The following is a 54,302-nucleotide window of genomic DNA, read 5'->3' as shown; positions in this document are numbered from 1 at the left end:
GAGCGAAGGTCCGCGACCTGCACGATGGCCCGCCCGGCAGCAAGGTGTACAGCATTTCGGCGCATTGCCGCCGCGACCATGGTGGCCGATCGATCGATGGCTACAATCCCCCCGTCGACAAGCCGCTCGCAAACGTTGGTCACTGCAACGCCGTGACCGCAGCCGATTTCGAGCAGCTGATCAGAAGGCTTCGGCGCAACGACAGCGACTGCCCAATCGCAAAACTATATCAGTTTTGCAAATCTTCCCCATGCCAGGACATGCAGCAACGGGAGAGAGACAATGCGCAGGGTCATCATGTGGGACATGGTCAGCGTCGACGGCTTCTTCGAAGCACCGGGGCATGACATCGGTTGGTTCGTCTTCGAGGACGAACTCGCCGCCTATATCGGCGAAACGCAACTCGAAGCGGACACTTTGCTCTTCGGCCGCGTGACCTATGAAATGATGGCGGCCTACTGGCCGTCCGCCGAAGGTAACATCGCCACCTTCATGAACGGCGTCGAGAAGTTCGTCTTCTCGCGCACGCTGACATCCGCCGATTGGCACAGGACGACACTCGTGACCGGCGACGCCGCCAAGGAAGTCGAACGGCTGAAGCAACGCGATGGCGGCACGATCTTCGTTTTCGGCAGTGCGGACTTCGCAGCAGGGCTGATCGCGAAGGGCCTCGTCGATGAGTATCGTCTCGGCATCAATCCGGTGCTTCTGGGCAACGGCGTGCCCCTGTTCAAGCCAGGGTTGAAGCGAACGGAACTCAAATTGACCCACGCTCGCCCACTGAAATCGGGCGTGGTCATCCTGCACTACCAGCCGCAGGCGGATGCGCAATAGAGCAGGTAGAACAACGCGCCCGCCTGGCCTGCGCCCATCTGGCCCATCACCGGCTCTTGACTTCCCTGCCTGATCGTCCGACTTCACGAGAGACGATGCAAGGAGACGGCGACATGAGCGAGACCGCACGCACGACGATCGACCAGAGCGAGGTAGACCGGTTCTCCGCCATGGCTGCGGAGTGGTGGGACCCGACCGGCAAGTTCCGGCCGCTGCACAAGTTCAATCCCGTTCGCCTTGCCTACATTCGCGACAAGGTGGCCGAACATTTCGGTCGCGATCCCAAGGGCCTGCAACCGCTGAAAGGTCTGCGGCTGCTCGATATCGGCTGCGGCGGCGGCCTCCTGTCCGAGCCGATGGCGCGCATGGGTGCAGACGTCCTCGGCGCCGATGCTTCGGAGAAAAACATCGGCATCGCCAAGACGCATGCGGCCGGAAGCGGCGTGGCGGTCGACTATCGCGCCGTGACCGCTGAGGCGCTGGCCGAAGCCGGCGAGAGTTTTGACATCGTGCTCAACATGGAAGTGGTCGAGCACGTCGCCGACGTCGATTTCTTCATGACCACCTGTGCCCATATGGTTCGACCTGGCGGTCTGATGTTCGTCGCCACGATCAACCGCACCATGAAGGCAGCAGCCCTTGCCATCTTCGCCGCCGAAAACGTGCTGCGTTGGCTGCCGCGCGGCACCCACCAGTATGAAAAGCTGGTGCGCCCGGAAGAACTGGAAAAGCCGCTCTCAGCGAGCGGTCTCGAAGTCACTGAACGCACCGGCGTCTTCTTCAATCCGCTCGCCAATCAGTGGAACCTGTCCAAGGATATGGACGTCAACTACATGCTCGTCGCCAAGCGTCCGCTGTAACGCCGCTGGCCGGCTCGTCTGCGGACTCAGCCGATCTCAGACTTGGCCTGCCATTCTCGTTTCAGCAGCGCATAGACGAGTTCGTCGCCCCAGGCGCCGTTGAACCGGTCATTCTCGATCAGATGCGCTTCGCGGCGCATGCCGAGACGTTCGACGACACCGACCGATCCCTTGTTCAGCGCATCGAGCCGGGCAAAAATCCGGTGGAAGTGCAGCGTCGAAAAGCCGAGATCGAGAATGGCGCGCATCGCCTCGGTGGCATAGCCCTTGCCGGCGAATGCCGGATTGAAGATGTAGCCGGTCTCCGCCTGCTCGGCCGCCCGGCTTGCGAGCTTCAGCAGCACCTCGCCAATCAGAGCGCCATCCTCCTGGCGTTCGACCGCGAACACCGCGACATCCCCGTCGTCAGCAAGTTGCGGCGCTGAAGCCTTGGCGAACTTCACCCGCGCAGCCGTCTCGTCCAGCGGTTCTTGATAGAGATAGCGATAGACGTCCGGCAGCCGGTGATAGGCGAAGAAGGCGGCAAAATCGTCGGGCACGAATGGCCGGATGACGAGGCGATCGGTGGAAATGCGAAGCTCGGACAATGTCATGGCTGAAAAATCTCCCATTGCGAAGCCGCGAAGTGGGAAGCAAGACGTTGTTTTTAAGGGGCCGGCAACAAATAACGCGAACCCGAGGCGCCAATAGACCGCGCGTCAGTTGACCTCGTCAGGCAAGATCGGCAGCGGCGCGACCGCAATTCCTTCCTCAAGCAGCGCCACGGCCTCTTCCGCCGTCGCCTTGCCGATCAGGCCACGTTCCTCCGCTTCGCCGTAGTGGATCTTGCGCGCCTCTTCTGGGAAACGCTCGCCGACATCTTCGGCGTTCTCGCGCACGGTCTTCACCAGTTCGCGGATCTTGGCGACCGTTTCCTTCTGCGCCTGATCCATAATCACCGCCCGTGTTGCTTCCTTCTTGCGCGCGGTCGCGACCGAAGGCGCCATCAGTTGCTTGGCAACGGATGTTGAATTGCAGGTGGGACAGGAAACCAGCTTGCGGTCGACCTGGCGGTCGAAATCGTCACTCGACGAAAACCAGCCTTCGAAGGCGTGGCAGTTGTCGCAGGAAATTGTATAGCGGATCAAGCGGCAACGCCTCCCTTCCCGGTTGGCACCACTTCATCGAGCACGAAACTGCGGGCGTTCTTCAGGTTCGGTATCTTGGCGCGTGCCGCATGCACGGCGGCGACATCAATTTCGGCAAGCACGATCGCCTCGCCGCTCAGTCCGGCCGAAGCAAGCACCCTGCCCCAGGGATCGACGATCATCGAATGGCCGAAGGTCTCGCGCCCGTCCTCATGCGTGCCACCTTGCGCCGCGGCGATGACGAAGAGACCGTTCTCGATCGCACGGGCGCGAAGGAGGATTTCCCAATGCGCCTCGCCGGTCTGGCGCGTGAAGGCGGCGGGAACCGACATGATCTCGGCGCCGGCGACCGCCTGTTGCCGGAAGAGCTCCGGGAAGCGCACGTCGTAGCAGATGGTGAAACCAAGCTTGCCAAACTCGAGATCGGCAATGCGTGCCGTGCTGCCGGGCTGATAGGCAGCACTTTCCCGCCAGCTTTCGCCATTGTCGAGGTCAACATCGAACATGTGGATCTTGTCATAGTCGCAGATCTTGTGACCGTCGGGTCCGAACAAGAGGCCGCGATTGGCGATCCTGCCGTCGGCAAGCGCGATCGGCGTCGAGCCGACATGGAGATAGATCCCGAGTTCACCGGCGAGCTTTGCCGCTGCACCGACAATGATGTCGTTCGCCTCATCTTTCAGGATCGCGCGCAGAGCCGCCCGGTCCCGCTGGAGCGCGCCGGTCATTTCCGGCGTCTGGACATAAATCGCCCCTTGAGCCGCCGCCTCGCGCACCAGCCGAACCATCGTCTCCGCGTTGTCTAGCGGATCGACGCCGGAGCACATCTGAATGGCTGCAGCCTTGAAGGTCATCGTCGTTCTACTCCTGGTGCACGCGACCAACACAGCCTCGCGTTGGCGATGTGCGAAACGTCAGATCCGCCTCAGGCAGCCAGCAAAGCATCGAGTTTGCCGGCGCGTTCCAGCGCGTGCAGATCGTCACAGCCGCCGACATGAATGTCGTTGATGAAGATCTGCGGGAAGGTCGAGCCGCCATGCGCCTTTTCGATCATCACCTGCCGCACCTTCGGATCATAGGTTGCGTCATGTTCGAGAAAGGGCACGCCCTTGGTTTCCAATAGTTTCTTGGCCGCCGAACAATAACCGCAGAACTGACGCGTATAAATGACCACTGAAGCCATGATCCTCAATCGCTCCTTCACCGGCCACCGTGCCGGATAACTGATTGTCATATAAGACCGGATATGGCTCTTGCAAAGGTCAAAACCGTGACCGGCCCGGCTCCCGCCCGCTTCAGCGCACGGGTCGCTGCGGAGACGGTTGCACCGGTCGTATATACATCGTCGACGAGAACCACGCTGTTCCCACGGAGACCCGCCTTGCCGCCTTCCGAGACCGCGAAGGCACCGCGCACATTGTCCTCACGTGCTTGCCTAGCAAGGCCCACCTGTCGGCTTGTGCGTCGGATACGCTTGAGCACATCGGGTTGATAAGGCCTGCCGGAGAGCTGCGCGATGGCCCGTGCCAGTTCCGCCGATTGGTTGAACCGACGCCTCCAGAGCCGAAAGGCATGCAATGGCACCGGGATGATCGCATCGGCCGAGGCGACCGCACCGTCACTCGCCCGGATCATCCATTCCGCCATCATCGGCGCAAGATCGGTGCGATCGCGATATTTGAGCCCGTGCACCAGATCGCGGGCAATGCCCTCATGGATTGCCACCGACCGCAGACGGTCGAAGGCCGGCGGATTGGCAATGGCTTCGGGCGAAACCGAGCCCGGCCCATGGTCGACCGAGAACGGCGTCCCGAGAATATCGCAAAAAGGGCGCTCGATCAGCGGCAGCGTCGACCAGCAAGGCGCGCAAACCGCGCGATGACTGCCCACCATCCGGCCGCAACCGCAACAGACCGGCGGATAGACGAGATCGACCGCCCCGGAGACGAGCCCCCGCAGCACCCGCCCCCACCCTTCCTCCGGAAACAGCGGTCTCTCCCATGCCATGCTGTTGACTTTGAACCTCCGAAGGTCTTTTTGCTGGCCAGCTTGCGGAGACAGTATCGTGGAAAAAATCTTTGACCAGAGCCTCGTCGAGGCACATCGGGCAAGGGCGCTCAGAAACGCCGATCCGAAGGCCGGTTTCCTTCTCGATATCGTCGCCCAGGAACTCGCCGAACGCGTCAGCGTGGTCGAACGTCACTTCGATCGCGCGCTGGAGTTGCACGGCTACACCGGGCAAACGGCCCACCATCTCATGGCAACGGGCAAGGTCGGTGCCGTCGAGCGCGTGGAAACGGATGCGCGATTTGGTTCTGCGCAAGCACCGGTAACGATCGCCTCGCTTGAAGAGGTTCCGGGCGAACCGGAAAGCTTTAACCTGGTGGTTTCGCCACTCTCCCTACACCTGACCAACGACACGCCGGGCGCCTTCATCCAGGTTCGTCGGGCGCTGAAGCCCGACGGGCTTTTTCTCGCCGCCATCCCGGGCAGCGGTACGCTGCAGGAACTGCGCGAAGCGCTCCTAGCCGCCGAGGCGGAATTGACGGGCGGAGCCAGTCCGCGGGTCATCCCCTTCGCCGATGTCCGCGATGTGGGCGCGCTGCTGCAACGCGCCGGCTTCGCGCTGCCGGTCACGGACACCGAAACCTATACGGTGCGTTACGATTCACTGTTTGCGCTGATGCGCGACTTGCGCGCCATGGGCATGGCCAGCCCGCTCACTGCCCGAAGCCGCCTGCCCGTTTCGCGTCGCTTCTTCCTGCGGGCCGCGGAAATCTATGCCGAACGCTTCTCCGATCCGGACGGCCGCGTCCGCGCGACATTCTCGGTGATCTATCTGTCCGGATGGGCGCCGCATGAAAGCCAGCAGAAGCCGTTGAAACCGGGCTCCGCGAAGCAGCGGCTGTCGACAGCGCTCGGCACCAAGGAACAACCGCTTTAACAAGGGCGGTCGTGCTTGCCCCGAACTCAGGCCCCCTGAAAAGCCGTCGCGACGGAGTTGTAGACGGCTGAGAGGACGTTGCCGATCTGTTCGGCCCCGAGGATCACGCTCAGGGAGACGATGGCGGCGATGAGCGCGTACTCGATTGCGATACCAGCGCTTCTATCGCGAAACAGGCGTTTCAGCTTTTCCATGCTCCCCAGTCCGGTTCGTGTTCAGTCCGAAACGTGCGGCAGCAGCCGAAAACCGGAGGCGTTCGGGTCAGCACCCGCTCTTGCGACCGTCCGCATCGATGATGCAGACCGCACCGGGCATCTCCTGCAGCACGCTACGCCGTACCGTATAGCGCTTGGTGGTCCCGCTCGAGGGGATGGAGCCGGTGGAAATATTGTCGTAGTCGACGGGCGTATTGGCCATGATGCGCCTGTCGTTCTTCGAAGACAGCATCGGCGTCAGGATCAGCGTCAGCGCGATCACTGCCGTTCCAAACAGCAGGGACAGATTGAGCACACCCGTCCGGCGGGACTGATTAGTCACCAGATCCTTTTCCTGAACCGTGCTCCAGAAATCGTCGTCCACCATCCCAGCCTCACAAACGCACAAAGCACGGCGAACGCAAGCGCCCTTCCCAAGCTTGGTTCCACCGCACTGCCTGAAATCAGTACGCCGTTCACCAACAATGCGTACCGAAAATGAATTGAGCTATCTTTGCGCGAGGGAGATAAACGATCGATTAATAATCAATCAGATTTCGGGTAGGTTCAGAGCAAATCCATAAGAAATGGTATCAACGGCTCGTCAGCCGGCGGCATCGGGTAGTCGCGCAGGGCCTTTGGCCTGACCCATTTGATCGCTTGGCCCTCGCGTCCGGTCGCCACCCCTTCGTAGCGCCGGCAGACATAGAGCGGCATCAGCAGATGGAAGTCCTCATAGGTGTGGCTGGCGAAGGTCAGTGGCGCGAGGCACGCGACCTTGGTGCGGATGCCGAGTTCCTCGTCCAACTCACGGATCAGGGTTTCCTCGGGCGTCTCGCCGGCTTCAACCTTGCCGCCCGGAAACTCCCAAAGACCCGCAAGCGACTTTCCTTCCGGCCGTTGCGCCAGCAGAATGCGGCCGTCGCTGTCGACCAGGGCGCAGGCGGCGACGAGGACGATCTTCTTTCCGCTGACGTTCATGGCCTCAAGCCCCCGGCGTTCTGTAGATGTAGCTGTAGACCTCGGAGAAACCGGCACCGCGATAAAGCGCCAGCGCCGCGCTGTTTTCCGCCTCGACCTGCAGCCAGGCCTTTTTTGCTCCCCGCAGCCGCGCCCAGCGCAGGCAGACATCGAGCATCGCCTTGCCGACACCCTTCCCGCGAACCCGCTCGTCCACGGCAAACTGCATGATGCCGGCGAGGTCGTTGTCCTGCACGACGAGTGCCACGGCGGTCGGCCCGGTCTCGGCATCTTCAAACAGGAAGAGGCCGCTTTCCGGCTTGATCGCATTGATGATCTCGGTAAGCGCCGCCTTCCTCTTCGGATCGCCCTTGGCGATGCCGATACAGGCATCGACGAAGCGACCGACGTCCTTGATCGGCAGGTGATCGATGCCGTCGCCGAATTCACGCTCGGCAAGATCGGCCGTCATCACCAGGCTGCGGCTGAATGCCGTCCAGCCTTCGGCATCCATATGGGCAACGAGTTGCGGCGGCGTCAGCGGCGTCTGGCGCACGGTCAGGGGCCGGCCATAGTCCGCAAAGCGCCTGGCCGCCTTTTCAAGGCGCACTGGAATATCGCGATAGTCGGATGGATCGAGCGGGTTGACGGAGTTGAGACGCTTGGAATCATGGCCCGCGTTGAGCCGGATCAGCCAGCTGCCGTCATAGTGCACCGATGCTGCCGGCCAGGCCCGGAAGCCCACGGCCTCGAGACGGCGCACGCTCGGAAGATCCACCATTACCACTTCCCCACCTTCGGCCGCGACGTTGCCCGCCGGCCGAGCATCACTCGATGTCATTTTGCTACCTCTCGCCAGTCCGGGATACCAGACTGCTTACGATCGCTCGACCGGAGCCTCAGCTGCGGTAATCGCCGTTGATCTCGACATATTCCTTCGTAAGGTCGCAGGTATAGACCGTGGCGCGACCGGAGCAGAGGCCGATATCGACGCGGATCGTGATGTCCTCGGCCTTCATGACGGCAGTGGCAGCCGCTTCCGAATAGGTCGGATCGCGCTCGCCTTCGACGGCCACCCGCACATCGCCGAACCAGATCGCCAACCGATCGCGTTCCGCCATCTCGCCTGATTTGCCGACGGCCATGACCACGCGGCCCCAATTGGCGTCTTCGCCAGCAACCGCCGTCTTCACCAGCGGCGAATTGGCGATCGAGAGCGCGATGCGCTTGGCGGCTGCGTCGTTTTCAGCACCTTCGACGGTGACTTCGACCATCTTGCGCGCGCCTTCACCATCGCGCACCACCTGGAGCGCCAGATCGCGCAGCAGGTCGTTGAGCGCGACGCGGAAGGCGTCGAGGCGCGCATCGGCCGCGTCGGAGATTGCCGGCTGCCCGTCGGCTGCCGCCGCACCCGTTGCAAAAAGCATCAGCGTGTCGGAGGTCGACGTGTCGCTGTCGACCGTGACCGAATTGAAGGTCGGGCCGACGCCCGCGGAAAGCAGAGCCTGCAGTGCGGCCGGCGCGATGTCTGCATCGGTGACCACGAAGGAGAGCATCGTTGCCATGTCGGGCGCGATCATGCCGGCGCCCTTGGCAATACCGTTGATCGTGACCTTGACGCCACCGATTTCGGCCATGCGGGTCGCAACCTTCGGATAGGTATCCGTCGTCATGATCGCCTTGGCGGCTTCGAACCAGAAATCTTCCGTGCCGGCAACGGCCAGATCGTCGAGTACGCCCGCAAACTTGGTCGCATCCAGCGGTTCGCCGATGACGCCGGTCGAAGCGAGGAACACTTCGCTTTCCGCACAGCCGACTGCCTTAGCCGCCGACTTCGCGGTCAATTCCGTGGCTTCGCGTCCCTTCTTGCCGGTGAAGGCATTGGCGTTGCCGGAGTTGACGACGACAGCGCGCGCGATGCCGCCGGCAAGGTTCTGGCGGCAGAAATCAACAGGAGCAGACGGGCACTTGGAGCGGGTGAAAACGCCGGCTGCAGCGGCCGGCTTGTCGAACACCATCATCAGCACGTCGGTACGGTTCTTGTACTTGATGCCGGCGGCAGCGGTCGCCATGCGGACACCGCGGACGGAAGGCATTTCGGCGAAGGTTTTCGGAGCAAGCGGAGAAACGGAGCCGGACATGGGAAACCTGCTGTGACGTGTTGGGGCCAAAGCATTTCCAGGAAAAGTGCGTAGCGGTTTTCCGTCAGGAAATGCGTAAGAACAAAGACCTGGAGCGGTTTACAACCGAAGCTGCTCCAGATCTATCTTGCGACAAATGCCCGAACGGTTTTCACCGCCGGGCATCGACAAAAAGCGGTGATGGCAGGTCCCGCCAGCGGTAGGGCCTGCCAATCGAAATTACTTGGCTTCCTGCGCCTTGTTGGCCTCGTCATAGGCCTTCTTCAAAGCGGGATCGGAAATCTCGACGCCTGCGTCCTTTTTGGCGGCAGCAAGCAGCTCAACGTATTTGTCACGCATGACAAGCTGACGAACCTGCGGCTCGACCTGCTCCAGCGGCGGCGGGGCCTGCGGGCGCTTGTCTTCAACGAGGATCACGTGGAAGCCGAACTGGGTCTTGACCGGAGCCTTGGTGTAGGCACCCTTGTCGAGCGCGAAGACCGCCGTATCGAATTCCGGCACCATGCGGCCCTTGGTGAAGTAGCCGAGGTCGCCGCCGTCGTCCTTGTTCGGATCGGTCGACTTCGCCTTGGCGAGATCGACGAAGCTCTTGCCGGCGTCGAGTTCCTTGATGATTTCCTTGGCCTCATCCTCGGTCTTGACCAGGATGTGGCGTGCCTTCACCTCTTCCTGCACCGGGATCGCGGCGATCTCCTTGTCGTAGCGCGCCTTCACCTCTTCCTTGGTGATGGCGTCGACGACATGCTTCTTGAAATAGGCATTGTGCAGTTCGCGCTCGGTCAGGTAGGCGACGCGCTGCTTGAAGGCCGCATCATCCTGCAGGCCTTCCTTTTCGGCAGTCTTCGAAAGGAGCTTGACGTCGATGATCGCCGAGAGGGCGGCGGCACGCTTCTGCTCGTCCGGCATCTGCTGAAGCTGCGGGTCGAGACCACCCAGCGCCAGCGTGAGCTCGGACTGGCGCACTTCCTCGCCGCCAACCTTGGCGATCACCGGATCGGCGTCTTCCGCGCGCGCGCCACCATGAACGGCCATCGCCGCAACCAGTGCCGCGGCGGCCAGGGTTTTCAACTTGGACATGCTCACTAACCTTTCACATTAGCCTTCGGCGCAATTACCTGCGACTTGTAGCGGCTGCACACCACCAGAATGTGGCGGTTCTGTAGCCGTCCGGCAGTGCAAGTGCGTTGACATAATTCGACCCCCCTCTTATCTGTCACGCAACCTCGCGTCCAGAACAGTTTCCGGGCGTTTCACGGCATTGCGCGGTTTTCGCGGCGCGGCCATGAGACCTAAGGCAACAAAAAAGAAAGGACCATTCGTATGGTCAGTCTCGGCGGCCTAGCCCGCAAGTTGTTTGGTTCCGCCAATGAACGTCGCGTGCGCGGCTACAAGGCTCGGGTGGATGCCATCAACGCACTTGAAGCCGAAACGAAGGCTTTGTCGGATGAGGCACTCGCCGCCAAGACCGTGGAATTCCGCCAGCAATTCGCCGACGGCAAGACGCTCGATGACCTGCTGGTACCGGCTTTTGCTGTTGTTCGCGAAGCCGCCCGCCGCGTGCTCGGCCTGCGTCCCTTCGACGTTCAGCTCATCGGCGGCATGATCCTGCACGAGCGCGCGATCGCCGAAATGAAAACCGGTGAAGGCAAAACCCTCGTCGCGACGCTTCCGGTCTATCTGAATGCACTCGCCAGCAAAGGCGTACATGTCGTTACCGTCAACGACTACCTCGCCCAGCGCGACGCCGGCACCATGGGCCGCGTCTACAGCTTCCTCGGCATGACGACGGGCGTCATCGTCCACGGTCTCACCGACGAGCAGCGCCGCGACGCCTACGCCTGCGACATCACCTACGCGACCAACAACGAACTCGGCTTCGACTATCTGCGCGACAACATGAAGTACGAGCGCGGCCAGATGGTCCAGCGCGGCCACTTCTTCGCGATCGTCGACGAAGTGGACTCGATCCTCGTCGACGAAGCGCGCACGCCGCTGATCATCTCCGGCCCGCTCGACGACCGCTCGGATCTCTACAACACGATCAACGAGTTCATTCCGCTGCTTTCGGCCGAGGATTACGAAATCGACGAGAAGCAGCGCTCGGCCAACTTTTCGGAAGACGGCACGGAGAAGCTCGAGAACCTGTTGCGCGAGGCGGGTCTTCTCAAGGGTGAATCGCTCTACGACATCGAAAACGTCGCGATCGTCCACCACGTCAACAACGCGCTCAAGGCCCACAAGCTGTTCCAGCGCGACAAGGACTATATCGTCCGCAACGGCGAGATCGTCATCATCGACGAATTCACCGGCCGCATGATGCCGGGACGGCGCTATTCCGAAGGCCAGCACCAGGCGCTCGAAGCCAAGGAAAAGGTGCAGATCCAGCCTGAGAACCAGACGCTCGCCTCGATCACCTTCCAGAACTACTTCCGCATGTATTCCAAGCTTGGCGGTATGACCGGTACGGCCTCCACCGAAGCGGAAGAGTTCGGCAACATCTACGGCCTCGAAGTGATCGAAGTGCCGACCAACCTGCCGATCAAACGTATCGACGAGGACGACGAGGTCTATCGTACGCAGGGCGAAAAGCTGAAGGCGATCATCGACGAGATCAAGTCGGCGCACGAGCGTGGCCAGCCGATGCTGGTCGGAACGACCTCGATCGAAAAGTCCGAACAGCTTGCCGACCTCCTGAAGAAGTCCGGCTTTGCGAACTTCCAGGTGCTGAACGCCCGTTATCACGAGCAGGAAGCCTTCATCGTCGCCCAGGCCGGCGTGCCGGGCGCGGTCACGATCGCCACCAACATGGCCGGCCGCGGTACAGACATCCAGCTCGGCGGCAACATCGACATGCGCATCCAGCAGGAGCTCTCGGAAGTCGAACCGGGTCCGGAACGCGACCAGCGCATCGAGGCGATCCGCGCCGAAGTGCAGAAGCTGAAAGAGCAGGCGCTCGCTGCCGGCGGCCTCTACGTTCTCGCGACCGAACGTCACGAAAGCCGCCGCATCGACAACCAGCTGCGCGGCCGTTCCGGCCGTCAGGGCGACCCGGGCCGCTCCAAGTTCTACCTGTCGCTTCAGGACGACCTGATGCGCATCTTCGGCTCCGACCGCATGGACAGCATGCTGCAGAAGCTGGGCCTCAAGGACGGCGAAGCGATCGTCCATCCCTGGATCAACAAGGCGCTCGAGCGCGCCCAGAAGAAGGTCGAAGCGCGCAACTTCGATATCCGTAAGAACCTCCTCAAGTACGACGACGTGCTCAACGACCAGCGCAAGGTGATCTTCGAGCAGCGCATCGAGCTGATGGATGCCGAGAGCGTCACGGAAACCGTGACCGACATGCGCACCGAGGTCATCGAGGACATGGTCGGCAAGCGCATTCCAGCGAAGGCCTATGCCGAGCAGTGGGACGTCGAGGGCCTCAGGGCCGACGTGCAGCAATACCTCAATCTCGATCTGCCGGTCGTCGAATGGGCGGCCGAAGAAGGCATCGACGAGGCCGATATCCTCGAACGCGTCACCACCGCCGCCGAGAAGGAAGCCGCAGATCGCGCCGAACGTTTCGGTCCGGAGATCATGCAATATGTCGAGCGCTCCGTCGTGCTGCAGACGCTCGACCATCTCTGGCGCGAGCATATCGTCAACCTCGATCACCTGCGCTCGGTCATCGGCTTCCGCGGCTACGCACAGCGTGACCCGCTGCAGGAATACAAGTCCGAGGCTTTCGAACTGTTCCAGGCCCTGCTCGGCAACCTGCGCCAGGCGGTAACCGCACAACTCATGCGCGTCGAACTGGTGCGCGAAGCAGCCGAAGCGCCGCAGCCGGCACCGCCGGTCATGCACGGCCACCATATCGACCCGTTGACGGGCGAAGACGACTTTGGTGGCGACGGTGGAACGCTTCTGGCCACGGCCCCCGTGCAGCGCGATGCGAGCGATCCGTCGAGCTGGGGCAAGGTCTCGCGCAACGAACTCTGCCCCTGCGGCTCCGGCAAGAAGTACAAGCACTGCCACGGCATCTACGAGGCATAAGAGACGCAGGATAAAAGTGCGGGTTTCTCCGCTCCCGGGTTCCTTACAGGAAATGCCGCCTTCGGGCGGCATTTTCGTTTCCGGTAGCGCGCTTCCTGGAGCGCGCGGGATGCTCTAGCGATCGAACGACTTGGCGTAGGTGATCAGGTTTTCGAGCGCGCGAATGCCCGTGTTGTTGATGTGGCGGCGGCCGAGCGTGGTGTCGATGCGGAAGGCGATGTCTTCCGCATTCGCCGCCTTCAGATCAGCGAGCCGTTCAATGCCGGTCTCCTCGAGACAGCCGACCATGCGCCAGCCGATGGATTTCGCCCGCATCATCCGTTCTCGCTCACTGTCGCTTTTCGGCATTGCCTCGTCCCGCCAATACAACCGCGCTGAACCGTTTGTTAACGCTGTTCTGGCAGTACTGAAGCCCTGTATTGCGTAATCTCAGGGTGTTCTCGTGTTCATGGCGGTATGTCAAACGGCCGGACGAATGCTGCCGTCGGCGCTGAGACACCGCCTGTCCGCGCTGATCGGCGCAGTTGCCGCTATTCTGACCGGCACCGACATGAAGAACACGGCCCGCCGGATGGCGCTCGTCGCCTTCGCGGTTCGCATTTTCAGCGCCGCCATCGCCTTTCTGTCGCAGATCATCCTCGCCCGGATGATGGGCGAGTTCGAATACGGCATCTTCGTCTTCGTCTGGGTGCTGGTGATCCTCTTCGGCAGCCTCTCCTGCGTCGGTTTCCATTCCGTCGTGATCCGTTTCCTGCCGGAGTATCAGGCGACTGCGGCGCTCGACGAGATTCGTGGCGTAACGACGACAGTGCGCGTTTTCGCCCTCACCTCCGCCACCACGGTCGCCGTCGTCGGTCTGCTCGGCCTCTGGCTCTTTTCGGCGCACATCGACGCCTATTACCTCGTGCCGCTCTATCTCGGCCTCTTCACCCTGCCGATGATCGCCCTTGGCGACGTGATGGACGGAACCTCGCGGGCCCATGGCTGGGCGCTCTCCGCCCTGAGCCCCACTTTCATCATCCGCCCCCTGCTGGTGCTGGCATTCATGGTGCTGGCAGTCACGGCAGGCGCGCCCCACACGGCGCAAACGGCCATGGTCGCGGCCATGGCGGCCGCCTATGTCACAACCGTCTCGCAGTTCCTCGTGCTGACCTATCGTCTCCGCTCGCGCTATGTGGAAGGGCCGCGGCGGATCGAGCTTGGCCGCTGGCTCCGGGTTTCGATCCCCATCTTCCTGGTCGATGGCTTCGGCTTCCTGCTGACCAATTCCGACGTCGTGATCGTCGGCCTCTATCTCGATCCCGAGGACGTCGCGATCTACTTCGCAGCCGCCAAGACCATGGCGCTGGTGCACTTCGTCATGTTCGCCGTCAAGGCGGCAACGGGCCCACGCGTTTCGAACGCCATGGCCCGTGACCGCAGGCAGCTCGCGGGCATCGCGATCGAAAGCGCGCGTTGGGCCTTCTGGCCGTCGCTCCTGGTCGGCGCGCTGGTGCTGCTGGCGGGCCCCTTCCTGCTTTCGCTTTTCGGGCCGGCCTTCGTCACCGGCATGCCCTTGATGATGATCCTCTTTGGCGGCATTCTCGCCAAGGCCTTCGTCGGCCCGGCGGAAACGCTTCTGACGATGGCGGGCCAGCAGACGCTCTGCGTGATCCTCTACGCCGGCGCGCTGGTGGCCAACATCGCACTCAACCTGAGCCTCATCCCTCTCCTCGGACTGACCGGCGCTGCTCTTGCAACCGCAGGTGCAATGTTCGTCGAGGCGATGTTGCTGCATATCGCCGTCCGGCGTACCTTCGGCTTCGCGCTCTTCGCCTTCGCGAGCGTGCGGGCCGGCAATGATAACAACGGGGCTGTCCATCCATGATCGGCAATACCAATCTTCCGAGCGATGCAAACAGTCGGGCCGCCCGGGTCCTTGGCGGGCTGGCACAGCCTGGCGATGCAGGCCCGACTGCGGAGCATTTGATCGAGGTCGGCCGCCCTGGACGCCATCTCGCCATCTATCCGGCGAAGGCCGGCTACGAGTTGCAGCGTGAGCTCGACTTCCTGTCGAACCGGGCACTGGAGCCGAACGTCTTCTTCACCGGCCGCTTCCTTGCACCGGCGATGCCCCGCCTCGAAGAACGGGTGATCCGGCTCGCCATCATGCGCGACAACGACGAGCGTCGCAGCCGCTTGCGGTTCCTGATGCCGTTCTCGATCGAAAAGCCCGGCTTCTCAATCGGTGCGCCGATCATCCGCGCCTGGTCGAACCCCTTCGGTCCGCTCGGCGTCCCGCTGCTTGACGCTGAAGACGCGGCAGAAACCATCGACAACCTGTTCGAAGCCTTTACCGCGCCCTCGACCGGCCTGCCCTCAGTGCTCGTCCTTCCCGACATGCGCCTCAACGGCAAGGTGGCCCGCCTCACCCGCGCCGTCGCCATCGGCCGCAACCTGCCACTGACGGTGACCGACACCTTCAGCCGCCCCATGCTCGAAAGCCTGCTCGACGGTCCGACCTATCTGCGCAACGCCATCAGCCCAGCGCATTTCCGCGAGCTGCGGCGGCAGTGGAACAACCTCGCAAAAGAAGGCGCGCTCACCTATTCGGTCGCCCGCCAACCCGCCGAAGTCCGCTTGCGCATGGAGGAATTCCTGGCGCTCGAAGCATCGGGATGGAAGGGAAAGGGCCGCAGCGCCATGGTGCTCGATCGCTTCCGTGCGGCCTTTGCCCGCGAGGCGATCACCAATCTTGCCGACGGCGACAGTGTGCGCATCCACACGCTCGACCTCGACGGAAGGGCGATCGCATCCATGGTGGTGTTCCTGATGTCGGGCGAGGCCTACACCTGGAAGACCGCGTACGACGAGCGCTATGCCAAGTTCTCCCCGGGCAAGCTGCTGCTGGCGGAACTGACGGAATGGCACCTCGACGATGCCAACATCGCCCGCTCCGATTCCTGCGCCGTGCCGGATCACCCGGTCATGAGCCGGTTCTGGCAGGAGCGCGAGGAAATGGGCACGCTGGTGATCGGCCTGCAGCAAACCCGCGACCGCGAAGTGCGCCAGGTCGCAGCCCAGCTCCACCTCTACCGCAACACCCGCAACATGGCGCGGATCCTGCGTGACAAGATCAAGGCGCTGGCCGGGCGCTAGAGAGGTCCGCTTGGGCACCGCGGGACGTTCGCGACATCACTTGCCGCGCGCCTCCGCTATTGCCTGTTCGCGCAGGAACCGTCTGATAACCTTGCCCGAAGTCGTCAGCGGCAGGCTATCGACGAAGGCGATCTCGCGCGGATATTCGTGCATCGACAGCCGCGTCTTCACCCACTCGCGAACGGACGTGGCGACACGCTCGTCACCAACCACGCCGGGCCGCAGGACGACATAGGCCTTGACGATCTCGGTGCGGACGGGATCCGGCTTGCCGACGGCAGCGGCGAGTTGCACATCCGGATGACCGGCAAGGCAATCCTCGATCTCGCCGGGGCCGATGCGGTAACCCGACGAGGTGATGACGTCATCGTCCCGGCCGAAGAAGGTGAAATAGCCCTCCTCGTCCATCACGCCCTGGTCGCCCGTCGTCATCCAGTCACCGATGAACTTCTTCTCCGTCGCCGCCTCGTTGCCCCAATAGCCGAGGAACATCACCGGATCCGGGCGCTTGACCGCCACCTGGCCGACGCTTCCGGCCGGCAGTTCATGACCTTCGGCGTCGATGATCGCCACCCGGTGGCCCGGTGCCGCCTTGCCCATCGATCCAGGCTTGACGACGCCGAGATCGGCGGCCGAGGAGATGACGATGTTGCACTCGGTCTGGCCGTAGAACTCACTCACTTCGAGGCCGAGCGCCGCCTTTGCCCATTCATAGGTCTCGCGACCGAGAGATTCCCCGGCAGAACCGATGGTCCGGAGGTTGAGGCGATAGCGCTCGCGCGGCTTCTCAACCGCCTTCATCAGCCGGAGCGCCGTTGGCGGAATGAAGGCGTTGCGAACGTCCATCTCCTCCAGGATGCGAAAGGCGGTATGCGGATCGAACTTCTGCGCCGGCGATGACACGACAGGCACACCGTTAAGCAGCGACGGCAAGAGCGCGTTGAGCAGCCCTCCCGCCCAGGCCCAGTCCGCCGGCGTCCACATGCGGTCGCCGGGTTGCGGCAGGAAATGATGATGAAACTCGAAGCCCGGCAGATGGCCGAGCAGCACCCGGTGCCCGTGCAGCGCCCCCTTCGGCGGCCCCGTGGTGCCCGAGGTGTAGATCATCAGCGCCGGATCGTCCGGGCCCGTATCCACCGGCACAAAGCCTTCGGGGTCGCCGGATGCGAGTGATGAAAAGGCGATCGTCCCCGGCTGCGGCTGATCTTCCGCCAGCACGACGAGGCGCAGTTCCGGCAGCCGGTCCCGAATCGCGGCGATGCGCTCGAAGCCGAAACCGTTGGTAACAACCGCCGCGACGCCGGCGTCACGCAGCCGGTACTCGAGCGCTTCGACGCCGAAGAGCAATGCAAGCGGCAAGGCGATCGCGCCATGCTTGTAGATCGCCGCATGGGCAATCGCCGTTTCGAAGCCCTGCGGCAGGAGAATTGCGACACGTTCGCCCGGCGCAATGCCCTCGCCCACGAGCCCTTGCGCGAAGGCAGAGGATTGTCGGGCAAATTCGCCATAGGTCAGCGCCCGATGCGCGCCATCGGAATCGAAGTGCTGGAGACAGACGCGCTCCGGCTCACGCGCCGCCCAGGCGTCGCTGACGGCAACGCCAATATTGAACCTCTCCGGGATCTGCCATTGGAAGGCGCGGTAGAGTTCGTCGTAAGTCTCGATTCTCGGTAACATGACACTGCCATGACAGATTTCTGCTGCAGCGCACCTAACACCTTCGCAAGCGACAGTTCAATGACCGGCGCGGCAAGCACTGGCCAAGGCGCGTCCAAGCCGGAAACATCGGTCGGGGATGATGTCTGTGAATTCGGGTGGTGTGGTGGTGCCCCATGCCGGGGTCGAACCAGCACTCCTTTCGGAACTCGATTTTGAGTCGAGCGCGTCTACCAATTCCGCCAATGGGGCTCAGGGAAGTGCGATATCAGCGGCTCGGATTTACACGAAGGTTTTCACTGCGGTCAACCATCATTTTCAGCATGCCCCGATGACAATCACGAAAGCGTGCGGACCTGTCGCGGCTACCGCGATTTACAGGGCGCGCGATCCTGCCTAAGAAGGCGCCATCCAGTTTGCACTGCGGCATGTGTCGGTTCCGAGCTGCCGCCCGCGAGGTATAGATGATCGACGCCGCCACCCAATCCCGCCAGCACCTGCTGATCGCCATTGTCGTGACACTTGGCATGGCGGCAACTGTCGGCGGGGCGCTCGGCTTCGAGCATATCGGTGGCTACATCCCCTGCGCGCTCTGCCTTTTGCAGCGCGATCCCTACTACTGGGGCATTCCGGTCGGCATTCTCGCCATCATCACCAGTGCGCTGAAGCTGCCGGTGTGGCTGACCCGCACGCTGCTCGCCATCGTCGGAATTCTGATGCTCGTCGGCGCCGGCATGGGCGTCTATCACTCGGGCGCCGAATGGCACTTCTGGGAAGGCCCCTCCACCTGCGCGACGACGGCACAGGGCGTGTCGTCGAATGTCGGCGATCTGCTCGGCGATCTCGATTCGAAGCACGCTCCGTCCTGCACGGAGGCCGCATTGCGGGTGCTCGGCCTTTCCTTCGCCGGGTGGAACGTGATCGCCAGCCTCATCCTCGCAGCGATCGCCCTGCGCGGCGCTACAAAGGCGCGCTGATCTCCCTGGGCGGACTCAGGAATGCGGACACTTTCGCGCCGTAACCACCCGACACGGGTTGGCGAAGGCACGCACCTGTCCTGATCCCGCTCTGGGGCTTGATCCGGCAAGAAGGCACGAACAGCGTCAGGGCTGCAGTTCGACGTCCCAGTAGAGATAGTCCATCCAGCTTTCATGCAGATGGTTCGGCGGAAAGAGCCGGCCGTTGTTGTGCAGGTCCTGTACCGTCGGCTGGAAGGGCCTCTGGTGCGGGAACATGCCGGCCTGCTTCGGCAGCTTGCTGCCCTTGCGCAGATTGCAGGGGGAGCAGGCTGCGACGACGTTGTCCCAGGTCGTCTGGCCGCCGTGAGCGCGGGGCACCACGTGATCGAAGGTGAGATCGTCGGGCGAACCGCAATACTGGCATTCGAATTTATCGCGCAGGAACACGTTGAACCGGGTGAAGGCCGGGTGGCGCGAGGGCTGCACGTAGCTCTTGAGGCAAACGACGCTCGGCAGTCGCATCGAGAAACTCGGAGACGACACCGAATGTTCGTACTCGGCAAGGATGTTTACACGGTCAAGGAAGACGGCCTTGATCGCGTCCTGCCAGGACCAAAGCGACAAGGGGTAGTAACTAAGCGGCCGATAGTCAGCGTTCAAGACGAGCGCTGGTAAGGCCTGAGGTGAGACTGCAATCGTCAAGCGTATTCTCCTGATCGATTCGGCATCTGCACCTTCTATATTAGGCCCGTTGCAACAGGATTGTGAAGCCGGAAACAAAAATGCATGCGCTGGATTCGCTTTTTCCTTCAAGGTGTCACAGGAACAGCATCTCGGCGCATTTCCTGTGCATAATAGGCCCAGAAGAGCCGCGCAGCGACACTGCGCCAGGGCGACCAGGAGGCGGCAAGCGAATCAATTTCGCGTGCGGTCGGGCGCAATTCGAGGCCCAGCCCGTGGCCGATCGCGTTCTGCAAGGCGACGTCGCCAGAGGGGAAGACATCCGGGTGGCCGGCGCAAAACAGCAGATAGACCTCCGCCGTCCAGCGTCCCACGCCCTTGACCGCCGTCAGGTCCCGGATCGCCTCGGTCGCTTCGGCGTCGCAGATCGCATCGAGATCGATCTCGCCGCCCACCACCACATCGGCGACGCGACGCAACGCATCCGCCTTGGCGCGGGAGAGGCCGATGACGCGGCAGTCCTCATCGCTGAGCGAAATCACCCCTGATGCCGTCACCTCGCCGAGCCTCTCTTCCATCCGCCGCCAGATCGCCGCAGCGCTTGCCTTCGAGACCATCTGCGAGACGATGATGCTGGCGAGGCCTCGGTAACCGGGATTGGTTCGGCGGAGCGGCACGGGCCCGGCCCTGGCGACCACGTACTCCAGACGCGCATCGAGCATCACCAGACCGGAAAGCCCGGCTTCGATATCCTCATGTGTCCGGATGATCCGCATGACGCCTCCACAAAGCGGATGATTTTTATACGCCTTCCATGGCAAAGGGAAAGGATGCCAGACACGCCACCCGTTTTCCGCTTTGCCCCCAGCCCGAACGGCCTGCTTCACCTCGGCCATGCGCTTTCCGCGGTGCTGAACCACGACATGGCGAAGGCCGCGAACGGCCGTTTCCTGCTGCGCATCGAGGATATCGACCAGACCCGTTGCCGCCCGGAATTCGAGGCAGCGATCTCCAGGGATCTCGCCTGGCTCGGCTTGGACTGGGAGCGCCCCGTGCGCCGCCAGTCGGACCATTTCGGCGCCTATGCGTCGGCGCTTGAACGGTTGAATGAACTCGGCGTGGTCTACCCCTCGATCATGACCCGCGGCGAGATCAAGGCCGCCGTCGCAGAAGCCGAAGCCGGCGGCCGGACCTGGCCGCGCGATCCGGATGGCAGTCCGCTCTATCCCGGACGCGAGCGCACCTATTCGACCGGTGAGCGAACGGCCATGCTTGAGAGTGGCAGAGCCTATGCCTTGCGGCTCGACATGCAGAAAGCGATCAGCCTCTTCGGCAACGCCCGCCTCACCTGGAGCGAGAGCGGTGCCGGGCCGGCGGGCGAAGCCGGCATCATTGCTGCCAACCCCGCCGCCTGGGGCGACGTCATCCTGTCGCGTTCCGATGCACCGTCAAGCTACCATCTGTCCGTCGTGACAGATGATGCGCTGCAGGGCATTACCCACGTGGTGCGCGGCCGCGATCTCTATCACGCAACCTCCGTGCACCGGCTGCTGCAGCGGCTTCTCGACCTGCCGGAGCCGCTCTATCATCACCACCGGCTAATCCTTGGGCCGGATGGCCGCAAGCTCTCCAAGAGCAACCAGGATACCGGCATTGCGGCATTCCGTGCCGCCGGCCGCACCCCGGAAGAGGTCCGGGCCCTAGTCGTTTAGGTCCTCGTCTTCGCGGCCCGCATCGGTGCCGCTGCGGAACTGGAAGCTGCGCCGCACCATGCGTTTGACCCGGTATTTCAGGATTGCCGCGTTGATCTCGGCGCCGATGATGAAGATCGCCGCGATCATGTAGAGGAACACGAGCACGATCATGATCGACGCCAGGCCCGCATAGGTCGAGACATAGGTGGCGAAGGTCGCGAGATAGGAGGCGAAGGCATAGGCGCCGATCGTCCAGCAGACGAGCGTCAGCACGATGCCGGGGAGCACGTCGACCACCTTGCGGTGACCGTCCGGCAGCCAGAGATGCGACACGAGCAGCCCACCGGTCAACATGATCAGGGCGAGCGGCAGGCTCCAGTTGTCGACTGTCGCCAGCACACCGCCGAGCCACGGCCACCATTCCCCGGTGTAACGCACCGCCAGCGGCACCGCGACCAGCAGGATGCTGAGCGCCGCAAGGATCAGCACGCCGGCGAGCACGAAGCCGAGGCTCGCTAACCGGGTCATGTACCAGTAACGGCTCTCGCTGACGCGATAGGCGCGGTTCAGCGAGACGCGCAGCGCTTCCACGCCGTTGGAGGCAAAATAGGCCGCGGCAAGAACGGAAATGGTCAAAAGCCCGCCGCGCGGGATCGTCAGCACCCGCACGATCTCGTCGGCGACAGGCTTGGCGATCGATTCGGGCCAGGCGTCGAAGATCAGGTGTACGGCCGTTTCGGCAAATTGATCAGCGCCGAGAAAGCTGCCGAGTGCTGTGCCGAAGATTAGAAAGGGAAAGACGGCAAGCAGCGACGACAGAGCCACATGGCTCGCCATCGCCCAACCGTCATCGAGGCTGAAATGCCAGAGCGCATCGAATACGACTTTCCAGGTGATGCGTATGAATGCTGGCATTCCATTCCAATCCTACAGGGCTCCACGACCGCGTACTCCCGCGCTGTCGTCCCGGTGCCGTTTCCTTGGCTTCACACGATCCCAACGGCGACAACGCTGGCGGGTTCCGGCTTGCGCAATTCAATTGTATCCCGCCGATGAATATGGGAAACGGAGGCAGGATTTCTACAGGAATCGATCGGATGACTGATCGCCCCACAATCATTGTCACCGGATGTTCGTCCGGGATCGGCGCCTACTGTGCGCGCGCGCTCCATGCCGACGGCTGGCGTGTCTTTGCCACCGTGCGCCGGGAAGAAGACCGCCAGTCCCTTGAAGCTGAGGGCATCGAGACCTTCCTGATGGACTATACCAAGCCGGAAACCATCGCCGCCCTGGCAGACACGGTGCTGGCGCTTTCCAGCGGACGCATCGACGCGCTGTTCAACAACGGCGCCTATGGCCAGGCCGGTGCCGTCGAGGACCTGCCGACCGAAGCGCTTAGGCTTCAGCTCGAGACCAACGTCATCGGCTGGCATGACCTGACGCGGCGGGTGATTCCGTCGATGCGGGCGCGTGGCAGCGGCCGCATCGTGCAGTGCTCCTCCATCCTCGGCATCGTTCCCTATCGCTGGCGCGGCGCCTACAACGCATCCAAGTTTGCGATCGAGGGCCTGTCGCTCACGCTCAAGATGGAGCTTGCCGGCAGCGGCATCGAGGTGAGCCTCATTGAGCCCGGACCGATCGCGTCCAAGTTCACGACCAATGCCGTTGCCTATATCGAGCGTTTCATCGACCTCAAGAATTCGGTGCACCGTGTCGAATACGAACGACAGATGCGGCGCCTGAAGGGCGAAGGCAAACCCGCGCCCGGCAAGCTCGGCCCGGATGCGGTTTATGCGGTTTTGAAGCACGCGCTGACAGCAAAGAAACCAAAACCGCACTATATTGTAACAAGGCCCGCCAGGCAGGGCGCGCTTCTGAAAAAGCTCCTGCCGGCTGCATTGTTTTATCGCATCATCGGCCGACTTGGCTGAGTAGAAATGCAAGGAAGAATACGATGTCTAGTTTCTTCACCGGCCTGACCCTGTTCGTCATGGGCTTGGTCGCCATTGTTTTGCTCCGCGGCCTCTTGAACATGATGAGGGGCGGCAGCGCCAGCAAATCCAACAAGCTGATGCAGGCCCGCGTGCTGCTGCAAGCGATCGCGATCGTCCTGATCATGGTAACGCTGTGGGTCACCGGCGGCGGCCGCCCGACCTAGATGACGCAATTCCGGACGCAAAGCCGTTCCACACCTTTCCTGGAATTGCCCGACCTAGATGACGCAATTCCGGACGGAAAGCCGTTTCACACCTTTCCTGGAATTGCTCTAGAGGACCGTGACGACAGATGGTGAAGCTCAACAAGATCTACACCCGGACGGGTGACAACGGCACCACCGGGCTTGTTGCAGGTCCGCGCCGCCTCAAGAGCGACCTTCGGGTCGATGCCTATGGCGCGGTGGATGAATCCAACGCCTTCGTCGGCTTGGCGCGGCAGCACACGGCCGACATCCCGGCGCTCGACGACGCGCTGATGCGGATCCAGAACGATCTCTTCGATCTTGGCGCCGATCTCGCGACGCCCGACACCGGCGAACCGCCGCAATACGAACCGCTCCGGATCGTCACAGCGCAGGTAACCTGGCTGGAGATCGAAATCGACCGGCTGAATGCCGAGCTCGAACCCTTGCGCTCCTTCGTGCTTCCAGCCGGCAGTCCTGCCTCAGCGATGTTGCATGTCGCCCGCACCGTCGCGCGGCGGGCCGAGCGGCAGATGGTAGCGCTCGCCAATGTCGAAGGAGAGATCGTCAGCAAAGAGGCGATCGCCTATATCAACCGGCTCTCCGATTTCCTGTTTGTCGCGGCGCGTTCGGCAAATGACAAAGGTCAAGCCGACGTCCTTTGGATTCCCGGAAAAAACAGATAACGTCCGCTTCCGCATCGTTCCCAAGCCGGATTCGGATTGAGGAACCGTGGCATGGAACGACGCTTCGGGAGAGAGCATGTTCATACCGCTTCACGATACGAACACCCTGAAGCACATCAAGGTCCAGTACGTCACGATCAGCCTGATCGTCGTCAACATCGTCGTCTGGCTGATCACCGGGCCGATCGCCTCGGAAGAGTTCGCCAATGCCGCAATCCTCGGCTTCGGCTATATCCCGGCGCTCATCTTCGACTATGCCCAACTCGATCCGTCACTGATCATCGTTCCCGACGGCTTCACCTTCATCACCTATTCCTTCCTGCATGGCGACTTCATGCATCTGGCGATGAACATGCTGTTCCTCTGGGTGTTCGGCGACAATGTCGAAGACGCGCTCGGGCACTTCCGCTACCTCGCCTTCTATCTGCTCTGCGCCGCCGCGGGGGCGCTTGCACATGGGCTTCTCGATCCGGCCTCAGAGGCACCGCTGATCGGCGCATCCGGCGCGATCTCCGGCGTCGTTGCCGCCTACTTCCTGCTGCATCCGAAGGTGCGCGTCTGGGTTCTGGTGTTCTTCCGCATCCCGCTGCCGCTTCCCGCGGCCATTCCGCTGGCCCTCTGGATTGGCCAGCAATTCTTCATGCTGGTCGTCGATCCTGGCAGCGGCGTTTCCTGGAGCGCCCATGTCGGCGGCATCGTCGCCGGCCTCATCCTGGTGGTCATTTTGCGACGCCGCGACGTACCGCTTTTCGACCGCACCATCGTTACGCCGCGCGCCGTCCGCCACAAGGCGGAACCGGTCACGGCCGGGCAGCAGCCGGCTCCGGATGCGACAAAACCGCCGATGCCCTGGGGACGCCAGACCTGAGCGGAGCCCGGCCTTTTCCGCCCAATGAACGCGGATCGGGCGGTTTTTCAAGGACTTGCCTGCCCCCGGCCCCGCATTGACGACCTGTAAAAGACTGGCCTCGGAACCCGCTTGCCATCCGCTTATCTTACGTGTACGTAAACGTCATTCCAATTCTCGGGATTATATCGATTTAGCGCCATGCACAGCGATTGTAATTGGAGAAAAAACGCGTATCGATGTCGCCAACCGACAATCAGGCGGCTCCGTTAAGGCGCATTTTCCTGCGAAAGCTCTTGGAGGGAAGAATCCATGAAAATACTTGTGACGGTGAAGCGGGTGGTTGACTACAACGTCAAAATTCGCGTGAAGGCAGACGGTTCGGGCGTCGAGCTCGCGAACGTGAAGATGTCGATGAACCCCTTCGACGAAATCTCGGTCGAAGAAGCGCTGCGGCTGAAGGAAGCCGGCAAGGCGGAGGAAGTCGTCGTCGTTTCCGTTGGTCCGGCCAAGGCCGAAGAGACGCTACGCACGGCCCTTGCCATGGGCGCCGACCGCGCCATCCTGGTTGAGACCGAAGACCAGGTCGAGCCGCTCACTGTGGCCAAGATCGTCAAGGGCGTCGCCGAAGCCGAACAGCCGGGCCTGATCATCGTCGGCAAGCAGGCGATCGACGACGATTCGAACCAGACCGGCCAGATGCTGTCGGCTCTGCTCGGCTGGGCCCAGGGCACCTTTGCCTCCAAGGTCGAGATCGGCGATGGCAAGGCAACCGTGACCCGCGAAGTCGACGGCGGTCTGCAGACCATCGACATCAAGCTGCCGGCAGTTGTCACCACCGACCTGCGCCTCAACGAACCGCGCTACGCCTCGCTGCCCAACATCATGAAGGCGAAGAAGAAGCCGCTCGACAAGAAGACCCCTGCGGACTTCGGCGTCGACACCGCTGCCCGCCTCAAGGTGCTGAAGACCGAGGAGCCGTCGGGCCGCAAGGCCGGCATCAAGGTCAAGTCGGTCGCCGAGCTCGTCGAAAAGCTCAAGACCGAAGCCGGCGTGCTCTGATTTAAGGAAGGGAGATATCATCATGGCCATTCTTCTTCTGGCTGACCACGACAGCAACCACCTTTCCGACCAGACCGCCAAGGCGCTGACCGCCGCCTCCAAGATCGGCGGCGATGTGCATGTGCTGGTCGCCGGTAGCGGCGCCAAGGCAGCGGCCGAACAGGCATCGAAGCTTGCCGGGGTATCCAAGGTGCTCGTCGCCGACGATGCCTCGCTTGCCAACAACCTCGCAGAGCCGCTGGCAGCCCTGATCGTTTCGCTCGCCGGCAACTACGACACGATCGTCGCAGCGGCGACCTCGGTCGGCAAGAACGTCATGCCGCGCGTCGCAGCGCTGCTCGACGTCGCCCAGGTCTCGGAAATCATCGAGGTCGTCTCTTCCGACACCTTCAAGCGCCCGATCTATGCCGGCAACGCCATCCAGACGGTGCAGACGACGGAAGCCAAGCGCGTCATCACCGTGCGCACCGCCTCCTTCGCCTCTGCCGCAGAAGGCGGTTCGGCTGCGATCGAAAGTGTCGCGGCTGCCGCCAACCCGGGTGTCTCCAGCTTCGTCGCCGACGCCCTGTCGTCGTCCGACCGTCCGGAGCTGACCTCGGCCAAGATCATCATCTCCGGTGGTCGTGCGCTCGGTTCCTCGGAGAAGTTCCAGGAAGTCATCCTGCCGGTTGCCGACAAGCTCGGTGCTGCCGTCGGCGCCTCGCGCGCCGCTGTCGATGCCGGCTACGCGCCGAACGACTGGCAGGTCGGTCAGACCGGCAAGGTGGTCGCACCTGATCTCTATATCGCCTGCGGCATCTCCGGTGCCATCCAGCACCTCGCCGGCATGAAGGACTCGAAGGTCATCGTCGCGATCAACAAGGACGAAGAGGCACCGATTTTCCAGGTCGCCGACTACGGCCTGGTTGCCGATCTCTTCGAAGCGCTGCCTGAGTTGCAGAAGGCCCTGTAACCGCGGCAAGAGCCGCCCGCCGCCACCCATGAAAAGGGCTGGCAAAAGCGTGGACTTGGCATTAACAATCTACCGGGCCGGCCAAACCGGCCCGGTTTGCGTGTCTGATGGCGGCCTCACCGCCAAACCTTTGAAGATGGATGTTCGCCGCGATGATCAAGACTGTCGGAATTATTGGTGCCGGGCAAATGGGCTGTGGCATCGCGCATGTTTCGGCAATCGCCGGATACAAGGTGCAGATCTACGATCTTGCCGCTGAACGGATCGAAGCGGGCCTTGCCACCATCAACGGCAACCTCGCCCGCCAGGTATCGTCCGGCAAGATGACCGACGAGGCCCGCAAAGCCGCCTTGGCCCTGATCAAGGGCTCATCCGACATCAACGACCTGTCGCAGGCCGACCTCGTCATCGAAGCCGTCACCGAAGACGAGACGATCAAGCGCAAGATTTACGGCCAGGTTTGTCCGATCCTGAAGCCGGAAGCGATCCTGGCGACCAACACCTCTTCTCTGTCGATCACGCGCCTGGCCTCGGCCACCGATCGTCCCGAGCATTTCATGGGCATCCACTTCATGAACCCGGTTCCGGTCATGAAGCTGGTCGAGCTCGTGCGTGGCATCGCCACTGACGAGCTGACCTTCAAGACCGCCAAGGAGTTCGTTGCGACGCTCGACAAGACCGTAACGGTCGCCGAAGATTTCCCGGCCTTCATCGTCAACCGCATCCTGCTGCCGATGATCAACGAGGCAATCTACACGCTTTACGAAGGCGTCGGCAGCGTCGAGGCCATCGACACGGCCATGAAGCTTGGCGCCAACCATCCGATGGGTCCGCTGCAGCTTGCCGACTTCATCGGCCTCGACACCTGCCTGTCGATCATGCAGGTGCTCTATGACGGCCTGGCGGACTCGAAGTATCGCCCCTGCCCGCTGCTGGTGAAATACGTCGAGGCAGGCTGGCTCGGCCGCAAATCCGGCCGCGGCTTCTACGACTACCGCGGCGAGATTCCGGTTCCGACCCGCTAACTTGTCGTCAAAGGCAAAGAAAAACCCGGCAATCCGCCGGGTTTTTGTTTTGTGCACCTACCGATCCCGCCTCAGCTACCGACTGCCGGGGCGACAGCGGCGCTGATCAACGCCTTGGCATCGTCGCTGTCCCAGGCGGCCGGGCCGTTCATCGAGCCGATGAGGCAGCCCTTGTCGTCGAGCAGCAAGGTCGCCGGCAGTCCGAAGGCAAGGCCTTCCTTCTTCATGTTGTTGAAGACGCCCATGGAGGCGTCGCGGTAGTAGCCAAGCTCATGCACGGCGGTCTCGTCGAGGAAAGCCTTCGGCTTTTCGTCGTCGCCGACGTCGATATTAATCGCCACCACCTCGAACTTGTCGCTGCCGAGCGACTTCTGCAGCGCGTTGAGCGCCGGCATTTCCTCGCGGCAGGGCACGCACCAGGTTGCCCAGAGGTTGACCAGCAGGGTCTTGCCGGCAAAGGCCGAAACATTGGTCGGCTTGCCGTCCGGACCGTTGAAGTCGAGCGCGATCGGCCGCGGCGACGAAGCCGGCGACATGGCGGCGACATGACCCTTCATGAACGGCGTCAGCGACGCGACCTTGGCTGATGTCAGCGGGCAGCTGGTGCTGGCCGTTTCAGTCGCCTCGCCATTGCCAGACCCCGTCTCCTTCACGTATACCGCTGCCGCACCGACGATCACGCCAAACAGGGCGGCGAGCGCGAACAGTTTCACGGCCGGGGGGGATTTCTTCTGGTCGGGCATTTCATTCTCCAAGGCGGGCATTCTTCATGGCTGACGGCAATTCCGAGACGAAATCCTCCAACCAAATGTGGGGCGGTCGCTTTGCCTCGGGTCCGGACGCGATCATGGAGGAGATAAATGCCTCGATCGGCTTCGACAAGAAGCTCTATGCCCAGGACATCCGCGGCTCAATAGCGCATGCGACGATGCTGGCGCATCAAGGCATCATTTCGACTGAAGACAAAGACAAAATCGTTCACGGCCTCAACACGATCCTGTCAGAGATCGAAAGCGGCCAGTTCGAGTTCTCGCGCCGCCTCGAAGACATCCACATGAACATCGAAGCGCGGCTTGCGACGCTGATCGGCCCCTCGGCCGGACGCCTGCACACCGCCCGCTCGCGCAACGACCAGGTGGCGCTCGACTTCCGCCTCTGGGTCAAGGAAGAGCTGCAGCGCACCGAGAAGGCGCTGACGGCGCTGATCGCCGCCTTCCTCGACCGTGCCGAGGAACATGCCGATACCGTCATGCCGGGCTTCACACACCTGCAGACCGCGCAGCCGGTCACCTTCGGCCACCATTGCATGGCCTACGTGGAAATGTTCGGCCGCGACCGTTCGCGCGTGCGCCATGCCATCGAGCATATGGACGAAAGCCCGATTGGTGCTGCCGCACTCGCCGGCACCGGTTTCCCGATCGACCGGCACATGACCGCCAAGGCGCTCGGCTTCGCCGGCCCGACCCGCAACTCGATCGACACCGTGTCCGACCGCGACTTCGCGCTCGAATTCCTGTCGATGGCATCGATCACGGCCACGCACCTGTCGCGCCTCGCCGAAGAGATCGTCATCTGGTCGACGCCGCAATTCGGCTTCATCCGCCTGTCGGATGCGTTTTCGACCGGCTCCTCGATCATGCCGCAGAAGAAGAACCCGGATGCTGCCGAACTGGTGCGCGCCAAGACCGGCCGCATCAACGGTTCGCTGGTCGCACTTCTGACGGTCATGAAGGGCCTGCCGCTCGCCTATTCCAAGGACATGCAGGAAGACAAGGAACAGGTCTTCGACGCCGCCGAGAGCCTCGAGCTGGCGATTGCCGCCATGACCGGCATGGTGCGCGACATGACTGTTCGCACCGACCGCATGAAGGCGGCCGCCGGCTCCGGCTATTCGACCGCGACCGATCTTGCCGATTGGCTGGTGCGCGAGGCGGGCCTGCCCTTCCGCGACGCCCACCACGTCACCGGCCGCGCCGTAGCACTTGCCGAACAGAAGGCCTGCGATCTGGCGGATCTCTCGCTTGCCGACCTGCAATCGATCCATGCCGACATCACCGAGAAGGTCTTCGACGTTCTGACGGTCGAGGCTTCGGTTGCCAGCCGCACCTCCTTCGGTGGCACTGCGCCCAACGAGGTTCGCAAACAGATCGCCTGGTGGCGCGCCCGAAACTAAGGGATGAGCGAAGGTGTGGGCGGCCTCCGCCCGCAAATTCAGGGTGCACAAGCGCCGGAAAAATCGATAAGACATCGCACCAGCATCAGTCCCGCGAAGGAAAATAACGATGACATTCACGAAGGCGGCCCGGCTTGCGCTCCTGCTGGCGATCCCCGGGCTGGTTCTTGTCGGTTGCGGACGCAAGGGCGATCTCGACCGCCCCGGTTCGACGGCGCCGATCAACACCAAGGCGCCCGCCGGAACCGTCGAGCAGAAGGAAAAACCGGACGACCGTCCTTTCCTGCTCGATCCCCTCCTCTAGATCCGCTCATCGTTTCCAACGAAGCATTGAATTGATCTAACTCTTTGAAATTACGCAATTCCGGACGAAAAACCGCTTCATACTCTCCTGGAATTGCGCAAAAGCCGAGCTGCAGCCCGTGAACCACTTCCAGTACCGCGACGGAATCCTCTACGCTGAAGACGTGCCGGTCACCGACATCGCGCGCGCCGTCGGCACGCCTTTCTATTGCTATTCGACCGCCACGCTCGAGCGCCACTACACGGTCTTTTCCAAGGCCTTCGCCGATGTGGACGCGATGGTCTGCTATGCGATGAAGGCCAACTCGAACCAGGCGGTGCTGAAGACGCTCGGTCGCCTGGGCGCCGGCGTCGACGTCGTCTCGGGCGGCGAACTGCGCCGCGCCCTTGCAGCCGGCATTCCCGCAAGCCGGATCATGTTCTCCGGCGTCGGCAAGACGCCGCAGGAAATGGACCTGGCGCTGGACGCCGGCATCTATTGCTTCAACGTCGAGTCCGAGCCGGAACTCGAAGTCTTGAATCAGCGCGCCGTGCGCGCCGGCAAGCGCGCCCATGTCTCCTTCCGCATCAACCCTGACGTCGACGCGAAGACCCACGCCAAGATTTCCACGGGCAAGAAGGAAAACAAGTTCGGCATTTCCTGGGAGCGCGCCCGCGCCGTCTATGCACATGCGGCCACGCTGCCCGGCATCCAGGTCACGGGCATCGATATGCATATCGGCAGCCAGATCACCGAACTGCAGCCCTTCGACGACGCCTTCAAGCTGCTGCGCGAGCTGGTCGACACGCTGCGCTCCGACGGCCACTCGATCGACCACGTCGATATCGGCGGCGGCTTGGGCATTCCCTACAAGGACGACAACAACCCGCCGCCGCTGCCGGATGCCTATGCGGAAATCGTCAAGAGCCAGCTGCAGTCGCTCGGCTGCAAGATCGTCACCGAACCGGGCCGGCTGATCGTCGGCAATGCCGGCATCCTCGTGACCGAAGTGATCTACGTGAAGGATGGTGGCGACAAGACCTTCGTCATCGTCGACGGCGCGATGAACGACCTCATCCGCCCGACGCTTTATGAGGCCTATCACGAGATCCGCCCTGTTCGCATCTCCGCCGCCAACGCGCCGCGCATCCGTGCCGACGTCGTCGGGCCCGTCTGCGAAACCGGCGACTACCTGGCGCTCGATCGCGAGATGGCGATGCCGAAGCCCGGCGATCTCTTCGCCATAAGCTCGGCAGGTGCCTATGGCGCCGTCCAGGCCAGCACCTACAATTCCCGTCTGCTGATCCCTGAAGTTCTGGTCAAGGGCGACCGCTTCCACGTCGTTCGTCCGCGTCAGGACTATGATGCCCTGATCGGCCTCGATTCGGTTCCGGACTGGCTCGCCTGAGGCGATCCGCACCAACGACGACAATATGTGGATCGGCCACCCGGGCGATCACGATTCTGTTTGCGCCCTCGTCTTCGCCACAAACGATGGTATCCTGAAGGCCAGCGGAATAAGCTAAGCTGCGCCGTCTCCGGCCGCATCTCGCTTTACGATATAGGGTCAGCCACGAGCGTAGACGGGCGACCGAAAGGAAACTTGGGCGGATGACGCAATTCCGGCAGGATGAAACGCCACAACCGAAGCCGTTTTCGAGAACCCTGGCACTGAAGAGATGGCTGGCGCGCTGGGTGCTGGTCGCCGAACAGCTTCTGCCGCGCACCCTCCTGCCCGGTTCTATCGTTCTTCTATTTCTCGCCTTCGCTTGGCTCGGCTTCTTCCGCGTGGCACCGTTCTGGCTGCATGCCGCAGCCCTCTTTGCCTTCGCCATCGGTTTTCTCGCATCGCTGTTTCCGCTGACGCGGATCCGTTTGCCCGGAAATGTCGACGCGGACCGCATGCTGGAAGAGCGCAACGCCCTGCCCCACCAGGCGATCCGCGTCCAGGACGATCGGCCGGCAACCGACAATCCACTGGGCGAAGCGCTGTGGCGCGAGCACCAGGCCCGCATGGCACGGATGATCGGCGCGCTCGAGACGGGGCTTCCGCGTCCTGATATCGCCCGACACGATCCTTTTGCCCTGCGTGCCGTACCGGTGCTTCTCGCCTGTGTCGCCTTCGCCTATTCCTACTCCAACCGCGCCGGCCTGCTCAGCGACGCGCTGCGCCTGCCGCAGGCTGCGGTCGAAACGGCCGATATCCGCATCGATGCCTGGGTGACGCCACCCGCCTATACCGGCCGTGCCCCGATTTTCCTCACCGGAAAGCCGGAGGCCGTATCGGCTGCGGAGGACACCGGGGCCATTACCATCCCGCAATTCAGCGACCTGACGGTCCGTGTCACCGGGGCCGGACCGGACCAGATCGTCCGGTTTGCGGAAAGCGGCGCGGCCAAGGCAATCGCCATTCCGGCGGTCGGCGAGAAAGCCGGGGAAACGAAGCCCAAGCCGAAGGTGGGCGAGGCCGGGCCCAAGGTCGCCGAAATGGCTGCGCCCTCGCCTGCCCGCAACCCGAATGCCGTGCGCAACCATGTCTACAAGATTGTCAAGGACGGCGAGCTCGTCGTCGGGGATCGGCGCTGGGCTTTCAAGATCATTCCGGATGGTGTGCCGCAGATCTCCTTCGACGGCATTCCTCGTCCAACCGTCAATGCGGCGCTGGAAATCACCTTCGCTGCAACGGACGATTACGGCATCGCCCAGGCCTGGGCCGAGATCCAGCCGCTCGACGAAGCCGCAGAGGGAGCCCGCCCGCTCTATCCGTTGCCGGAATACCGGCTCGACCTGCCGCGCCGCAACGCGCGCGAAGCCAAGGGCACGACCAGCCGAAACCTCAGCGAACATCCGCTTGCCGGCAAGCGCGTGAAGGTCACACTCGTCGCCCGCGACGCCGCAGGCCAGGAGGGCCGCAGCCCGCCGCATGAAATGATCCTGCCCGCCCGCCAGTTCATCCAGCCGCTCGCCGGCGCGGTCGCCGAGCAACGCCAGGTCTTCACCCTCAATGCCAACGACCTGCCGCGCGCGCTCGACCTCAACGATGCCGTTGCTTCGCTTGCCGAGGACTGGATCCCCAACCTCACGCATTTCCTGCTGCTGAAATCGGCTCGCACGCGCATGGCCCTTGCCTACAACGAAGACATGCTGCGTGACGCCGCCGGATACCTATGGGAGATCGCGCTCGGCATCGAAGATGGCGACCTGTCACTCGCCGAGCGGCGCCTGCGCGACGCACAGCAGGCGCTCTCGGACGCGCTGGAGCGCAATGCGTCCGACCAGGAAATCGCCAAGCTGATGCAGGAGCTGCGCCAGGCCATGCAGGAGTACATGCAGGCCCTCGCCCAGCAGGCGGCGAAAGACCCGCGCATGGCCGGCAAGATGAACCCGAACAACATCCTGCGCCAGCAGGACCTCGAAAGGATGATGAACCAGATCGAGAACCTGGCGCGCTCCGGCGCGCGCGATCAGGCACGCCAGCTGCTGTCGGAACTGCAGCGGATGATGAACAATCTGCAGGCCGGCCGCGGCCAGCAGCAGATGGGCCAGCAGAACGATGCCATGAGTCAGCAGATCGAGAAGCTCGGCAAATTGCTGCAGGATCAACAAAAGCTCATGGACGAGACCTTCAAGCTCGACCAGGCGCAGCGCGACCGGATGCAGCGCGGCGACCCGTTGCAGGGCGAGGATAACGAGCTCTTCGGTCAGGAGATGCCGCAGGATCCGGAACAGCGCGGCGATCCGAATGGCCAGCCCAACCCGCTTGACGAGATGACCGCCGAACAGCTGAAGGATGCGCTCAAGCAGTTGAAGCAGCAGCAAGACGCGCTTGGCAAGCAGCTCGGAGAACTCAACAAGAGCCTCGAAAACATGGGCATCAAGCCGGGCAAGGGTTTCGGCGAAGCCCAGCGGGAAATGGACGGAGCCTCCGGCGCGCTTGGCAAGGGCCAGGGCGAACAGGCGGTGGGCAATCAAGGCCGTGCGCTACAGGCGCTGCGCCAAGGCGCCCAGGACATGATGAACCAGATGCAGAGCCAGGGTCAGGGCCCCGGCATGGGCGTCCCGCAATTCGGCCAGAACGGCCGCGACCCGCTTGGCAGGCCCCAGAACAACCGCGGTCCGGAATTTGGCGACCACGTGAAGGTGCCCGAGGAATTTGACACGCAACGCGCCCGTCAGATCCTCGAAGAGATCCGCCGCCGGCTCGGGGATAACCTGTCGCCGGAGGCCGAGCGGCAATATCTCGAGCGCCTGCTCGACATGCAATGAGCCCGTAGCTGGTTCGGGCCAGCCGATCCGATATTCCGGTCCTCGCGAGGCGCAGCGTTGCGGCGCCTAGAGCAATTCCAGGAAAAGTGCGAAACGGTTTTCCGTGCGGAATTGCGTAATTTCAAAGACTTAGGTCATTTCAGTGTTTCGATGAAACAATGAAATGATCTAGCCTCAAGCCCACGACCTCGGCAGCAATCAGTTGTCGGATTGGGATTCGTCAGGCAGCCAGCGCGAGCGCAACGGCCTTGCGGATATCGGGAAGGGAAAACGGCTTGGAGATGACGTCGACGATCTTGTCGGCCAGATCGTCGGCCCGCTCGCGCTGTTCGGCATAGCCGGTCATCAGCAGGATCTTCATTGCCGGAAAGGCAGCCGACGCCTGATGCGTCAGCTCGATGCCGTCCATGACGGGCATGCGAATGTCGGAAAGCAGGAGATCGAAAGCCTCGCTCTGGAGGCAGGCAAGGCCGTCGGCACCGTCGCCCGCCTCGACCGTCTCATGGCCGTCGAGCTTCAGTGCCCGCGCGACGAAGGAACGCAACGCATCCTCGTCCTCGGTAATCAGGATTTTCGCCATCATGGCCTCCGCGTTTCCGAGGCGCGGCTTTCACGCCGACGCCCGCACCTGATCCAAAAGGTTACAGCGGGCGTCGGTCATCGACCGGACACGACGGCGGTGCAGCACCGCCAATCCGATAGGGAATCACCACGCGGTACATCCCCAACCAACCAGTTTTTCGTTTGTGTTCGGTAAACGCGCGGCGACCGGATTTCAGGGTCGGCGTGCCGTTTTGACACGCCTTACTCGGCATCGCCGGTGACGACACCTACAAAAGGCAGCTCGCGGAAGGCATAGGCGACATCCATGCCATAGCCGACAACGAAGTGATCGGGGCATTCGAAACCGACATAATCGGCTTCGAGCTCGACCTTCCGCTTGACGCGCTTGTCGAGCAGCACGGCGATCGTCACGTTGCGCGCGCCGCGCTCGTACATCAGCTCCTTGGCGAAACGCAGTGTCCGGCCGGATTCGAGAATGTCGTCGATCAAAAGCACGTCACGCCCATGCACGTCGCTGTCGATATCCTTGATGATCTTCACGCCCTGAGAGACCGTACCGAGCCCGTAGCTCGACAGCGTGATGAACTCGACTTCCGGTGCAAGGCCGGTGTTGTGCATGGCGCGGATCAGGTCTGCAGCAAAGATGAACGATCCCTTGAGCACCGCGATCACCAGCAGATCCTTGTGCGGACCGTTGACGATCATCCCGGCCAACTCGCTGTTGCGCGCGGCAATCGTTTCGGCCGTGTAGAGAGGTTCGATATTCTTACCGCGAACAACGGGCATCAAGGCTTCTCCAGCGTTTCATCCGGAAGACCAAAGCCTTCCCATCCGCGCCGCTTAGCACAATCAGCGGGCTGAAACACCGTTTTCAGCGAAGGAAACCGTCACATCGGGCATTTTTCCACCTGCATAGGGCAGCCGCGTCCTGAAATGGCGGCTCTCGCCCGGCGCGATTGCCGCGCCTTCGGGCATCACGCGCGTGGTCGTAACCTGGCGCCCGTTGGCTGCCACCCCCACCACGACGAGCGGCAGGCGCTGTTCGACATCGGAGCGGTTGTCGATCGAGCCGTAGACGGAAAGCACCCGCATGCCGCCGGAATAGTCGAGCGAGCTCGTGACCCCTGATATCGCAAGCGGCTGGATATCGGCCTGCCCGTCGCCCGCGAAACCGACGATCACCAGAAAGGATGCGAGTGCGAAACCCGCGACCAGGCCGGCGAAGCGGCGCGCCGGCATGTCGCGCAGCCGCGCTTCGGCGAGGCTCAACAGTCGGCCGGCAAGCGATGTTTCGTCGGCCACGACCGTCAAGGTCGGCCGTTTCTGATTTCCCATCTTGGCGTTGTCGTTGAACACCGGATAGGGCGTTCGGCGCGACGAGGGAGCAATCACCTCGAACTCGGCATCGACATAGTCGACGCGTCGCGGCATCGCGGCTGCCTCACGACCGCCCCGTTCGGGCGGCAGGAAGTCCGCCGAAGCGCCGGCGGTTTTGGTCCGGAATGCATGCATGACCAGTTCCTCCTGTCCCACAGGGGCCCGGTGCGGCCACTCGACCTACCGCCTCGACTGCGAAACCATCGGGCAATGCGCGAACCCTTGGCATGCAAGAATCTAGGCATTGCATCAAATCTTTCCGACACGTAAACCGGAATGGTTAATGTTTCGGAAAGACGTCGCGAAAGCGGCACCTTTTCATGAAAAATTAACCGCTGCTTAACCATGATTCCGCTGGCGGTTTTGCCTTTCGAGGCTGGTCGTCCTATGCGCGGAGGACCGGAACCGGCCGTCGGTTGCAGGGCCGTGAGAGAGACTGGGCTGCCGCTTGATTCACTTTGAGAACGTCGGACTGCGCTATGGCATGGGACCGGAAATCCTCCGGGACCTGACCTTCGATATTCCGCGCCGTTCGTTCCAGTTCCTGACCGGTCCGTCGGGCGCCGGCAAGACCACCCTTTTGAGACTGCTGTTCCTCTCGCTGCAGCCGACGCGCGGCCTGATCCGGATGTTCGACCGCAACATCTCGTCGATCCCGCGCGAGGAGTTCCCGATGCTGCGCCGGCGCGTCGGCATCGTCTTCCAGGATTTTCGCCTGCTCGACCATCTCACCACCTATGAGAACGTCGCTCTGCCGCTGCGCGTCCGCGGCAAGGAGGAATCGAGCTATCGCGCCGACGTGCTGGAACTGTTGAAATGGGTCGGCCTCGGCGAGCGCATCAATGTCCTGCCGCCGGTTCTTTCAGGCGGTGAGAAGCAACGCGCGGCGATCGCGCGGGCGCTGATCGACAGGCCGGAGATCCTGCTTGCCGACGAACCGACCGGCAACGTCGATCCGCCGATGGCCAGGCGCCTCCTCAATCTCTTCCTCGAGCTGAACCGGCTCGGCACCGCGGTGGTGATCGCCACCCACGATCTGTCGCTGATGGATCAGGTGGAGGCGCGACGCATGATCCTTTCGCAGGGGCGGCTCGACATCTATGAGTGACAGCCGCACGAAACGCCAGAAGGATGCGCCCGAGCAGGCGTCGGAGCCGCAACAACGCCGGACGGAAATGCGCGTGCGGCCGACCGGCCCGATCGTGCCTTCGACCAATGTCTCCGGGCATGCGCTGATGTGCGTGATCGCCATCATGTCGTTCCTTGCCTGCCTGACACTCGGCGGCGTCAGCATGGTCAGGGCAACGGCCCAGAGCTGGCAGTCGCAGATCTCCCGCGAGATCACCGTCCAGATCAAGCCGGACGATAGCCTCGACATGGAGAAGGCGCTCGCCGATGCCCGCGATCTGGCACTGACCTTCAGCGGCACGACCGATGGCAAGATCGTCGATCGCGCCGCCACCGCGCGCCTCCTGGAACCCTGGCTCGGCGAAGGCCTCGATCTCGACGAATTGCCGGTGCCGCGGCTGATCATCATCACCATCGACGAAAACAACCCGCCCGATTTCGCCGCTATGCGCAAGGCGCTGACCGAGACGATCCCGCAGGCCTTCCTCGACGATCACCGCACCTGGGTCGACCGGCTCGTCGCGATGGCCAATACCACGGCGATGATCGGCACCGGCGTGCTGGCCCTCGTGTTCTCCGCCATGGTGCTGACGGTGATCTTCGCCACCCGCGGCGCCCTTTCCGGCAACCGCCACATCGTCGAGGTGCTGCATTTCGTCGGTGCCGAGGCCGGTTTCGTCGCCTCCGAATTCCAGAAGCATTTTCTGAGAATCAGCCTCAAGGGTGCCGGCACCGGCGGCCTGCTTGCCGCGCTGTCCTTTGCGCTTGCCGGCTTCTGGCAGTCGCAGACATTGGCAACACCGCAGACCGATCAGGCGACCGCCCTCTTCGGAACCTTTACCATTGGCTATGGTGGCTATCTCGGTATCGCCGCCATCATCGTCGTCATCGCCATCCTGACGACCGTGACCGCTCGCCTCACGGTCATGCGCACGATCCACGAGATCGACCTCATCCGTTCGGACCCCGGCCGCACGGATCTCTACCAGAGCTGAACCGCCCGATGTTTCGCCGTGCCTCGATCTATTCCTTGCCGTAATCTGTGGCTATGTGAAGAGAATCATGATGGCGCGAGAATTACGCGGGAACGGGATGGCCGGAGGAGGCAAATGGCAGGGGAAAGCCGACGATGGCCGGCGGCCCCGCAGCCTCTTGCGCAAAATTCTCCGGCGAACGTTCTTCGTCCTCCTGTTACCGCTCGCGCTCCTGATCGGCGCCTTCCTCAATTTCGCCGACACCGTCGCATCGCTGCAGCCACCCGTGCATCCCAAGGCGGATGCGATCGTCGTCCTGACCGGTGGTTTCCAGCGCATCGACCAAGCGGTCGATCTCTTGAAGGGCGGCGCCGGAAAGCGCCTGCTCATCTCCGGCGTCCACCCGACGACCACCGGCAGCCAGATCCGCCGCAACACCCAGAGCTCCGCCGATCTCTTCAAATGCTGCGTCGATATCGGTCATGAGGCGATCGATACCATCGGCAACGCCACCGAGACGGCACAATGGATCCGTGATCGCGGCTATACGAGCGTGCTCGTCGTTACCAACAACTACCATATGCCACGCAGCCTGCTGGAGCTTCGGCGTACCCGCCCGGAGACGGAATTCATCCCCTACCCGGTGGTCAATTCGGATCTCAAGACGACGAACTGGCTGCGCAACCCGATGGTACTGAAATCGATCCTCCTGGAGTTCGGGAAGTATACGATCGCATCGGTTCGCGATCTCGCCGGCGCCCGGCCGACGAGCGGCCTGCGCACCGATTCCTCACGCGCCACGCCGGCGGAAGAATAGAGGCCCTCGAGAACGTCGATGGCCTAAAGTGAGAGAGGGCAGTTTTCCTTCGGCACGGTTTCGTGTAGGCAGCGATCAATCGGCCTGACGCCGAGCCCCTTAAGAACTCGCCTACGAGAGCGTGCCTGATGATCGTCTTGCGTTCGATCCTTTTCAACATGGTGTTCTACGCCAATCTGATCGTGCAGATGATCGTGCTGACGCCGATCTATTTCCTGCTGCCGCGCAAGAAGGCCTGGTTCGTTCCCAAGAACTGGGTGCGCAGCAATCACTGGCTGCTCGACAAGATGGTCGGGACGACCTTTGAGATCGAAGGCTTGGAGAACCTCCCGAAGGTCCCCTACATCTTCGCTCCCAAGCACCAGTCCTTCTGGGATGCCTATGCGCTGCTCCCCTGGCTCGACGATCCCTTCTACATTCTGAAGCGTGAGCTCACCTGGATCCCGCTGTTCGGTTGGTACATCCTCAAGCAGCGCATGGTTCCGGTAAACCGGGCCGCACGCGGCAAGGCGATGACCAGCGTCATGGATCGCACCAAGCAGGAAATGGCAACCGGCCGCGAACTCATCATCTACCCGGAAGGCACGCGCCGCCCGCCGGGCGCTCCGCCGGAGTACAAGTACGGCATCGCCCGCCTCTACCGCGACCTGAACGTGCCTGTCGTGCCGGTCGCCATGCATCCCGGCCTCTTCTGGCCGCGCCGCAAGTTCCTGCGCTTTCCCGGCCACTTCAAGGTCCGCATCCTGCCGCCGGTCGAGGCGGGCATGGATCCGGATGCATTCCTTGCCAAGCTCATGGAAGTCACGGAGAAGGCCAGTGACGAACTGCTTGTCGAAACGGTGCAGAACAATCCGCACCTGCCGCTGCCGCCAACCGCCGAGCAAAGGCTGAAGGAACTGAAGGCCGCCGGCAGGGCCTGAGCGATCAGGCCCGCGCACGCTGGCGTGTCTGCTCGAGCAGGCCCACCACCTCTTCCAGCCAGTGATCGCGGATGCCCATTTCCTTGAGATGGGCAAGCGTGTTGAACACATACTCGCTGTTCGGCCCGGATTTTCCGGTCGAAACGGCGACGATATCGGCCGCCTCACCGGTGCTGAGCGTTCCGGCATACTGGACGTGGTCGCGGTCGATGACATAGGCAAGCGCCGGCACCCGCCGTCCATCGGCAAGCAGCACCGGCATCGTGCGCTCCTTGTAGACATGCGTCACCAGTTCACGCTCGCGCAGATAATCGGTAACACTCTCCCGCTGCCCACGCTCGACACGAAAAGCCGTGCCGATGCAGGAGCCGCCTCGGTCGAGCCCAAGCACCAGTCCCGGCCGCTGTTCGGTGCCGCGGTGAACCCAGGAATGCACGCAGAGCGACCGGCGATAGCCGAATGCGCGTGCCGTCAGCTTCTCCTCGAAGGCAAAGCCGGGGTTCCACATCAGCGACCCGTAGCCAAAGACCCAAAATTCGTCCATATCCACTGTCATTCAACCCGCGCTGTCTGCTCTCGCCACCGAATCACCATCGGCTTGTAGGAATGGTCAGCCATGTCGGTTTCTACGGCACAGCATCTCGGCACGAAAGAGACAAGCTCGTCCTCGTGCACCCGAAGACAAGAATAGTTTTGCGGATCGGCGGCGCCACCCGAAAGGCAGCCGCAGTCCAGTTTAGAGTGAGGTATCCGCGCCCATGTCGGCAACCGCAGTTTCCAATCCCTCGCCGGTCAGCCGGAAGTTCCGCTGGCTGACGGCAGGCATCGTGCTTGTCGCCGGCATCTATTCGACCGGCTGGTTCCTCGCCGCCGATCAGATCGAGAAACGCCTCACGGCCCGTCTTGCCGATGGACAGGCAGCCGGCCTCGGCGGCGAATGCACGAACATGGACGTGCGCGGCTTTCCGTTCCGAATCGGCCTCTTCTGCGACAAGGTCCACCTCGACGACACCCGCCATGGCACATCCGCCTCCTTCGGGGCGCTGCGCACAGCCGCCCAGGTCTACCAGCCCGGCCACGCCGTGATCGAGCTCGACGGCCCGGCCGAAATCCGGGCGTCGCCCGGCCTCAACGTCTTCGCCGACTGGACGCTGCTGCATGCGAGCGTGCGTGCGACCTTGTCCGGTGTCGACCGCACCTCGCTCACCTATGACAACCTCACCGGTCGGGTGCGCCTGCCGCTTGCGGGCGACGGTCTTGGCTTCGGCGCCAGCCACGGCGAACTGCACCTGCGCCAGAACGGCGCGGATCTTGATGCCGCTTTGAGCGTCGACAAGCTCGACCTTCGTCCGGAGGAAGGCCCGAGCTACGCGCCGCCGGCCACGGTGGCTGCGGACCTGACCTTCACCGACAAGGCCGGGTGGATGGCAACCACACCGACACCGGAGATGTTTCGCGGCAGCAAGGGCGAACTCCGACAGCTCACCCTCGATCTCGGCTCCGGCATGAACGCCAAGCTTTCCGGCCCCTTCTCGGTCAACGATCAGGGACTGATTTCCGGCGAGTTCTCGCTGACGATGACGAATATCGAGGCCTGGCGGGCCAATCTGGTCAAGCTGATTCCCGACGACGCCAACCTCGTCGACAACACCGCGAACATGCTGAAGGCGCTCGCCAACGGCAAGGACGAGGCGACCGTGAAGCTCAACGTGCGCGACGGCACGGCGTTTCTCGCCTTCATCCCGATCGGCGTCCTGCCGACGCTCTAGATCGTCGAACACCCGCTTCCGGACGGAAGACCGTTCCTCGGTCTTCCTCGACTTGCTCAGCTTATTTCTGATCCATGGCATGCCGGCCGAAGTCCGGCATCGCCGTATCCTGGCCCGCCTGGATGATCGAGCGGCGGATGGCGCGGGTGCGGGTGAAGAGGTCGAAGAGCTTCTCGCCGTCGCCCCAGCGGATCGCCCGCTGCAGATAGGCGAGATCCTCCGAAAACCGCGCCAGCATCTCCAGGATCGCGTCCTTGTTGTGCAGGCAGACGTCACGCCACATGGTGGGATCGGATGCCGCGAGACGGGTGAAGTCGCGGAAACCCGAGGCCGAATACTTGATGACTTCGGATTCGGTGACGGTCTCGAGATCATCGGCGGTTCCGACGATGTTGTAGGCGATGATGTGCGGCAAGTGCGAAACGATCGCCAGCACCTTGTCGTGGTGCTCGGCGTCCATCTCCTCGACCATCGAGCCGAGCGTTTCCCAGAAACGCCGGAGCCGCGCGACCGCTTCCCCATCAGCGCCCTCCGGCGGCGTCAGGATGCACCAGCGGCCGCGGAAGAGGCCGACGAAGCCGGCATCCGGGCCCGAGTGCTCGGTACCGGCGATCGGATGCCCCGGCACGAAATGAACGGTCTCGGGCAGATGCGGCGCCATCTGCGCAATCACTGAGCCTTTGGTCGAGCCGACATCGGTGACGATCGCACCGGGCTTCAGATGCGCAGCAATCTCGGCCGCCACGGCACCGGACGCGCCGACCGGGACCGAGACGATCACGAGGTCCGCGTCGCGAACGGCGTCGGCCGCAGACAGCGTATAGCGATCGCCGAGCCCGAGCTCCTGCGTACGCTTCAGCGTCGCCTCGCTGCGCGTGGAGACGACGAGCGTACCGGCAAGCTGCTTCTCGCGGATATCGCGCGCGATCGACGAGCCGATGAGACCAATGCCGATGAGGGCGATCGTTTCAAACTGCTGAGCCATTATTTCCGTCCCATGAATTCGATCAGCGCCGCGATGACGCCTTCGTTGGCTTCTTCCGAGCCGATGGTCATGCGCAGCGCATTGGGGAAGCCGTAGCTGCTGACCGCCCGCAGGATATAGCCGCGGCTGGTCAGGAAATCATCGGCTTCCTCGGCCCGCTTGCCGTTTTCTTCCGGAAAGTGGATCAGCACGAAATTCGTGACCGAGGGCGTGATGCGCAGCCCGATCGCTTCGAGCGCTTCGCTGACACGCGCAAGCCAGGTGAGATTGTGATCAACCGCCGTTGCCACGAAAGCCTGATCACGGATCGCCGCAGCACCCGCCGCGATAGAGGGCGCACTGAGGTTGAAGGGCCCGCGGACACGGTCGACCGCGTCGATCACCTCCGGCGGTGCGTACATCCAGCCGATGCGCAAACCCGCAAGGCCGTAGATCTTCGAGAAGGTGCGGGTCATCACCACATTGCGGCTGGCCGAGACGAGCTCCAGCCCGGCGGCATAGTCGTTGCGGCGCACATATTCGGCATAGGCCGCGTCGAGCACCAGCAGCACACCCTCGGGCAGCCCCGCATGCAGCCGGCGGACTTCATCGACGGGGATGTAGGTGCCGGTCGGATTGGCCGGATTGGCCAGGAAGACGACCTTGGTGCGCTCGGTGACCGCCGCGAGAATGGCATCGACATCGACGCGCGCATCCTTCTCCTTGACGGTAATGGGCGTCGCGCCCGCCGCCAGGATCTGGATCTTGTAGACGAGGAAGCCATGCTCGGTGATGATGCCTTCGTCGCCGGGCCCGAGATAAGTGTGGCAGAGAAGCCCGAGCAGTTCGTCCGACCCATTGCCGCACATGATGTTTGCCGGGTTGAGGCCGTGCACGGCACCGATCGCCTCTCGCAGCGCCCGCGCCTGGCCATCCGGATAACGTTCGAGGTTGAAGGCAGCCGACTGGAAGGCTTCGATCGCTTTCGGGCTTGCGCCAAGCGGCGTCTCGTTGGACGAGAGTTTATGCACCTTGGCGACACCCGGCGCATGCTCCTTGCCCGGCACATAAGCGGCAATATCCAGGATGCCGGAACGCGGCTCAGGGCTCTTCGAAGCAAGGCTCATCGGGTCAGCTTTCTTTGGCCATCAAAGTGCTGCAGCAACCGATACGTGCCATGGGAGGCGCGCGGCGCTGCAGGCAGGAAAAGAGGTCAAGCCATTAGCGGCGCAAGCGGCTTTTGTCGAGGGTCCGCCGCGGTTCCCAGGCAGGTTAGCGGGTGGGACGCGGCCTCTCGCGCGTGCTCGGCACGCCCTGCGGCGCCAGCACCGGCACGAAGACGCGGCGCGATGCGCGTGCGGCGACCGGCAGCCCCTGGTAAAGCCGCTTCTGCGCCTCGACGACGATGACGCCGGAGAAGACCGGCCAGAGCGAACGGCCGAGCCGCTCGAAGCCCCGACGCAGCCGCAGGATCGCCCTGAGTTTCGACGGCGGGAAGAAGAGCGCATCCGCCGTGGCACCTGGCGTGAAGTTGGTCTCGCGCAGCAGCGCCGTCAGCTGCCCACGCGAATAGGGTCGCCCGGAACCGAAGGGCGTGTGTTCCATGCGCGCCCAGACGCCGCGCCGGTTGGGCACGACGATGATAAGGCGACCGCCTGGCGCCAGCACCCGCCAGATCTCCTTCATGGTCTCCCGCGGGCTTTCGGCGAATTCCAGCGAATGCACCATCAGCACCCGGTCGATCGAGGCGTCGGGCAGCGGCAACTCCTCATCGAACACCAGCGCCGTCGAGGAGAGCTCGGCAACCGGCCAGTTCACCGCCCCCTGCCCCGCCGGCATGAAGGCGAAGGTGCGCTCCGTGTCCTTGCGGAACCGTTCGAGATAGGGAACGGCATAGCCGAGGCCGACCAGCCGCTCGTCCGGGAGCCGCGCCCAGACGGACGAAAGCGCCATGGTGACGGATTGCTCCGCCATCCGGCCGAGCTCGGAGTGATAGAATTCTCGCAGGTCGACGATATCGGTGTGCATTCGCAACATGTTAGCTTCGAAGCGGTAGACTTCAAGGTAAGGCTCGCTACATTCGGCAGCATTCCCTCTCTTCTGACCGGAGGACGTGCCATGGCCGCGCTCGAACTCGACCTCTTCCTCTGCCGCACCGATAATTTCGGCGTGCTGATCCACGATCCCGAAAGCGGCCTGACCGCCTCTATCGACGCGCCGGAAGAGGCGCCCATCCTGGAAGCGCTGGAGCGGCGCGGCTGGAGGCTTACCCACATCCTGACGACCCATCATCACGGCGATCACGTGGCGGCAAATGACGCCCTGAAGGAACGCTTCGGCGTCACGATCATCGGGCCTTTCGGGGAAGCCTCGAAAATTCCGGGGCTCGACAAGGCCGTGCGCCATGGTGAGCGCTTCGATTTTGCCGGTCGTTCCGTCGAGGTGATCGAGACCCCGGGCCACACGGCCGGTCACATCTGCTTCCACTTCCCGCAGGACAGGCTGCTGTTTGCCGCCGACACCCTGTTTGCGCTGGGCTGCGGTCGTCTGTTCGAGGGGACGGCAGCGACCATGTGGCAGTCTCTCAGCCGGCTGATGGCGTTGCCGGATGACACGACGGTCTATTTCGGCCACGAATACACGCTGTCCAACGCCCGCTTCGCGGTCACGGTCGACCCCGAGAATGCCGAGCTCAAGGCGCGCGCCGCCGAGATCGAGGAGACGCGCTGCGACGGCGGCTTCACCGCACCGACGACGATCGGCCTGGAGAAGCGCACGAACCCGTTCCTGCGCGCCACCGACCCGGGCATCCGCGCCCATCTTGGAATGCAGAACGCCGACGATGCCACGGTCTTTGCCGAAATCCGCAAGCGGAAAGATAATTTCTAGTGGCTGAGACGCAATCGGCGGCGGAGATCATCAAGGCACTCGGTTTGGCGCGCCATCGGCGGCTGGTACTTCGAGACCTTCCGCGATACGGCTGGTGGCCCACGCGGGCATTCGACGGCAATCTATTATCTGTTGGAGCGCGGCGAGCGCTCGCACTGGCACCGTGTCCGCGACGCGGTCGAGATTTGGCACTATCACGCCGGTGCGCCGCTCGAACTCAGCATCGCCGAAGATGGAAAATCCGCCGAGACGCTGCGGCTCGGGTCCGACATTCTGAGCGGAGAACGACCGCAGGGCGTGGTCCCGGCCGATTGGTGGCAGTCCGCCGCCTCGCTTGGCGAATGGACGCTGGTCGGCTGCACCGTCGCGCCAGCATTTGATTTCGCCGCCTTCGAAATGGCGGCCCCCGACTGGCAGCCGCCCAAGCGATAACAAGCCCGGTTATTCCGCCGGCTGGGCCACCGTCGCACGATTGCGGAAGATCATGTCCTTTGCAGCAAGCACTGCGCCGCCGGTCACGAACAGGCAGGCGAGCGCGATGCGCCAGGACGGCTCGGCAAAACCGAACAGGATCAGGATCAGCGTCGAAAGCACCGGCGCCGCATAACTCGCGACGCCGAGAAGCTGGATATTGCCGTTCTTCACCCCAAAGTCCCAGGCATAGAACGCCGCTCCGACCGGCAGCAGCCCGAGGCCGACGACCGCCAGCCACTCGAAGGTCGTCGCCGGCCAGACGGTCGTTTCGAGCGCCAGATGGCAGACGAAAGACAGGATCGAGGTCGCAAGACAAAATCCTGTCACGACATCCGTCGAGACCGCTTCGAAGCGGCGGGTGATGAGCGAATAGCCCGACCAGGTGAAGGCGCAGAGAAAGGCGGCGCCGTAGCCAAGCAGATAGGCATCGTCGAAGGCAACGCCATTGCGCGCCACGATCAGGATCGTGCCGACGAGGCCGGCGAGTGCGCCGGCGAGATGATACCAGCGCAAGCGCTCGCCCGGCAGCAGCGCCGAGCCGACGACGATCAGCAGCGGCCAGAGATAGGCGATCAACCCGGCTTCCACTGCCGGGGCGTTGCGCAGGGCGGTGAAGTAGAGAAAGTGGTAGCCGAAGAGGCCGGCGATACCCGTGATCCAGACCTTGGCCGGTTGCTTGAGCAGCGCTATGCGCTCAGGCCTCATCCCCAGCACCACCAGGCCGGGCAGGCTGCCGATCAGGAAGCAGATCGCCGAAAGCTGGAACGGAGGCATCTTGCCGGATGCTGCCGTGAACAGCGCGAGCAGCGACCACATCAGAATGGCGGAAAAACCGATCAGCGTTGCCTTGAATGTCATAGTCGTCCCCTCGCGCGATTTCTCTCACGGAAACCTGCGCCGATAAAATCTTCGTGCTTCGTGGTATTTAACCTTTTAGTTGCACACGACCGCGCGTCAACCACCAAATCGCGTCGCCGAGACCGTGACCGGTCCGAGCTTGGTGGGGATGCGGACATAGACGGGGGCGTAGACGTTCACGTTGGGCGCCTTGGCAAACCAGATTTCCATCGTCTGCAGACGACGCAGATACTCGACATCCTCGCGGCCCTTCTTGTAGCCGGCCTTCGGCACGAAACGGATACCGCAGACGATCACCTCCCCTTCGAAGCCCTTGGTCTTGAAAGGCTTGGTCCCCTTCGGTGAGAGCTTGATGTCGAGCCGCGACTCGCCATCAAAGATCGGCAGCGTGTTGGGGCACACGCGCGCCTCGGCGGGAATGATGAGGCCCGAGAGCGGGTCGAGCACGTTGCGCATGTCGCGCGAGGTGACGGGCACCCAGTTCTTCGGCAACGGCGTGCGCTTGGGCGTCATGCTGGCTTGCACCACATTGCCGTTGCGATAGGTGACGTTGATCGCCCTGCTCTTCGATCCACTGCGATAGGACATCGAATAGTGCGAGGCGCGCAGGTAATCCCTGCCGATCACACCCGAAACCTGCGTCTGGCCCGAGGTGTGGCTGAGGATGTCGAGCAGCCCGGCGGATTTCAGCGTTCCGGATATCGTGTAGCGATTCTTCTGAAGCTCGGTATGGAAGGAGGCGCGCGCAACCGGCAGACCGGCGAGCGAGATGCTGTAATCCGTCAGATGTTCGACATCGGCGGCCGACGATGCTGTGGAAAACGAGACCGCGGACAGCAGCGCCGCCACGCGAAAGCCATTTCGCAACTTCATGCCCTGAAAAATCCATCGCTTGAATATCGCCGTAATACCCTGAAATGCAGGCTCTTTGCGGCTTTTCTACGCCCAGTACGCTGCAGCCGGCCGTCGGGCCGGCCCCGTGGCCGCCACCCGTCCTCATGCAAGAAATAACGCATAGCAAAACCGCTTGGAATGGGTCTCGCAAGGCATTATTCTTGCGAGAACTACGCCTCACATCTGAAGAACGGACGGGAAAAACCGCGGGTTTTCCGAGAATGCAAGAGGTTTGGCTTGACGGGCGGGCCGTCTCTGACTATAGAACCGCGACTTTCCAATAATGGCCTAGGAACGCGGCCTGGGCTCTGGGCCCGCTACCGCATTGTCCGGCGGCGATAAAGAGAATAGGTGTACCATGTCCCGTAGTTGCGAATTGACCGGCAAGGGCGTCCAGTCGGGCAACAATGTAAGCCACGCCAACAACAAGACCAAGCGCCGGTTCCTGCCGAACCTGTGCAACGTCACGCTGATTTCCGATGCTCTCGGCCAGCGCTACCGTCTGCGCGTTTCCGCTGCAGCTCTCCGCTCGGTTGAACACCGTGGCGGCCTCGACGCCTTCCTGCTGAAGTCGGACGAGAACGAGCTGAGCATGCGCGCTCGCCTGCTGCGCCGCCAGATCGTCAAGAAGGTTGCTGAAGCCGCCTAATCGGCGCCAGCGTCCTGTCTTTGACACGCGTTTAAAAGGCTTGCGGGTTCATCCAGCAAGCCTTTTTCTCGTGCGCGTGTTTCTGCCTTCATCGGCCGGATGCTCGATCCGGCTTTCATCCCTCTAGCTGGTGGCATCTCCCAGGATAAAAAAATGCTGATCAACCGCACTTTCTTCGTCTATATCGCGCTCATGACCCTCGTGGTCGTGGCTTCGAACATCCTCGTACAGTACCCGCTGCCGGGCTCGATTGCCGGCATGCAGCTTGGCGATCTTCTCACCTGGGGCGCCTTCAGCTATCCCTTCGCTTTCCTGGTGACGGATCTCACCAACCGACAGTTCGGGCCGCGCATCGCGCGCCGCGTGGTGGTCGCAGGCTTCATCGTCGCCATCCTGCTCTCCTTCGTCGCCGCCACGCCGCGGATCGCGATTGCCTCGGGCTCTGCCTTCCTGTTCGGCCAGCTTCTCGACATCTCGGTGTTCAACCGCCTGCGCCGTCAGAGCTGGTGGCATGCGCCGCTCGCAGGTTCGCTGATCGGCTCGGCGCTCGACACCGCGATGTTCTTCTCCTTCGCCTTTGCCCCGTTCTTCGTGTTCTTCGGACCGAACGACAGCTTCGCGCTGGAAACCGCGCCCCTGCTCGGCGTGCTCACGGCCGAAGCACCGCGCTGGATCTCCTGGGCGATCGGTGACTTGAGCGTCAAGATCCTCTGCGGCCTCGTCATGCTGCTGCCCTATGGCGCGCTGATGAGCGTCGTCAAGCCGATGCCGGCAGCGGAAGCCAAGGCATCCGCCTAGAGCAGTTCCAGGAAAAGTGTGAAACGGTTTTCCGTCTGGAATTGCGTAATTTCAAAGACTTAGATCATTTCAGTGTTTCGATTAAACAATGAAATGATCTAAACATGGCCTGCCGAAAAGGATCGAGCCGATGATTGCGGTCAAACGGCCGCAACCGTCGGCTCTGTCGTTTCAGAGCTTGGATCACTCGCCCCTTGGGCGAAACAAGCATTGCCTACTGCGTCACCGCGGTCGTGAGGCGGAACTCCAGCATCAGATTGCGCTCGAGGATGGAGTGGTTGTCATCCGAAACGACGATGACACGAACTTCGCCGTCCGGCCGTACGACGACGTCGAGCCCTTCCATATTGTCGATCTGGTGGCGCATGTCGGCTTCGAAGATGACGTCGCCATCGACCACGGCGCCGGGCTTGATCGTGTCGCCGGCAATACGCCGGATCTGCATACCGAGGCCCGAACCGAACGAGAAGCGCCGCTCCAGGAGCAGCAGGTCGCCGTTCGGCAGGAACGCGCCGTCGGTTACCGCATAGGGATCCTTGCGCACGACGGCAAACGCGCCACGCTGCGGCCCGTCGAGAATGCCCGCCAGCAGGTTATCCGCCCTGTCGACGCTGCGCTCCGCAACGGCGATCGTCGCGCCAGCCAGGGGGCCGTCCTTTGGCGCCACTGCGATGGTCTCGATGCCGCCATTGTTGCGCAATTCCTTGATCGGGAACGGCAACGCCAGGCTCCCGATCGGCGTCGATGCAGCAAATCCCGGGTCCGGGTAGATGTCGATGCGGTGTGCCTGCTCGTAGCTGACGACCACCTGCCCCGACCGCAGCGCCAATCCTTCCGAATCCACCTTCCACTTCGCCAGCCCGACGTCGCCGTTGCGGTCGGCCATCGGCGTGGCGGTAAGGTCCGTAAGACCGGAAAGCCGGCCGTCCGCATCACGGGTCACGGCGCCTTCGAGCCAGTGTCCGGTGTCCATGATCGCGATGAAGGAAGTGCCATCCGGTCGAAAACGGATTGCCGACACGGCGCCGAACAGGGAATTCGCAGAGGTCATTTCCAGTCCGCCAACGAACTCCAGCGCGCCGAACCGGGTGGCGCTCGATCCAACCGCGAAACTGCTGATCTGACGACTGCGGATCGGCAGAGTTTCGCCGCTCGAGGCGGCCCATGCCGAGCCGGTCGACGCGAAAAGCAGGAGGGCTAGAAGTCCGCGACCGAGCATGGGGAAGTACCTTCAGGGGAAGAACATCAGGAATGAAACGGAGTACGACGACGAGAGACACCTGCCACGGCGCACTGAGATCATCGCTGCAGCTTGGTAGACTGTAAAATTTTGTCCGTAAATTGACTTCGGCTCAAGGCCGGAACGGGCTGTCGCCGATTGGCGTTCGGAAGCGGCAAACACCACCTCCGAACGAAACAAATTATCCGGCGCGACGAAGACGCGAGGAACCGCGGCGCTTGCTTTCATCCTCGAAGAGCGCGGCCAGCTGCTCGGTCATCGCACCGGCAAGCTCGTCGGCGTCGACAATGGTCACGGCACGACGGTAGTAGCGCGTCACGTCGTGACCGATACCGATCGCCAGAAGCTCGACAGGCGAGCGCGTTTCGATCTGCTCGATGACCGCGCGCAGATGCCGTTCCAGATAGTTTCCGGGATTGACCGACAGCGTCGAATCGTCGACCGGCGCACCGTCGGAGATCATCATCAGGATGCGGCGCTGCTCGCGCCGTGCCATCAGTCGCTCGTGCGCCCACATCAGCGCCTCGCCGTCGATGTTTTCTTTCAGCAGGCCTTCGCGCATCATCAGGCCGAGATTGCGGCGCGCCCGGCGCCAGGGCGCATCGGCGGACTTGTAGATGATGTGGCGCAGATCGTTGAGCCGGCCCGGCGCCTGCGGCTTGCCGCCGGCAAGCCACTTTTCGCGCGACTGTCCGCCCTTCCACGCCTTGGTGGTGAAGCCGAGGATCTCGACCTTGACGCCGCAGCGTTCCAGCGTGCGCGCCAGGATGTCAGCGCAAGTGGCGGCAACGGTGATCGGGCGGCCACGCATCGAGCCGGAGTTGTCGATCAGCAGCGTCACTACCGTGTCGCGGAAGTTGGTGTCCTTCTCTCGCTTGAAGGAAAGCGGCTGCATCGGGTCGATGATGATGCGCTGCAGGCGCGCCGTGTCGAGGTAACCCTCTTCGAGGTCGAATTCCCAGGAGCGGTTCTGCTGCGCCATCAGGCGGCGCTGCAGGCGGTTGGCAAGGCGACCCACAGCACCCTGGAGATGGGAAAGCTGCTTGTCGAGGAAGGCGCGCAACCGGTCGAGCTCGGCCTCGTCGCACAGCTCTTCCGAAGCGATCGTCTCATCGAACTCGCGGGTGAAGACGGCGTAGTCGACCTTCTCGTTGAAGTCGGCAAAGGGCTGGTTCGGGCGCTTGACCTCGCCCGGCGTCTCGCTGTCCTCGTCGCCCTCGTCCTGAAGATCGTCGTCGGAAATCTCCGCGCCGTCCATCTCGCCTTCTTCCATCTGCTCTTCGGCAGCCTGGTTTTCATCGGCGGGGGCGGCGTCGTCGCCGGCTTCCTCGTCGCTGGCGTTTTCGTCCTGCTCCTGGCTGCGCGGCTGGTCTTCGTCGGTCTCGCTCTCCTGCTCGTCCGGCTCGACGTCGTCGTCGCCATATTTCTCGGCGACCTCCATCGAGGTCAGCATGTCGCGCACGACCCGGGCAAAGGCCTGCTGGTCATTGATCGTCGACGACAGGTTCTGGATGTCGCCCGCAGCCTTGCCTTCGATGAACTCGCGCCAGAGGTCGAGTACCTTACCGGCGGAGGCCGGCGGCTTCTCGCCGGTCAGCTTCTCGCGCACCAGAAGCGCCACGGCTTCGCCGAGCGGCGCGTCGGCCTGCCGCTCGATCGTTGCGAAATTCGCCTTGGCGTATTTCTCTTCGAGCATGACGTTCAGGTTCTTGGCGACGCCCGCCATGCTGAGCGCACCGATCGCCTCGACACGCGCCTGCTCCACCGCGTCGAAAATCGCGCGAGCGTCGGCCCCTTGCGGCGACATCGTCGCGTGGATGCGCGCGTCATGACAGGCCTTGCGCAGCGCCATGCTGTCACCCAGCCCGCGGGTGACGCTGAGTTCCTGCAGCGTCGGGCGCTTGGAAAGCTCGGGCAGACGAATGCGCTCGCCGGTCATGCCCGGCCGCTCATTGGCGAAGGCGACTTCCACCTCGGCATCGCCCGCGATCGATCGGATGCAGCCGGAAAGCGCCCGCTTGAACGGTTCGGCAGCATTCTCGCGCGTGGTTGGCTTTGCCTTCGAGTTCGAGCTCACGAGAGTTCCTTCTTCAGCCAGATGCGGTGAAATCCCGGCGGGAAATCATCGAGTTTGCCATAAACGTCATAACCCAGCTTCTGATAGAAGCCGTCGCCCTGGAAACTGAATGTGTCGACATAGATGTAGCGGGCGCCGCGGCTTGCGGCGACCGCTTCGACACGCGCAACGAGCTCACGCCCGCTGCCCGACCCTCTCAGCGCCTCGTCTACCCAGAGCAGTTCGATGAAGCACCAGTTCCACGCCGTGTAGGCGACGATGCCGCCTACGATCTCGTCGCCGTCGTTGCGCACCGAAATGGCGAAGCGCTTGTATTTGGCGCTTCCCGCCTTTTCGAGGTTGAAGGCCTTGAGGCCCTTGAAGACCGCGTTGGCGGTCTTCGCGACGCTCTTCTCCTCAACGAAGCGAAGCGCCCGTGCGCCCTCCGCCTCCGCCATGGCTCAGGCGGTGGCTTCCAGCACGATGTTGGCAGCGCTTTCCTTGAGCTCGATCCCGAAGGCGCGCTGGTAGTGCTCGGCGACCAGCGCCCGCTCCAGCTCGTCGCACTTGTTGAGGAAGGTCACGCGGAAGGCAAAGGCGATGTCGCCGAAGATATAGGCGTTCTCGGCCCAGGTGATGACCGTACGCGGGCTCATGACGGTCGACAGGTCGCCGTTGATGAAGGCTGCGCGCGTGAGGTCGGCAACACGCACCATCTTGGAAACGGTCTCGCGGCCCTTGTCGGCGGTGAAGCCCTTCACCTTGGCGGCGACGATGTCGACTTCCTTGTCATGCGCCAGGTAGTTCAGCGTCGTGACGATCGACCAACGGTCCATCTGCGCCTGGTTGATCTGCTGCGTGCCGTGGTAGAGTCCGGTGGTGTCGCCGAGGCCGATGGTGTTGGCGGTCGCAAACAGGCGGAAGGCCGGGTGGGGACGGATGACGCGGCTCTGGTCGAGCAGCGTCAGGCGGCCGGAGGATTCGAGAACCCGCTGGATGACGAACATGACGTCCGGACGGCCGGCATCGTATTCGTCGAAGACGAGCGCGACATTGTGCTGGTAGGCCCAGGGCAGGATGCCGTCCTTGAACTCGGTGACCTGCAGGCCGTCCTTGACGACGATCGCGTCCTTGCCGACGAGATCGATACGGCTGACATGGCTATCGAGGTTGACGCGCACGCACGGCCAGTTGAGGCGGGCAGCGACCTGCTCGATATGGGTGGACTTACCGGT

General features: G+C 62.8%; 58 protein-coding genes, 1 tRNA gene and 1 pseudogene (2 of these 60 running past the window's edge). 29 read left to right on the top strand and 31 right to left on the bottom strand.

The window, feature by feature from the left end; all coding sequences use genetic code 11:
- From ASE60_RS35875 to ubiG, 3 genes are all read left to right on the top strand, one after another.
- Window positions 1-2 carry a 2-nt sliver of a hypothetical protein gene (locus tag ASE60_RS35875; protein WP_244495718.1) on the top strand. The gene continues 199 nt to the left of window position 1, outside the view, so a 2-nt sliver of its 201-nt coding sequence is all that appears in the window; its start codon lies beyond the left edge, outside the window; the stop codon is cut by the window's left edge — 2 of its three bases fall inside, at window positions 1-2.
- A 280-nt stretch (window positions 3-282) separates the two neighbouring features.
- Entirely contained in the window at window positions 283-834 is a 552-nt protein-coding gene (locus ASE60_RS27750) for a dihydrofolate reductase family protein (RefSeq protein WP_057254799.1), read from the top strand.
- Between the two features lie 113 nt (window positions 835-947).
- The gene (gene ubiG / locus ASE60_RS27745) at window positions 948-1,694 is read left to right on the top strand and encodes a bifunctional 2-polyprenyl-6-hydroxyphenol methylase/3-demethylubiquinol 3-O-methyltransferase UbiG (RefSeq protein WP_057254798.1); all 747 of its coding nucleotides are present in this window, start codon (window positions 948-950) and stop codon (window positions 1,692-1,694) included.
- 26 nt (window positions 1,695-1,720) lie between these two features.
- Here ubiG and ASE60_RS27740 read toward each other — a convergent pair whose 3' ends face one another.
- The 5 genes from ASE60_RS27740 to ASE60_RS27720 all read right to left on the bottom strand — a co-directional run bounded on the left by ASE60_RS27740 (window position 1,721) and on the right by ASE60_RS27720 (window position 4,828).
- Window positions 1,721-2,287, bottom strand: coding sequence for a GNAT family N-acetyltransferase (locus ASE60_RS27740; protein WP_057254797.1), 567 nt, complete (start codon window positions 2,285-2,287; stop codon window positions 1,721-1,723).
- A gap of 105 nt (window positions 2,288-2,392) precedes the next feature.
- A complete protein-coding gene (locus tag ASE60_RS27735; protein ID WP_057254796.1) occupies window positions 2,393-2,821 on the bottom strand; it encodes a DUF1178 family protein in 429 nt (142 codons plus the stop codon).
- Window positions 2,818-3,675: a carbon-nitrogen hydrolase family protein gene (locus ASE60_RS27730; RefSeq protein WP_057254795.1), complete on the bottom strand. Its 858-nt coding sequence runs from the start codon at window positions 3,673-3,675 to the stop codon at window positions 2,818-2,820. The genes ASE60_RS27735 and ASE60_RS27730 overlap by 4 nt, the downstream gene beginning before the upstream one ends.
- 71 nt (window positions 3,676-3,746) lie before the next feature.
- Window positions 3,747-4,004 (bottom strand): glutaredoxin 3, encoded by a 258-nt coding sequence (gene grxC, locus ASE60_RS27725; protein ID WP_057254794.1) that lies wholly within the window; start codon window positions 4,002-4,004, stop codon window positions 3,747-3,749.
- Between the two features lie 47 nt (window positions 4,005-4,051).
- On the bottom strand, window positions 4,052-4,828 hold the full coding sequence (locus ASE60_RS27720) for a ComF family protein (RefSeq protein ID WP_057254793.1): 777 nt from the start codon (window positions 4,826-4,828) through the stop codon (window positions 4,052-4,054).
- 58 nt (window positions 4,829-4,886) lie between these two features.
- On the opposite strand from ASE60_RS27720, the gene ASE60_RS27715 reads away from it, so the two are divergent.
- Window positions 4,887-5,765, top strand: a complete 879-nt coding sequence (locus ASE60_RS27715; RefSeq protein ID WP_057254792.1) for a methyltransferase domain-containing protein — start codon at window positions 4,887-4,889, stop codon at window positions 5,763-5,765.
- 26 nt (window positions 5,766-5,791) lie between these two features.
- On the opposite strand, the gene ASE60_RS34180 is transcribed toward ASE60_RS27715, so the two are convergent.
- From ASE60_RS34180 to ASE60_RS27690, 6 genes are all read right to left on the bottom strand, one after another.
- Window positions 5,792-5,959: a Flp family type IVb pilin gene (locus tag ASE60_RS34180; RefSeq protein WP_082616149.1), complete on the bottom strand. Its 168-nt coding sequence runs from the start codon at window positions 5,957-5,959 to the stop codon at window positions 5,792-5,794.
- 67 nt (window positions 5,960-6,026) lie between these two features.
- Window positions 6,027-6,347: a hypothetical protein gene (locus tag ASE60_RS27710; protein WP_057254791.1), complete on the bottom strand. Its 321-nt coding sequence runs from the start codon at window positions 6,345-6,347 to the stop codon at window positions 6,027-6,029.
- A 179-nt stretch (window positions 6,348-6,526) separates the two neighbouring features.
- Window positions 6,527-6,940 carry an 8-oxo-dGTP diphosphatase MutT gene (gene mutT, locus ASE60_RS27705; protein WP_057254790.1) on the bottom strand — a complete coding sequence of 138 codons (414 nt, stop codon included), beginning with the start codon at window positions 6,938-6,940 and terminating at the stop codon, window positions 6,527-6,529.
- Between the two features lie 4 nt (window positions 6,941-6,944).
- Window positions 6,945-7,760: a GNAT family N-acetyltransferase gene (locus ASE60_RS27700; protein ID WP_057254789.1), complete on the bottom strand. Its 816-nt coding sequence runs from the start codon at window positions 7,758-7,760 to the stop codon at window positions 6,945-6,947.
- Window positions 7,761-7,818: 58 nt separating this feature from the next.
- On the bottom strand, window positions 7,819-9,060 hold the full coding sequence (argJ, locus tag ASE60_RS27695; protein ID WP_057254788.1) for a bifunctional glutamate N-acetyltransferase/amino-acid acetyltransferase ArgJ: 1,242 nt from the start codon (window positions 9,058-9,060) through the stop codon (window positions 7,819-7,821).
- 219 nt (window positions 9,061-9,279) lie between these two features.
- The gene (locus ASE60_RS27690; RefSeq protein ID WP_057254787.1) at window positions 9,280-10,137 is read right to left on the bottom strand and encodes a peptidylprolyl isomerase; all 858 of its coding nucleotides are present in this window, start codon (window positions 10,135-10,137) and stop codon (window positions 9,280-9,282) included.
- 243 nt (window positions 10,138-10,380) lie between these two features.
- On the opposite strand from ASE60_RS27690, the gene secA reads away from it, so the two are divergent.
- A complete protein-coding gene (gene secA / locus ASE60_RS27685; RefSeq protein WP_057254786.1) occupies window positions 10,381-13,095 on the top strand; it encodes a preprotein translocase subunit SecA in 2,715 nt (904 codons plus the stop codon).
- Window positions 13,096-13,209: 114 nt separating this feature from the next.
- Here secA and ASE60_RS27680 read toward each other — a convergent pair whose 3' ends face one another.
- Entirely contained in the window at window positions 13,210-13,443 is a 234-nt protein-coding gene (locus ASE60_RS27680; protein ID WP_057254785.1) for a hypothetical protein, read from the bottom strand.
- A gap of 127 nt (window positions 13,444-13,570) precedes the next feature.
- Here ASE60_RS27680 and ASE60_RS27675 point away from each other — a divergent pair, with 127 nt between their 5' ends.
- The gene (locus ASE60_RS27675; protein WP_057254784.1) at window positions 13,571-14,962 is read left to right on the top strand and encodes a lipopolysaccharide biosynthesis protein; all 1,392 of its coding nucleotides are present in this window, start codon (window positions 13,571-13,573) and stop codon (window positions 14,960-14,962) included.
- On the top strand, window positions 14,959-16,233 hold the full coding sequence (locus ASE60_RS27670; protein WP_057254783.1) for a GNAT family N-acetyltransferase: 1,275 nt from the start codon (window positions 14,959-14,961) through the stop codon (window positions 16,231-16,233). The genes ASE60_RS27675 and ASE60_RS27670 overlap by 4 nt, the downstream gene beginning before the upstream one ends.
- A gap of 36 nt (window positions 16,234-16,269) precedes the next feature.
- Here ASE60_RS27670 and ASE60_RS27665 read toward each other — a convergent pair whose 3' ends face one another.
- A complete protein-coding gene (locus ASE60_RS27665; RefSeq protein ID WP_057254782.1) occupies window positions 16,270-17,910 on the bottom strand; it encodes an AMP-binding protein in 1,641 nt (546 codons plus the stop codon).
- A 146-nt stretch (window positions 17,911-18,056) separates the two neighbouring features.
- A tRNA-Leu gene (locus ASE60_RS27660) sits at window positions 18,057-18,141 on the bottom strand.
- 212 nt (window positions 18,142-18,353) lie between these two features.
- Here ASE60_RS27660 and ASE60_RS27655 point away from each other — a divergent pair.
- A complete protein-coding gene (locus ASE60_RS27655) occupies window positions 18,354-18,866 on the top strand; it encodes a disulfide bond formation protein B (RefSeq protein WP_057254781.1) in 513 nt (170 codons plus the stop codon).
- Between the two features lie 126 nt (window positions 18,867-18,992).
- Here ASE60_RS27655 and ASE60_RS27650 read toward each other — a convergent pair whose 3' ends face one another.
- Both ASE60_RS27650 and ASE60_RS27645 read right to left on the bottom strand, forming a co-directional pair.
- The gene (locus tag ASE60_RS27650) at window positions 18,993-19,550 is read right to left on the bottom strand and encodes an HNH endonuclease (protein ID WP_034797858.1); all 558 of its coding nucleotides are present in this window, start codon (window positions 19,548-19,550) and stop codon (window positions 18,993-18,995) included.
- 107 nt (window positions 19,551-19,657) lie between these two features.
- On the bottom strand, window positions 19,658-20,305 hold the full coding sequence (locus ASE60_RS27645) for a DNA-3-methyladenine glycosylase (protein ID WP_057254780.1): 648 nt from the start codon (window positions 20,303-20,305) through the stop codon (window positions 19,658-19,660).
- 54 nt (window positions 20,306-20,359) lie between these two features.
- Between ASE60_RS27645 and gluQRS the strand changes: the two genes are divergently transcribed.
- Complete coding sequence (gene gluQRS / locus ASE60_RS27640) at window positions 20,360-21,241, top strand: tRNA glutamyl-Q(34) synthetase GluQRS (RefSeq protein WP_057254779.1); 882 nt, start codon at window positions 20,360-20,362, stop codon at window positions 21,239-21,241.
- Here gluQRS and ASE60_RS27635 read toward each other — a convergent pair.
- The gene (locus tag ASE60_RS27635) at window positions 21,230-22,138 is read right to left on the bottom strand and encodes a YihY/virulence factor BrkB family protein (RefSeq protein ID WP_057254778.1); all 909 of its coding nucleotides are present in this window, start codon (window positions 22,136-22,138) and stop codon (window positions 21,230-21,232) included. The genes gluQRS and ASE60_RS27635 overlap by 12 nt on opposite strands.
- Before the next feature lie 182 nt (window positions 22,139-22,320).
- On the opposite strand from ASE60_RS27635, the gene ASE60_RS27630 reads away from it, so the two are divergent.
- The 7 genes from ASE60_RS27630 (at window position 22,321) to ASE60_RS27600 (ending at window position 27,974) form a co-directional block, all read left to right on the top strand.
- Window positions 22,321-23,154, top strand: coding sequence for an SDR family oxidoreductase (locus tag ASE60_RS27630; RefSeq protein ID WP_057254777.1), 834 nt, complete (start codon window positions 22,321-22,323; stop codon window positions 23,152-23,154).
- Window positions 23,155-23,177: 23 nt separating this feature from the next.
- On the top strand, window positions 23,178-23,381 hold the full coding sequence (locus tag ASE60_RS27625) for a twin transmembrane helix small protein (RefSeq protein ID WP_057254776.1): 204 nt from the start codon (window positions 23,178-23,180) through the stop codon (window positions 23,379-23,381).
- Between the two features lie 128 nt (window positions 23,382-23,509).
- A complete protein-coding gene (locus ASE60_RS27620) occupies window positions 23,510-24,088 on the top strand; it encodes a cob(I)yrinic acid a,c-diamide adenosyltransferase (protein ID WP_057254775.1) in 579 nt (192 codons plus the stop codon).
- A 76-nt stretch (window positions 24,089-24,164) separates the two neighbouring features.
- Window positions 24,165-24,956, top strand: a complete 792-nt coding sequence (locus ASE60_RS27615) for a rhomboid family intramembrane serine protease (RefSeq protein WP_057254774.1) — start codon at window positions 24,165-24,167, stop codon at window positions 24,954-24,956.
- Between the two features lie 291 nt (window positions 24,957-25,247).
- The gene (locus tag ASE60_RS27610; RefSeq protein ID WP_057254773.1) at window positions 25,248-25,997 is read left to right on the top strand and encodes an electron transfer flavoprotein subunit beta/FixA family protein; all 750 of its coding nucleotides are present in this window, start codon (window positions 25,248-25,250) and stop codon (window positions 25,995-25,997) included.
- A gap of 22 nt (window positions 25,998-26,019) precedes the next feature.
- Complete coding sequence (locus tag ASE60_RS27605; protein WP_057254772.1) at window positions 26,020-26,949, top strand: FAD-binding protein; 930 nt, start codon at window positions 26,020-26,022, stop codon at window positions 26,947-26,949.
- 152 nt (window positions 26,950-27,101) lie between these two features.
- Window positions 27,102-27,974, top strand: a complete 873-nt coding sequence (locus tag ASE60_RS27600) for a 3-hydroxybutyryl-CoA dehydrogenase (RefSeq protein WP_057254841.1) — start codon at window positions 27,102-27,104, stop codon at window positions 27,972-27,974.
- Window positions 27,975-28,045: 71 nt separating this feature from the next.
- Here ASE60_RS27600 and ASE60_RS27595 read toward each other — a convergent pair whose 3' ends face one another.
- Window positions 28,046-28,717, bottom strand: coding sequence for a TlpA disulfide reductase family protein (locus ASE60_RS27595; protein ID WP_057254771.1), 672 nt, complete (start codon window positions 28,715-28,717; stop codon window positions 28,046-28,048).
- A 26-nt stretch (window positions 28,718-28,743) separates the two neighbouring features.
- Between ASE60_RS27595 and argH the strand changes: the two genes are divergently transcribed.
- The 4 genes from argH to ASE60_RS27575 all read left to right on the top strand — a co-directional run bounded on the left by argH (window position 28,744) and on the right by ASE60_RS27575 (window position 34,696).
- Entirely contained in the window at window positions 28,744-30,147 is a 1,404-nt protein-coding gene (gene argH / locus ASE60_RS27590; protein ID WP_057254770.1) for an argininosuccinate lyase, read from the top strand.
- A gap of 109 nt (window positions 30,148-30,256) precedes the next feature.
- Window positions 30,257-30,451 carry a lipoprotein gene (locus tag ASE60_RS27585; protein WP_057254769.1) on the top strand — a complete coding sequence of 65 codons (195 nt, stop codon included), beginning with the start codon at window positions 30,257-30,259 and terminating at the stop codon, window positions 30,449-30,451.
- Window positions 30,452-30,569: 118 nt separating this feature from the next.
- Entirely contained in the window at window positions 30,570-31,838 is a 1,269-nt protein-coding gene (gene lysA / locus ASE60_RS27580; RefSeq protein ID WP_057254768.1) for a diaminopimelate decarboxylase, read from the top strand.
- Between the two features lie 203 nt (window positions 31,839-32,041).
- Window positions 32,042-34,696, top strand: coding sequence for a TIGR02302 family protein (locus ASE60_RS27575; protein ID WP_057254767.1), 2,655 nt, complete (start codon window positions 32,042-32,044; stop codon window positions 34,694-34,696).
- A gap of 220 nt (window positions 34,697-34,916) precedes the next feature.
- Here ASE60_RS27575 and ASE60_RS27570 read toward each other — a convergent pair whose 3' ends face one another.
- The 3 genes from ASE60_RS27570 to ASE60_RS27560 all read right to left on the bottom strand — a co-directional run bounded on the left by ASE60_RS27570 (window position 34,917) and on the right by ASE60_RS27560 (window position 36,772).
- Entirely contained in the window at window positions 34,917-35,276 is a 360-nt protein-coding gene (locus ASE60_RS27570; protein WP_057254840.1) for a response regulator, read from the bottom strand.
- A 224-nt stretch (window positions 35,277-35,500) separates the two neighbouring features.
- Window positions 35,501-36,046 (bottom strand): hypoxanthine phosphoribosyltransferase, encoded by a 546-nt coding sequence (hpt, locus tag ASE60_RS27565; RefSeq protein ID WP_057254766.1) that lies wholly within the window; start codon window positions 36,044-36,046, stop codon window positions 35,501-35,503.
- Between the two features lie 63 nt (window positions 36,047-36,109).
- Window positions 36,110-36,772 carry a hypothetical protein gene (locus tag ASE60_RS27560; RefSeq protein WP_057254765.1) on the bottom strand — a complete coding sequence of 221 codons (663 nt, stop codon included), beginning with the start codon at window positions 36,770-36,772 and terminating at the stop codon, window positions 36,110-36,112.
- 313 nt (window positions 36,773-37,085) lie between these two features.
- Between ASE60_RS27560 and ftsE the strand changes: the two genes are divergently transcribed.
- From ftsE to ASE60_RS27540, 4 genes are all read left to right on the top strand, one after another.
- Window positions 37,086-37,745: a cell division ATP-binding protein FtsE gene (gene ftsE / locus ASE60_RS27555; protein WP_057254764.1), complete on the top strand. Its 660-nt coding sequence runs from the start codon at window positions 37,086-37,088 to the stop codon at window positions 37,743-37,745.
- The gene (locus ASE60_RS27550; protein ID WP_057254763.1) at window positions 37,738-38,760 is read left to right on the top strand and encodes an ABC transporter permease; all 1,023 of its coding nucleotides are present in this window, start codon (window positions 37,738-37,740) and stop codon (window positions 38,758-38,760) included. Before ftsE ends, ASE60_RS27550 begins: the two co-directional genes overlap by 8 nt.
- 97 nt (window positions 38,761-38,857) lie before the next feature.
- Complete coding sequence (locus ASE60_RS27545) at window positions 38,858-39,556, top strand: YdcF family protein (RefSeq protein ID WP_057254762.1); 699 nt, start codon at window positions 38,858-38,860, stop codon at window positions 39,554-39,556.
- A 128-nt stretch (window positions 39,557-39,684) separates the two neighbouring features.
- Window positions 39,685-40,476, top strand: coding sequence for a 1-acyl-sn-glycerol-3-phosphate acyltransferase (locus ASE60_RS27540; protein WP_057254761.1), 792 nt, complete (start codon window positions 39,685-39,687; stop codon window positions 40,474-40,476).
- 4 nt (window positions 40,477-40,480) lie between these two features.
- Here ASE60_RS27540 and ASE60_RS27535 read toward each other — a convergent pair whose 3' ends face one another.
- Complete coding sequence (locus ASE60_RS27535; protein ID WP_057254760.1) at window positions 40,481-41,032, bottom strand: gamma-glutamylcyclotransferase; 552 nt, start codon at window positions 41,030-41,032, stop codon at window positions 40,481-40,483.
- Between the two features lie 202 nt (window positions 41,033-41,234).
- Here ASE60_RS27535 and ASE60_RS27530 point away from each other — a divergent pair, with 202 nt between their 5' ends.
- Window positions 41,235-42,245 carry a DUF2125 domain-containing protein gene (locus tag ASE60_RS27530; RefSeq protein WP_057254759.1) on the top strand — a complete coding sequence of 337 codons (1,011 nt, stop codon included), beginning with the start codon at window positions 41,235-41,237 and terminating at the stop codon, window positions 42,243-42,245.
- A gap of 61 nt (window positions 42,246-42,306) precedes the next feature.
- Here the strand turns inward: ASE60_RS27530 and ASE60_RS27525 are convergent, their stop codons facing one another.
- The 3 genes from ASE60_RS27525 to ASE60_RS27515 all read right to left on the bottom strand — a co-directional run bounded on the left by ASE60_RS27525 (window position 42,307) and on the right by ASE60_RS27515 (window position 45,246).
- Window positions 42,307-43,230 (bottom strand): prephenate/arogenate dehydrogenase family protein, encoded by a 924-nt coding sequence (locus tag ASE60_RS27525; protein ID WP_057254758.1) that lies wholly within the window; start codon window positions 43,228-43,230, stop codon window positions 42,307-42,309.
- Window positions 43,230-44,336, bottom strand: a complete 1,107-nt coding sequence (gene hisC / locus ASE60_RS27520; RefSeq protein WP_057254757.1) for a histidinol-phosphate transaminase — start codon at window positions 44,334-44,336, stop codon at window positions 43,230-43,232. Before hisC ends, ASE60_RS27525 begins: the two co-directional genes overlap by 1 nt.
- A 145-nt stretch (window positions 44,337-44,481) precedes the next feature.
- Window positions 44,482-45,246 (bottom strand): class I SAM-dependent methyltransferase, encoded by a 765-nt coding sequence (locus ASE60_RS27515; RefSeq protein WP_093233941.1) that lies wholly within the window; start codon window positions 45,244-45,246, stop codon window positions 44,482-44,484.
- An 81-nt stretch (window positions 45,247-45,327) separates the two neighbouring features.
- On the opposite strand from ASE60_RS27515, the gene gloB reads away from it, so the two are divergent.
- Entirely contained in the window at window positions 45,328-46,098 is a 771-nt protein-coding gene (gene gloB, locus ASE60_RS27510; RefSeq protein ID WP_057254755.1) for a hydroxyacylglutathione hydrolase, read from the top strand.
- Window positions 46,098-46,530, top strand: a pseudogene (locus ASE60_RS27505) (cupin domain-containing protein). Before gloB ends, ASE60_RS27505 begins: the two are co-directional and overlap by 1 nt.
- Before the next feature lie 9 nt (window positions 46,531-46,539).
- On the opposite strand, the gene ASE60_RS27500 reads toward ASE60_RS27505, so the two are convergent.
- The gene (locus ASE60_RS27500) at window positions 46,540-47,430 is read right to left on the bottom strand and encodes an EamA family transporter (RefSeq protein WP_057254754.1); all 891 of its coding nucleotides are present in this window, start codon (window positions 47,428-47,430) and stop codon (window positions 46,540-46,542) included.
- Between the two features lie 96 nt (window positions 47,431-47,526).
- Window positions 47,527-48,303 carry a DUF3108 domain-containing protein gene (locus ASE60_RS27495; RefSeq protein WP_057254753.1) on the bottom strand — a complete coding sequence of 259 codons (777 nt, stop codon included), beginning with the start codon at window positions 48,301-48,303 and terminating at the stop codon, window positions 47,527-47,529.
- A 379-nt stretch (window positions 48,304-48,682) separates the two neighbouring features.
- Here ASE60_RS27495 and rpmB point away from each other — a divergent pair, with 379 nt between their 5' ends.
- Both rpmB and ASE60_RS27485 read left to right on the top strand, forming a co-directional pair.
- On the top strand, window positions 48,683-48,973 hold the full coding sequence (gene rpmB, locus ASE60_RS27490) for a 50S ribosomal protein L28 (RefSeq protein WP_034806568.1): 291 nt from the start codon (window positions 48,683-48,685) through the stop codon (window positions 48,971-48,973).
- A gap of 153 nt (window positions 48,974-49,126) precedes the next feature.
- Window positions 49,127-49,771 carry a queuosine precursor transporter gene (locus ASE60_RS27485; protein ID WP_057254752.1) on the top strand — a complete coding sequence of 215 codons (645 nt, stop codon included), beginning with the start codon at window positions 49,127-49,129 and terminating at the stop codon, window positions 49,769-49,771.
- 214 nt (window positions 49,772-49,985) lie between these two features.
- Here the strand turns inward: ASE60_RS27485 and ASE60_RS27480 are convergent, their stop codons facing one another.
- The 4 genes from ASE60_RS27480 to cobS form a co-directional block, all read right to left on the bottom strand.
- Window positions 49,986-50,990, bottom strand: a complete 1,005-nt coding sequence (locus ASE60_RS27480; RefSeq protein WP_057254751.1) for an esterase-like activity of phytase family protein — start codon at window positions 50,988-50,990, stop codon at window positions 49,986-49,988.
- 202 nt (window positions 50,991-51,192) lie between these two features.
- Complete coding sequence (gene cobT / locus ASE60_RS27475) at window positions 51,193-53,088, bottom strand: cobaltochelatase subunit CobT (protein WP_057254750.1); 1,896 nt, start codon at window positions 53,086-53,088, stop codon at window positions 51,193-51,195.
- Complete coding sequence (locus tag ASE60_RS27470; protein ID WP_057254749.1) at window positions 53,085-53,525, bottom strand: GNAT family N-acetyltransferase; 441 nt, start codon at window positions 53,523-53,525, stop codon at window positions 53,085-53,087. The genes cobT and ASE60_RS27470 overlap by 4 nt, the downstream gene beginning before the upstream one ends.
- 3 nt (window positions 53,526-53,528) lie before the next feature.
- Window positions 53,529-54,302: the 3' portion of a cobaltochelatase subunit CobS gene (cobS, locus tag ASE60_RS27465; protein ID WP_057254839.1), read on the bottom strand. Its footprint extends 222 nt past the window's final position; only the last 774 of its 996 coding nucleotides appear in the window; its start codon lies off the right edge, out of view; its stop codon occupies window positions 53,529-53,531.

This window comes from Ensifer sp. Root278 (assembly GCF_001429285.1).
In the GTDB taxonomy this organism is placed as follows: domain Bacteria; phylum Pseudomonadota; class Alphaproteobacteria; order Rhizobiales; family Rhizobiaceae; genus Ensifer.
Note: the sequence above shows the minus strand (reverse complement) of the source record. Positions and strands in the feature narration are given on the sequence as shown.

What these genes read in the sequence shown, in the direction of transcription:
- ASE60_RS27750 (WP_057254799.1), top strand. Translation starts at nt 283, where the DNA reads ATGCGCAGGGTCATCATGTGGGACATGGTCAGCGTCGACGGCTTCTTC.
- ubiG (WP_057254798.1), top strand. Translation starts at nt 948, where the DNA reads ATGAGCGAGACCGCACGCACGACGATCGACCAGAGCGAGGTAGACCGG.
- ASE60_RS27740 (WP_057254797.1), bottom strand. Translation starts at nt 2,287, where the DNA reads ATGACATTGTCCGAGCTTCGCATTTCCACCGATCGCCTCGTCATCCGG.
- ASE60_RS27730 (WP_057254795.1), bottom strand. Translation starts at nt 3,675, where the DNA reads ATGACCTTCAAGGCTGCAGCCATTCAGATGTGCTCCGGCGTCGATCCG.
- grxC (WP_057254794.1), bottom strand. Translation starts at nt 4,004, where the DNA reads ATGGCTTCAGTGGTCATTTATACGCGTCAGTTCTGCGGTTATTGTTCG.
- ASE60_RS27720 (WP_057254793.1), bottom strand. Translation starts at nt 4,828, where the DNA reads ATGGCATGGGAGAGACCGCTGTTTCCGGAGGAAGGGTGGGGGCGGGTG.
- ASE60_RS34180 (WP_082616149.1), bottom strand. Translation starts at nt 5,959, where the DNA reads ATGGAAAAGCTGAAACGCCTGTTTCGCGATAGAAGCGCTGGTATCGCA.
- ASE60_RS27710 (WP_057254791.1), bottom strand. Translation starts at nt 6,347, where the DNA reads ATGGTGGACGACGATTTCTGGAGCACGGTTCAGGAAAAGGATCTGGTG.
- mutT (WP_057254790.1), bottom strand. Translation starts at nt 6,940, where the DNA reads ATGAACGTCAGCGGAAAGAAGATCGTCCTCGTCGCCGCCTGCGCCCTG.
- ASE60_RS27700 (WP_057254789.1), bottom strand. Translation starts at nt 7,760, where the DNA reads ATGACATCGAGTGATGCTCGGCCGGCGGGCAACGTCGCGGCCGAAGGT.
- argJ (WP_057254788.1), bottom strand. Translation starts at nt 9,060, where the DNA reads ATGTCCGGCTCCGTTTCTCCGCTTGCTCCGAAAACCTTCGCCGAAATG.
- ASE60_RS27690 (WP_057254787.1), bottom strand. Translation starts at nt 10,137, where the DNA reads ATGTCCAAGTTGAAAACCCTGGCCGCCGCGGCACTGGTTGCGGCGATG.
- secA (WP_057254786.1), top strand. Translation starts at nt 10,381, where the DNA reads ATGGTCAGTCTCGGCGGCCTAGCCCGCAAGTTGTTTGGTTCCGCCAAT.
- ASE60_RS27680 (WP_057254785.1), bottom strand. Translation starts at nt 13,443, where the DNA reads ATGCCGAAAAGCGACAGTGAGCGAGAACGGATGATGCGGGCGAAATCC.
- ASE60_RS27675 (WP_057254784.1), top strand. Translation starts at nt 13,571, where the DNA reads ATGCTGCCGTCGGCGCTGAGACACCGCCTGTCCGCGCTGATCGGCGCA.
- ASE60_RS27670 (WP_057254783.1), top strand. Translation starts at nt 14,959, where the DNA reads ATGATCGGCAATACCAATCTTCCGAGCGATGCAAACAGTCGGGCCGCC.
- ASE60_RS27665 (WP_057254782.1), bottom strand. Translation starts at nt 17,910, where the DNA reads ATGTTACCGAGAATCGAGACTTACGACGAACTCTACCGCGCCTTCCAA.
- ASE60_RS27655 (WP_057254781.1), top strand. Translation starts at nt 18,354, where the DNA reads ATGATCGACGCCGCCACCCAATCCCGCCAGCACCTGCTGATCGCCATT.
- ASE60_RS27645 (WP_057254780.1), bottom strand. Translation starts at nt 20,305, where the DNA reads ATGCGGATCATCCGGACACATGAGGATATCGAAGCCGGGCTTTCCGGT.
- gluQRS (WP_057254779.1), top strand. Translation starts at nt 20,360, where the DNA reads ATGCCAGACACGCCACCCGTTTTCCGCTTTGCCCCCAGCCCGAACGGC.
- ASE60_RS27635 (WP_057254778.1), bottom strand. Translation starts at nt 22,138, where the DNA reads ATGCCAGCATTCATACGCATCACCTGGAAAGTCGTATTCGATGCGCTC.
- ASE60_RS27630 (WP_057254777.1), top strand. Translation starts at nt 22,321, where the DNA reads ATGACTGATCGCCCCACAATCATTGTCACCGGATGTTCGTCCGGGATC.
- ASE60_RS27625 (WP_057254776.1), top strand. Translation starts at nt 23,178, where the DNA reads ATGTCTAGTTTCTTCACCGGCCTGACCCTGTTCGTCATGGGCTTGGTC.
- ASE60_RS27620 (WP_057254775.1), top strand. Translation starts at nt 23,510, where the DNA reads ATGGTGAAGCTCAACAAGATCTACACCCGGACGGGTGACAACGGCACC.
- ASE60_RS27615 (WP_057254774.1), top strand. Translation starts at nt 24,165, where the DNA reads ATGTTCATACCGCTTCACGATACGAACACCCTGAAGCACATCAAGGTC.
- ASE60_RS27610 (WP_057254773.1), top strand. Translation starts at nt 25,248, where the DNA reads ATGAAAATACTTGTGACGGTGAAGCGGGTGGTTGACTACAACGTCAAA.
- ASE60_RS27605 (WP_057254772.1), top strand. Translation starts at nt 26,020, where the DNA reads ATGGCCATTCTTCTTCTGGCTGACCACGACAGCAACCACCTTTCCGAC.
- ASE60_RS27600 (WP_057254841.1), top strand. Translation starts at nt 27,102, where the DNA reads ATGATCAAGACTGTCGGAATTATTGGTGCCGGGCAAATGGGCTGTGGC.
- ASE60_RS27595 (WP_057254771.1), bottom strand. Translation starts at nt 28,717, where the DNA reads ATGCCCGACCAGAAGAAATCCCCCCCGGCCGTGAAACTGTTCGCGCTC.
- argH (WP_057254770.1), top strand. Translation starts at nt 28,744, where the DNA reads ATGGCTGACGGCAATTCCGAGACGAAATCCTCCAACCAAATGTGGGGC.
- ASE60_RS27585 (WP_057254769.1), top strand. Translation starts at nt 30,257, where the DNA reads ATGACATTCACGAAGGCGGCCCGGCTTGCGCTCCTGCTGGCGATCCCC.
- ASE60_RS27575 (WP_057254767.1), top strand. Translation starts at nt 32,042, where the DNA reads ATGACGCAATTCCGGCAGGATGAAACGCCACAACCGAAGCCGTTTTCG.
- ASE60_RS27570 (WP_057254840.1), bottom strand. Translation starts at nt 35,276, where the DNA reads ATGGCGAAAATCCTGATTACCGAGGACGAGGATGCGTTGCGTTCCTTC.
- hpt (WP_057254766.1), bottom strand. Translation starts at nt 36,046, where the DNA reads ATGCCCGTTGTTCGCGGTAAGAATATCGAACCTCTCTACACGGCCGAA.
- ASE60_RS27560 (WP_057254765.1), bottom strand. Translation starts at nt 36,772, where the DNA reads ATGCATGCATTCCGGACCAAAACCGCCGGCGCTTCGGCGGACTTCCTG.
- ASE60_RS27550 (WP_057254763.1), top strand. Translation starts at nt 37,738, where the DNA reads ATGAGTGACAGCCGCACGAAACGCCAGAAGGATGCGCCCGAGCAGGCG.
- ASE60_RS27545 (WP_057254762.1), top strand. Translation starts at nt 38,858, where the DNA reads ATGGCCGGAGGAGGCAAATGGCAGGGGAAAGCCGACGATGGCCGGCGG.
- ASE60_RS27540 (WP_057254761.1), top strand. Translation starts at nt 39,685, where the DNA reads ATGATCGTCTTGCGTTCGATCCTTTTCAACATGGTGTTCTACGCCAAT.
- ASE60_RS27535 (WP_057254760.1), bottom strand. Translation starts at nt 41,032, where the DNA reads ATGACAGTGGATATGGACGAATTTTGGGTCTTTGGCTACGGGTCGCTG.
- ASE60_RS27530 (WP_057254759.1), top strand. Translation starts at nt 41,235, where the DNA reads ATGTCGGCAACCGCAGTTTCCAATCCCTCGCCGGTCAGCCGGAAGTTC.
- ASE60_RS27525 (WP_057254758.1), bottom strand. Translation starts at nt 43,230, where the DNA reads ATGGCTCAGCAGTTTGAAACGATCGCCCTCATCGGCATTGGTCTCATC.
- hisC (WP_057254757.1), bottom strand. Translation starts at nt 44,336, where the DNA reads ATGAGCCTTGCTTCGAAGAGCCCTGAGCCGCGTTCCGGCATCCTGGAT.
- ASE60_RS27515 (WP_093233941.1), bottom strand. Translation starts at nt 45,246, where the DNA reads ATGTTGCGAATGCACACCGATATCGTCGACCTGCGAGAATTCTATCAC.
- gloB (WP_057254755.1), top strand. Translation starts at nt 45,328, where the DNA reads ATGGCCGCGCTCGAACTCGACCTCTTCCTCTGCCGCACCGATAATTTC.
- ASE60_RS27500 (WP_057254754.1), bottom strand. Translation starts at nt 47,430, where the DNA reads ATGACATTCAAGGCAACGCTGATCGGTTTTTCCGCCATTCTGATGTGG.
- ASE60_RS27495 (WP_057254753.1), bottom strand. Translation starts at nt 48,303, where the DNA reads ATGAAGTTGCGAAATGGCTTTCGCGTGGCGGCGCTGCTGTCCGCGGTC.
- rpmB (WP_034806568.1), top strand. Translation starts at nt 48,683, where the DNA reads ATGTCCCGTAGTTGCGAATTGACCGGCAAGGGCGTCCAGTCGGGCAAC.
- ASE60_RS27485 (WP_057254752.1), top strand. Translation starts at nt 49,127, where the DNA reads ATGCTGATCAACCGCACTTTCTTCGTCTATATCGCGCTCATGACCCTC.
- ASE60_RS27480 (WP_057254751.1), bottom strand. Translation starts at nt 50,990, where the DNA reads ATGCTCGGTCGCGGACTTCTAGCCCTCCTGCTTTTCGCGTCGACCGGC.
- ASE60_RS27470 (WP_057254749.1), bottom strand. Translation starts at nt 53,525, where the DNA reads ATGGCGGAGGCGGAGGGCGCACGGGCGCTTCGCTTCGTTGAGGAGAAG.